This is a genomic window from Kinneretia sp. DJ1R-11, assembly GCF_025717595.1.
GTDB lineage: Bacteria > Pseudomonadota > Gammaproteobacteria > Burkholderiales > Burkholderiaceae_C > Paucibacter_A.
Map to the genome: position 1 here is coordinate 1 of NZ_JAJIRR010000017.1, position 57,024 is coordinate 57,024.

General features: G+C 65.5%; 47 protein-coding genes (1 of these 47 only partly in view). 40 read left to right on the plus strand and 7 right to left on the minus strand.

What is annotated here, in order from left to right:
- Positions 1-288 precede the first annotated feature (288 nt).
- Both LNV23_RS24125 and LNV23_RS21425 read left to right on the plus strand, forming a co-directional pair.
- Entirely contained in the window at positions 289-753 is a 465-nt protein-coding gene (locus LNV23_RS24125; protein WP_411910613.1) for a DUF2846 domain-containing protein, read from the plus strand.
- A gap of 172 nt (positions 754-925) precedes the next feature.
- On the plus strand, positions 926-1,156 hold the full coding sequence (locus tag LNV23_RS21425) for a DUF6429 family protein (protein ID WP_263564860.1): 231 nt from the start codon (positions 926-928) through the stop codon (positions 1,154-1,156).
- 78 nt (positions 1,157-1,234) lie between these two features.
- Here LNV23_RS21425 and LNV23_RS21430 read toward each other — a convergent pair whose 3' ends face one another.
- From LNV23_RS21430 to LNV23_RS21445, 4 genes are all read right to left on the minus strand, one after another.
- Positions 1,235-2,833, minus strand: a complete 1,599-nt coding sequence (locus LNV23_RS21430; RefSeq protein ID WP_263564861.1) for a DHA2 family efflux MFS transporter permease subunit — start codon at positions 2,831-2,833, stop codon at positions 1,235-1,237.
- Positions 2,834-2,849: 16 nt separating this feature from the next.
- On the minus strand, positions 2,850-4,103 hold the full coding sequence (locus tag LNV23_RS21435; protein WP_263564862.1) for an HlyD family secretion protein: 1,254 nt from the start codon (positions 4,101-4,103) through the stop codon (positions 2,850-2,852).
- Positions 4,104-4,174: 71 nt separating this feature from the next.
- On the minus strand, positions 4,175-5,617 hold the full coding sequence (locus tag LNV23_RS21440; RefSeq protein WP_263564863.1) for an efflux transporter outer membrane subunit: 1,443 nt from the start codon (positions 5,615-5,617) through the stop codon (positions 4,175-4,177).
- 60 nt (positions 5,618-5,677) lie between these two features.
- The gene (locus LNV23_RS21445) at positions 5,678-6,241 is read right to left on the minus strand and encodes a MarR family winged helix-turn-helix transcriptional regulator (protein ID WP_263564864.1); all 564 of its coding nucleotides are present in this window, start codon (positions 6,239-6,241) and stop codon (positions 5,678-5,680) included.
- A 178-nt stretch (positions 6,242-6,419) separates the two neighbouring features.
- Between LNV23_RS21445 and LNV23_RS21450 the strand changes: the two genes are divergently transcribed.
- Positions 6,420-8,267 carry an ABC transporter transmembrane domain-containing protein gene (locus LNV23_RS21450; protein WP_263564865.1) on the plus strand — a complete coding sequence of 616 codons (1,848 nt, stop codon included), beginning with the start codon at positions 6,420-6,422 and terminating at the stop codon, positions 8,265-8,267.
- Positions 8,268-8,285: 18 nt separating this feature from the next.
- Here the strand turns inward: LNV23_RS21450 and LNV23_RS21455 are convergent, their stop codons facing one another.
- Positions 8,286-10,625 (minus strand): putative bifunctional diguanylate cyclase/phosphodiesterase, encoded by a 2,340-nt coding sequence (locus tag LNV23_RS21455; protein WP_263564866.1) that lies wholly within the window; start codon positions 10,623-10,625, stop codon positions 8,286-8,288.
- Positions 10,626-10,865: 240 nt separating this feature from the next.
- Positions 10,866-11,309, minus strand: coding sequence for a hypothetical protein (locus LNV23_RS21460; protein WP_263520750.1), 444 nt, complete (start codon positions 11,307-11,309; stop codon positions 10,866-10,868).
- Between the two features lie 125 nt (positions 11,310-11,434).
- On the opposite strand from LNV23_RS21460, the gene LNV23_RS21465 reads away from it, so the two are divergent.
- The 17 genes from LNV23_RS21465 (at position 11,435) to LNV23_RS21550 (ending at position 28,581) form a co-directional block, all read left to right on the plus strand.
- Positions 11,435-12,304, plus strand: coding sequence for a thymidylate synthase (locus LNV23_RS21465; RefSeq protein ID WP_263564867.1), 870 nt, complete (start codon positions 11,435-11,437; stop codon positions 12,302-12,304).
- Positions 12,301-12,837, plus strand: coding sequence for a dihydrofolate reductase (locus LNV23_RS21470; RefSeq protein ID WP_263564868.1), 537 nt, complete (start codon positions 12,301-12,303; stop codon positions 12,835-12,837). Before LNV23_RS21465 ends, LNV23_RS21470 begins: the two co-directional genes overlap by 4 nt.
- A 39-nt stretch (positions 12,838-12,876) precedes the next feature.
- Positions 12,877-13,452, plus strand: a complete 576-nt coding sequence (locus LNV23_RS21475; RefSeq protein WP_263564869.1) for a DUF4337 domain-containing protein — start codon at positions 12,877-12,879, stop codon at positions 13,450-13,452.
- 355 nt (positions 13,453-13,807) lie between these two features.
- Positions 13,808-14,788 (plus strand): PstS family phosphate ABC transporter substrate-binding protein, encoded by a 981-nt coding sequence (locus tag LNV23_RS21480; protein ID WP_263564870.1) that lies wholly within the window; start codon positions 13,808-13,810, stop codon positions 14,786-14,788.
- A gap of 64 nt (positions 14,789-14,852) precedes the next feature.
- On the plus strand, positions 14,853-15,497 hold the full coding sequence (locus LNV23_RS21485; RefSeq protein ID WP_263564871.1) for a hypothetical protein: 645 nt from the start codon (positions 14,853-14,855) through the stop codon (positions 15,495-15,497).
- 149 nt (positions 15,498-15,646) lie between these two features.
- Positions 15,647-17,860, plus strand: coding sequence for an ABC transporter permease subunit (locus tag LNV23_RS21490; protein WP_263564872.1), 2,214 nt, complete (start codon positions 15,647-15,649; stop codon positions 17,858-17,860).
- A gap of 16 nt (positions 17,861-17,876) precedes the next feature.
- The gene (gene pstA, locus LNV23_RS21495; RefSeq protein WP_263564873.1) at positions 17,877-19,532 is read left to right on the plus strand and encodes a phosphate ABC transporter permease PstA; all 1,656 of its coding nucleotides are present in this window, start codon (positions 17,877-17,879) and stop codon (positions 19,530-19,532) included.
- Between the two features lie 50 nt (positions 19,533-19,582).
- Positions 19,583-20,431, plus strand: a complete 849-nt coding sequence (gene pstB, locus LNV23_RS21500) for a phosphate ABC transporter ATP-binding protein PstB (RefSeq protein ID WP_263564874.1) — start codon at positions 19,583-19,585, stop codon at positions 20,429-20,431.
- An 82-nt stretch (positions 20,432-20,513) separates the two neighbouring features.
- Complete coding sequence (phoU, locus tag LNV23_RS21505) at positions 20,514-21,227, plus strand: phosphate signaling complex protein PhoU (RefSeq protein WP_263564875.1); 714 nt, start codon at positions 20,514-20,516, stop codon at positions 21,225-21,227.
- Between the two features lie 23 nt (positions 21,228-21,250).
- A complete protein-coding gene (gene phoB / locus LNV23_RS21510) occupies positions 21,251-21,952 on the plus strand; it encodes a phosphate regulon transcriptional regulator PhoB (protein WP_263564876.1) in 702 nt (233 codons plus the stop codon).
- Between the two features lie 13 nt (positions 21,953-21,965).
- Entirely contained in the window at positions 21,966-23,300 is a 1,335-nt protein-coding gene (phoR, locus tag LNV23_RS21515; protein WP_263564877.1) for a phosphate regulon sensor histidine kinase PhoR, read from the plus strand.
- A gap of 185 nt (positions 23,301-23,485) precedes the next feature.
- Positions 23,486-24,250: an exodeoxyribonuclease III gene (gene xth, locus LNV23_RS21520; protein ID WP_263564878.1), complete on the plus strand. Its 765-nt coding sequence runs from the start codon at positions 23,486-23,488 to the stop codon at positions 24,248-24,250.
- Between the two features lie 395 nt (positions 24,251-24,645).
- Positions 24,646-25,044 carry a type IV pilin protein gene (locus tag LNV23_RS21530; protein WP_318023259.1) on the plus strand — a complete coding sequence of 133 codons (399 nt, stop codon included), beginning with the start codon at positions 24,646-24,648 and terminating at the stop codon, positions 25,042-25,044.
- Positions 25,044-25,523: a pilus assembly FimT family protein gene (locus LNV23_RS21535; protein ID WP_263564879.1), complete on the plus strand. Its 480-nt coding sequence runs from the start codon at positions 25,044-25,046 to the stop codon at positions 25,521-25,523. Before LNV23_RS21530 ends, LNV23_RS21535 begins: the two co-directional genes overlap by 1 nt.
- Complete coding sequence (locus LNV23_RS21540; protein ID WP_263564880.1) at positions 25,507-25,935, plus strand: type II secretion system protein; 429 nt, start codon at positions 25,507-25,509, stop codon at positions 25,933-25,935. Before LNV23_RS21535 ends, LNV23_RS21540 begins: the two co-directional genes overlap by 17 nt.
- An 8-nt stretch (positions 25,936-25,943) precedes the next feature.
- Entirely contained in the window at positions 25,944-26,696 is a 753-nt protein-coding gene (locus tag LNV23_RS21545; RefSeq protein WP_263564881.1) for a PilW family protein, read from the plus strand.
- Positions 26,697-26,796: 100 nt separating this feature from the next.
- The gene (locus LNV23_RS21550) at positions 26,797-28,581 is read left to right on the plus strand and encodes a FapA family protein (protein ID WP_263564882.1); all 1,785 of its coding nucleotides are present in this window, start codon (positions 26,797-26,799) and stop codon (positions 28,579-28,581) included.
- Here LNV23_RS21550 and LNV23_RS21555 read toward each other — a convergent pair.
- Positions 28,572-29,846 carry a DEAD/DEAH box helicase gene (locus LNV23_RS21555; RefSeq protein WP_263564883.1) on the minus strand — a complete coding sequence of 425 codons (1,275 nt, stop codon included), beginning with the start codon at positions 29,844-29,846 and terminating at the stop codon, positions 28,572-28,574. The two genes, LNV23_RS21550 and LNV23_RS21555, sit on opposite strands and share 10 nt — an antisense overlap.
- A gap of 207 nt (positions 29,847-30,053) precedes the next feature.
- Here LNV23_RS21555 and LNV23_RS21560 point away from each other — a divergent pair, with 207 nt between their 5' ends.
- The 20 genes in view from LNV23_RS21560 to LNV23_RS21655 are tightly spaced (at most 32 nt apart) and all read left to right on the plus strand, a layout consistent with a single transcriptional unit that may run on beyond the window.
- The gene (locus LNV23_RS21560; protein WP_263564884.1) at positions 30,054-30,728 is read left to right on the plus strand and encodes an acyl-homoserine-lactone synthase; all 675 of its coding nucleotides are present in this window, start codon (positions 30,054-30,056) and stop codon (positions 30,726-30,728) included.
- Between the two features lie 32 nt (positions 30,729-30,760).
- Positions 30,761-32,872, plus strand: coding sequence for an AMP-binding protein (locus tag LNV23_RS21565; RefSeq protein ID WP_263564885.1), 2,112 nt, complete (start codon positions 30,761-30,763; stop codon positions 32,870-32,872).
- A 10-nt stretch (positions 32,873-32,882) separates the two neighbouring features.
- The gene (locus LNV23_RS21570; protein ID WP_263564886.1) at positions 32,883-33,146 is read left to right on the plus strand and encodes an acyl carrier protein; all 264 of its coding nucleotides are present in this window, start codon (positions 32,883-32,885) and stop codon (positions 33,144-33,146) included.
- Positions 33,143-34,267, plus strand: a complete 1,125-nt coding sequence (locus tag LNV23_RS21575) for a Rieske 2Fe-2S domain-containing protein (RefSeq protein ID WP_263564887.1) — start codon at positions 33,143-33,145, stop codon at positions 34,265-34,267. Before LNV23_RS21570 ends, LNV23_RS21575 begins: the two co-directional genes overlap by 4 nt.
- Positions 34,268-34,290: 23 nt before the next feature.
- Positions 34,291-35,880, plus strand: coding sequence for an aminotransferase class I/II-fold pyridoxal phosphate-dependent enzyme (locus LNV23_RS21580; RefSeq protein ID WP_263564888.1), 1,590 nt, complete (start codon positions 34,291-34,293; stop codon positions 35,878-35,880).
- Positions 35,877-37,481 (plus strand): AMP-binding protein, encoded by a 1,605-nt coding sequence (locus tag LNV23_RS21585; RefSeq protein ID WP_263564889.1) that lies wholly within the window; start codon positions 35,877-35,879, stop codon positions 37,479-37,481. The genes LNV23_RS21580 and LNV23_RS21585 overlap by 4 nt, the downstream gene beginning before the upstream one ends.
- The gene (locus tag LNV23_RS21590; RefSeq protein WP_263564890.1) at positions 37,478-39,865 is read left to right on the plus strand and encodes a polyketide synthase; all 2,388 of its coding nucleotides are present in this window, start codon (positions 37,478-37,480) and stop codon (positions 39,863-39,865) included. Before LNV23_RS21585 ends, LNV23_RS21590 begins: the two co-directional genes overlap by 4 nt.
- Positions 39,866-41,044, plus strand: a complete 1,179-nt coding sequence (locus tag LNV23_RS21595) for an acyl-CoA dehydrogenase family protein (protein WP_263564891.1) — start codon at positions 39,866-39,868, stop codon at positions 41,042-41,044.
- A gap of 2 nt (positions 41,045-41,046) precedes the next feature.
- Positions 41,047-43,863, plus strand: a complete 2,817-nt coding sequence (locus LNV23_RS21600; protein WP_263564892.1) for an aminotransferase class III-fold pyridoxal phosphate-dependent enzyme — start codon at positions 41,047-41,049, stop codon at positions 43,861-43,863.
- Positions 43,838-45,022, plus strand: coding sequence for a hypothetical protein (locus tag LNV23_RS21605; RefSeq protein WP_263564893.1), 1,185 nt, complete (start codon positions 43,838-43,840; stop codon positions 45,020-45,022). The genes LNV23_RS21600 and LNV23_RS21605 overlap by 26 nt, the downstream gene beginning before the upstream one ends.
- The gene (locus LNV23_RS21610; protein WP_263564894.1) at positions 45,019-45,894 is read left to right on the plus strand and encodes an outer membrane lipoprotein-sorting protein; all 876 of its coding nucleotides are present in this window, start codon (positions 45,019-45,021) and stop codon (positions 45,892-45,894) included. Before LNV23_RS21605 ends, LNV23_RS21610 begins: the two co-directional genes overlap by 4 nt.
- An 8-nt stretch (positions 45,895-45,902) precedes the next feature.
- Positions 45,903-47,339 (plus strand): ABC transporter permease, encoded by a 1,437-nt coding sequence (locus LNV23_RS21615; RefSeq protein ID WP_263564895.1) that lies wholly within the window; start codon positions 45,903-45,905, stop codon positions 47,337-47,339.
- Positions 47,340-47,349: 10 nt separating this feature from the next.
- A complete protein-coding gene (locus LNV23_RS21620) occupies positions 47,350-48,639 on the plus strand; it encodes an ABC transporter permease (RefSeq protein WP_263564896.1) in 1,290 nt (429 codons plus the stop codon).
- On the plus strand, positions 48,632-49,393 hold the full coding sequence (locus tag LNV23_RS21625) for an ABC transporter ATP-binding protein (RefSeq protein ID WP_263564897.1): 762 nt from the start codon (positions 48,632-48,634) through the stop codon (positions 49,391-49,393). The genes LNV23_RS21620 and LNV23_RS21625 overlap by 8 nt, the downstream gene beginning before the upstream one ends.
- Positions 49,380-50,594, plus strand: coding sequence for a hypothetical protein (locus LNV23_RS21630; protein ID WP_263564898.1), 1,215 nt, complete (start codon positions 49,380-49,382; stop codon positions 50,592-50,594). Before LNV23_RS21625 ends, LNV23_RS21630 begins: the two co-directional genes overlap by 14 nt.
- A gap of 15 nt (positions 50,595-50,609) precedes the next feature.
- On the plus strand, positions 50,610-51,647 hold the full coding sequence (locus tag LNV23_RS21635) for a class I SAM-dependent methyltransferase (protein ID WP_263564899.1): 1,038 nt from the start codon (positions 50,610-50,612) through the stop codon (positions 51,645-51,647).
- Between the two features lie 14 nt (positions 51,648-51,661).
- Positions 51,662-54,430, plus strand: coding sequence for a PEP/pyruvate-binding domain-containing protein (locus LNV23_RS21640; RefSeq protein ID WP_263564900.1), 2,769 nt, complete (start codon positions 51,662-51,664; stop codon positions 54,428-54,430).
- Between the two features lie 2 nt (positions 54,431-54,432).
- Complete coding sequence (locus LNV23_RS21645) at positions 54,433-54,747, plus strand: RedY/HapK family protein (RefSeq protein ID WP_263564901.1); 315 nt, start codon at positions 54,433-54,435, stop codon at positions 54,745-54,747.
- Positions 54,731-55,456 carry a 4'-phosphopantetheinyl transferase family protein gene (locus tag LNV23_RS21650; protein ID WP_263564902.1) on the plus strand — a complete coding sequence of 242 codons (726 nt, stop codon included), beginning with the start codon at positions 54,731-54,733 and terminating at the stop codon, positions 55,454-55,456. Before LNV23_RS21645 ends, LNV23_RS21650 begins: the two co-directional genes overlap by 17 nt.
- Positions 55,457-55,474: 18 nt before the next feature.
- Positions 55,475-57,024, plus strand: the 5' portion of a protein-coding gene (locus LNV23_RS21655) for an acyl-CoA dehydrogenase family protein (RefSeq protein WP_263564903.1). 199 nt of this gene lie beyond the right edge of the window; the window shows 1,550 of its 1,749 coding nt (coding positions 1-1,550); the start codon lies at positions 55,475-55,477; the stop codon falls past the right edge of the window.

Here is a 57,024-nt window from a genome sequence, read left to right on the forward strand (position 1 = left end):
TCCGGCCCAGCTTCCGGCCGCCGTGATCTTGCCGGTCTTGGGCGGGCTGCTCTTTCGCGTCTCGTGGTGCGCCGCCAGTCCGCAGAACAACAGCGCGCTTGCCGCCTCAGCCGAGCGCCTCATGGGTACAGCTTCGGTATGCTGTCGGCCACTTCCACCGCAGTGCCCTCGAAGTGGCTCTGCATAACCTGTCGCTCGAGCCGATCGCCTGCGGCTCCGGCTCAGCTTCAACGTTATGCCTCATGGACAAACCGTCTCAACACTACATTCCAAACAGGAGCCCATTCGATGATAACCGCTGCCTTACGCTGTACCGTGGTCCTTGGCATCGCATTGCTACTACAGGCCTGTATAGCGCTGGGTCCGAAGTTTGAGCCGCTACCAACACCAACAGCGAGTGTCTCGAAGATCGCTGTCTACAGACCTGCGAACTTCACTAACTCGGCCATCACGCCAGACTTGTACGTCAATGGAGCCAAAGTCGCGAGCATCACCAACGGTGGGTACGTTGTGCTAGACCTAACGCCTGGAGTTCACCGTATCCACTTAAGTCTGCCGGGCTGGACTGGAGAGGCAACGAGCTTCGCGACAACTCGAGGCGGCGACGTTACCTACTTTCAGGTAGCAACCTCGTACCAAGTCACGTATCCGATGGGAACGCGAACCTTTCAGATTCAAAAGGTGTCCGAAGTCGAATCAAGCAAAGAGATTGTCGAAACAAGACGAGTGGACATATTGCAGCCCAAGCCGTGAGGCCTAACCCTTCGCTCAACCGGACCCGCGACGGTACGCCACCTTCGGGCCTCATTTCATTCTGGCCCTTCGGTGTCCTGCCGTTGCGGGCCGGTTAGCTCAAACGTTGCGGCTGAATCTGGTTGCTTACTTTGGCTGAGCCAACACCGCACCGGCGAACCAAGGAGGCCCCATGGAATACGACGAAGCGAAGCTGCAGGAGGCGGTCCTAGCCCTGCTGGGCGCGTTTGAATTCGAGAACGGCCGTGTCTGGAAGCGATACGACTTCGCCGTGATGGACGCGCGTCACGAGCAGGGCTGCATCACGGATCCGCACGGGCGAACGGAATCGGTCTACCTGACGCCCGAGGGTCTGCGCAAGGCAAAGGCCTTGGCCGCCGAGAAGTTTGGAACCCAGGTTTGACTGAATACAGTCGGTCGCGCAGACCCCTGCGCTGTTGAGTGAACAGCAGCAGAAGCCCCGACGCCCTCGCCACTGACCTCAATGCGCCCCACCCGCATCCACCGCCGCTGCCCCCGCCGCTAACTTCGCCGGACGACGGGTCAACCAGATGCCCGCAATCAGCAGCAAAAAGATGGCCGCCGAGGCAAGAAAGATATCGTCGGCCGCGCGGGTGAAAGCCTGCTGGTCAATCAGACGGTTGATCTGGAAGGCGGCTTGTTGCGGCGACAGGCCCGCCGTCTGCAGCCCGGCCAAAGCTTCGGTCGCGACCGGGTCGCCCTGCGCCAGGCGCTCCACCATGTGCTGGTGGTGCAAGCTGGCGCGGCTTTCCCAGAGCGTGGTCGAGATGGAGGTGCCCATGGCCCCGGCCGTGATGCGCACGAAGTTGGACAGGCCGGCGGCGGCCGGCAGGCGGTCGGGCGTGAGGCCGCTCAGGGTCAGCGTGGTCAGCGGGATGAAGAAGCAGGCCAGGGCCGCGCCTTGCAGAATCGTCGGCACCATGATGGTGGCGAAATCGGTCTGCGTGGTGAAGTTGGAGCGCATCCACAGCACCAGGGCGAACATCAGAAAGGCAAAGGTGCCGATCTTGCGCGGGTCCACGCGGGCCACGTTCTTGCCCACCACGGGCGAGAGCAAGATGGCCAGCAAGCCCACCGGTGCCAGCGCCATGCCGGCGTCCGTCGCGGTGTAGCCCATCCACTGCTGCAGCCACAGGGGCAGCAGCACCACATTGCCGAAGAAGAGCCCGTAGCCGATCGACAGCGTGGCCGTGCCGAAGATGAAGTTGCGGCGCGCGAACAGGCGCAGGTCCACCACCGGGTGCTTGTCGGTCAGCTCCCAGGCGACGAAGAAGGCAAAGCCCACGGCGGCCGCGACCGCCAGGATCTGGATCTCGCCGCTGGCGAACCAGTCCAGCTCCTTGCCCTTGTCCAACATGATTTGCAGAGCCCCGACCCAGATGACCAGCAGGGCCAGGCCGACGCCATCGATGGGCAGCTTTTTGATTGGCGTCTCACGCTTGCGATAGAGCTGCCAGGTCAGGAGGGCCGAGAACAAGCCCACCGGCACATTGATGTAAAAAATCCAGGGCCAGGAGACGTTGTCCGTGATCCAGCCGCCCAAGAGCGGCCCGACCACGGGTGCCACCAGCGTGGTCATGCCCCAGAGCGCCAGTGCGGTGCCCGCCTTGGCGGCCGGGAAGCTGCTCATCAGCAAGGTCTGCGAGAGCGGGATCATGGGCCCGGCCACCAGGCCTTGCAGCACCCGGCAGGCGATCAACATCTCCAGCGAGTGCGCGAAGCCGCACAGCCAGGAGGCCAGCACGAAGAGCAAAACGCTGGTGGTGAACAGGCGCACCGCGCCGAAGCGCTGGGTCAGCCAGCCGGTCAAGGGCACCGAGATTGCATTGGCCACGCCAAAGCTGGTGATGACCCAGGTGCCTTGGACCGGGCTCACGCCCAGATCGCCCGAGATCGCCGGCAGCGAGACGTTCGCGATGGACGAGTCCAGCACGTTCATGAAGGTGGCCAGGGACAGGGCCAGGGTGCCCAGCACCAGGGCCGAGCCCTGCAAGGGCGGCGGAGGCGCTGGCGGCACCAGGGACGCCTGTGGCGTGGAAGCGGAAGAGGAGCTGCTCATGCGCTGGGCTCGCCGCTCAGGCCTTGGCGGCCGCAGTGGCAGGCTTCACTACTCGTGCGGCTGCCTTACTGCCCAGATTGGCCTTGATGATGCGGGCCACTTCGGCTTCGGCCGCCTGGTCCTGGCGCTCGAACACCGAGGTCTGGGCCAGCGGGCCCTGGCGGGTTTGCGCTTCGGCCAGGCTCTTGCCGCTCTGGTCTTGCACATCGACGCTGACGTTCATGGACAGGCCCACGCGCAGGGGATGCTCGGCCACCTGCTTGGCGTCGAGCGCGATGCGAACGGGCACGCGTTGCACCACCTTGATCCAGTTGCCGGTGGCGTTTTGCGCCGGCAGCAGGGCGAACGCGGCGCCGGTGCCAGCGCCGAGGCCGGCGATCTGGCCCTTGAATTCGACCTTCTTGCCATAGACATCGGCCACCAGGGTGGCGGGCTGGCCGATGTGCAGGCGGGCGAGTTGGCCTTCCTTGAAGTTGGCGTCGACCCAGACTTGCTGCAGGCCCACCACCGACATCAGCGGCGCACCGGCGGCCACACGCTGGCCCAGCTGCACGCTGCGGCGTGCGATCCAGCCGTCCACCGGCGCCGGCACTTCCACGCGCTGCAGGGCCAGGAAGGCTTCGCGCACACGGGCTGCGGCGCGCTGCACATTGGGGTGCTGCTCGACGCTGACGCCTTCGGTCAGCACCTGGTTGGCGTTCAGCTGCTCCTGGGCGGTCAGCTGGGCCGACTGCGCGGTCTGCAGCGCGCTCTTGGCGCTGGCGACCTGGGCGGTGGCGTGCTCATACTCTTCGCGGCCGATGGCGCCGGTGCTGAGCAGCGGCGCACGGCGCGCCACATCGGCCTGCAGCGTGGCCAGCTGTACTTCGGCGCGGCGCACCTCGCTGTCGCGGGCACGGATCTGCGCTTGCAAGGTGCTGTTGTTGGCGTAGAGGCCGCGCACTTCACGCACGGTCTGCGCCAGCTGGCTTTGCGCCTGCTCCAGGGCGACGCGGGCGTCGGCCGCGTCCAGGCTGACCAGGGCCTGGCCGGCGCGCACGAAGTCGGTGTCGTCGGCATGGATGGCGCGCACGGTGCCTGCCACCAAGGGCGTGATCTGCACGACGTTGGCGTTGACGTAGGCGTTGTCGGTTTGTTCGAAGCGGCGGCCGACCATGGCGTCGTAAACGCCGTAGCCAATGCCTGCGATCAGCACGGCCAGGGTCAGCACGGTCAGCGCCTTCTTGCGCTTGGGGTTGGTTTCGGGCTTGGATGCTTGAATGTCAGACATGATCTTGGCTCTCTTCGATGTGCGTCGTGGCTGGCGCCAGCCCGCTCGGGCGGCGCAGCGTGAATCGGGTGTTAGGGCTTGGCTTCGGTCCAGCCGCCGCCCAGGCTGCGCAGCAGATTGAGCTGAGCATCGAGGGTCTGGGCTTGCAGATCCAGGGCCTGGCGCTGCTGTTGCAGCAGGGACTGGCTGGCGTTCAAGACGGCCAGGCGGTTGCCCAGGCCGGCGTTGTGGCGCTGGCGGGCCAACTCCAAGGCGGCCTGCACATGGGCTTGCGCGGCGGCCTGCTCGGCTTTTTGCTCTTGCAGCGAGCGCAGGCTGCGCAACTGGTCGCTGGCATCACGCACGGCTTCCAGCAGCGCGCCGTTGTAGGCCGCGACCGCCGCGTCGGCTTCGGCCGCCGAGCCGCGCAGCTGGGCGCGCAGGCGGCCGCTGTCGAACAGGGGCAGGCGCAGCGAAGGCGCCACGCCGTACTGCAGGCTGCCGGCCTGGAGCAGATTGTCAAAGCCGATGGCGTTGAAGCCGACGAAAGCGCCCAGCGAGATATTGGGATAGAACTGGGCTCGGGCGCTGCTGACCTGGGCCGTGGCCGCCTCCACACGCCAGCGTGCGGCCACCACATCGGGGCGGCGGCCCAGCAGGTCCAGGCCCAAAGCGCCCTCGCCTGCCAGTGGCAGCGTGGTCGGCAAGGCCGGTTTCAAGTCCTTGAGTGCGGCCATGGGCTGGGCGCTCAAAGCGGCCAGCTGGTGGCGCAGCAGATCGGCCAGTTCATCGAGCTGCAAAGCCTGACGGCGCAGCTCTGGCAGGGGCAGCTCGGCGGCACGCAGGTCCTGGGCTGTGTCCAGGCCAGCCTGGCTGCGCTGACGCACCAGGGCCAGGGCTTGCTCGCGCTCGGCGCTTTGGCGCGCCAGCAGCTCGCGTTGGGCCAGCACGCGGGCCAGCTGCACATAGCTGCGCGCCAGCTGGCTGCTCAGCATCAGCTGGGCGGCCGCGGCATCGGCACGCGCGGCCTGAGCGCTGCCCAGGGCGGCGTTCAGCTCGGCCTGGTGGCGGCCGAAGAAGTCCCACTCGTAGCCGGCCGAAGCTTGCAGGGTGGCGGTGTTGCGAATGGTGCCGGCCAGCGGCGGCGGGTAGACGCTGTGCTCGGGGAAACGCTGGCGGGCGGCGTCCAGCCCCAGGCCGACGGCGGCGCGTTCGCTGCTCTCGGCGTTGTCGATGCTGGCCTGGGCGCGTTGAATGCGGGCGCGCGCTTGGGCCAGGCTGGGCGCCTCGTTCAGGGCGCGTTGCATCAGGGCATTGAGCTCGGGCGCGTTCAGCTCGGTCCACCAGTCGCTGCGCGGCAGAGCGGCGCGGGCGGCGGCGTCTGCTGGCATTTCCTCGCTCAGACCCAGCTGGCTGGGCGCCAGGCGGCTGGCGGCTGGTGGCAGCGCAGGCTGCAAGGCACAGGCGGCCAGCAAGGCCGGCAGGCTCAGCAGCAGGGTCAGTCGTTTCAAGAGGTGGGCGTTCGGGAGGGACATGGGGGATCCGGTGAAAAGTGGGGGCACGACAGCGGTTGCGAGGGCGGGCTGGGCAGCGAATCAATCAGCGCCCGGTGCCGACTGCGCCTGGCGCAGGGCTTCGCCGTTGTCGATCATTCGGCGCAGCAGGCTGAGCAGCAGCTGCCATTCCTCATGGCTGAAGCCCTTCAAATGGGCGTTGAAGACATCGGACAGCAGGGCCGGCAGCTGGTCGGAGGCCGCAAAGCCGGCGTCCGTCAATCGCACCTGCACGACGCGGCGGTCCTCGACGGAGCGCTCTCGCTGCACCAGGCCTTTGGTTTCCAAGCGGTCCAGCAAACGGCTCAGGGCGCCGGCATCGGCATCCAGCTCGCGGCACAGTGCCGTGGTCGTGCATTGATTGGAGCCAAAGCGCAGCACCATGAGCACGCCCCACTGGGCATGAGTCAGGTCGCAGTCGCTGAGCTGGCGCCCGGCCTGGTGGACGATGGACTGCTGCAGCTTGCGCAGCAGCCAACCCACGCTTTGCTCGCGGGTGTAGCTGGCGGGCTGGTAGAAACGGGCCTCGCCCTCTTCCGCCGGAAGCGAGCCTGACTGCTGCGGCTGCGCTGGCGCCCGTGTTTCTGATGCTTTGGTTTTCGGCATGGCTCGCAATTTATTTGCCTAGGCAAATATTGTCAAGGCAATTAACATCTCGGCGGCTTGGCACGGGGCTTGTCGAAGTTGAGGGCCGCCCCATATGCCGACGAGCTAACGCAGCCGCGGCGCGGAGAAGTTTCCGCAGCGCGCCGAGCACCCCACACCTCCTCCTACACTGCGCCGCATGTCATCACCTTCCGCTGCCACCGCTTCTGCCTCTGTACCTGAGGCGGCAAGTTCGTCCGCCCCGGCCGGTAAAGCCGCTGTTCGCCCAGGCGCTCATCCGCGTTCGCTGAGCGGGCTCTGGCCTTTTTTGCGGCCCTATCGCCTGCGCATCGGCGCGGCCCTGGTGTTTCTGGTGCTGGCCGCGCTGGCCACTTTGGCGTTCCCGCTGGCCTTGCGCCAGCTGGTGGACCAGGGCCTGGGCGGAGCCAGCAACCATGGCGAGCGCTTGATGGCCATGCGCGAGCATTTCCTGGCCTTGTTCGGCGTTGGCGCCGCGCTCGGCTTGTTCTCGGCCGGGCGTTTTTATATGGTGACCTGGCTGGGCGAGCGGGTGACGGCCGACTTGCGCAATGCCGTCTACCGCCATGTGCTGCGGCAAAGCCCGGAGTTTTTTGAAACCACGCAAAGCGGCGAAGTGCTCAGCCGCATCACCACCGACACGACCGTGGTGCAGACGGTGGTGGGCTCCAGCTTGAGCATGGGCTTGCGCAACACGGTCATGGGCATCGGTGCCATGGTCATGCTGGTGGCGACCAACCCGCTGGTCATGGGCCAGGTGCTGGGCATTCTGGTGCTGGTGGTCTTGCCGGCGCTGTACTTCGGGAGGCGCGTGCGCAAGCTGAGCCGCGCCTCGCAAGACCGGGTGGCCGACACCAGCGCCATCGCGGCCGAGGTGCTCAATGCCGTGCCCGTGGTGCAGAGCTACACCCAAGAACATGCGGAAGCCGCGCGCTTCGACGCCGCCAGCGAAAGCGCCTTCGACACCGCGCGCAAGCGCACCAAGGTGCGCTCCGGTCTGGTGGCCTTCATCATCACCGCCACCTTTGCCGCCCTGCTCTGGGGCCTGTACCAGGGCACGCAAGCTGTGCTGGCGGGCAAGATCACGGCCGGCCATCTGGGCCAGACGGTGGTCTACGTGATTCTGCTGGTCAGCAGCGTGGCGGTTCTGGCCGAGGTGTTTGGCGATGTGCAGCGCGCGGCAGGCGCGACCGAGCGGCTGATGGAGCTGCTGGCCAGTGAATCCCCGGTGGCCGAAGCCGAGCAGCCCCTGCCCTTGCCGGCCGTGCAAGGCGGCACGGCTTTGAGCCTGCAGCAGCTGCAGTTCCACTACCCCTCGCGGCCCTTGCAAGCGGCCCTGGCTGATTTCAGTCTGGACATTGCACCCGGTGAAACCGTGGCCCTGGTTGGCCCCAGTGGCGCCGGCAAGAGCACGGTGTTTCAGCTGCTGCTGCGTTTTTACGAGGCGCAGAGCGGCAGCATCTTGCTCAACGGCGTGCCCACCGATCGCCTGCGCTTGCAAGACCTGCGCTCAGCCATCGGCCTGGTGCCGCAGGACAGTGTGATCTTCTCGACCAGTGCGATGGAAAACATCCGCTATGGCCGACCCGCGGCCAGCGACGCCGAGGTCAGGGCGGCCGCCAAGGCGGCCTTCGCCGACGACTTCATCCGCGCCCTGCCCGAAGGCTATGCCACCTTCTTGGGCGAGCGTGGCGTGCGCCTGTCCGGCGGCCAGCGGCAGCGCATCAGCATTGCCCGCGCCATGCTCAAGAACCCGCCCCTGCTGCTGTTGGACGAAGCCACCAGCGCGCTCGACGCCGAGAGCGAACGCATGGTGCAAGCCGCGCTGGAAGTCGCCATGCAGGACCGCACCACCTTGGTCATCGCCCACCGCTTGGCCACGGTTCAGCGCGCCGATCGCATCATCGTGATGGAGCATGGGCGCATCGTCGAGCAAGGCACGCACGCCGAGCTGAGTGCGCGTGGCGGCTTGTATGCGCGTCTGGCGGCGCTGCAGTTCGACCAGTAAAGCCTGGCGGCGGTGCTTTCAGCCGCCCGCCAGCTGTGCCCCGCCTTGCAGCCAGGCCAGCAAGGCCTGCTCAGGCATGGGGCGAGCGCCGTACCAGCCTTGGGCCATACCGCAACCGAGTTGGCGCAGCAGCGCCCATTCTTCTTCGGTTTCTGCGCCTTCTCCGACGGTGGAAAGGCCCAGGTTTCGGCCCAGGTCAATCGCGGCCTTGAGCAAGGTCAGCGCGGTGCTGGAGTTCGCGGCGCCACGGACAAAGCTGCGGTCGATCTTGAGCTCAGACACCGGCAGCATGTGCAGATAAGCCAGGGACGACTGGCCGGTGCCGAAATCATCGACCGACCACTCGAAGCCTTGCGCGTTGATCTCCCGCATGCGGTCAATCACGGTGGCCGGGTCTTTCATCACTGCACCCTCGGTCAGCTCCAGGCGGATGTCCTCGGCGCGTGCTCCGGTCGCTGTCAAGAGCTCGGCCAAGAGGCCCGGGAACGCGGCCGAACCGACATCGTGCACGGAGACATTGACGGCAATTTGGGACACCACACCCGCTCGGCGCAGCTGCGCTGACAACTGCATCGCCCGGCGCAAGACCCACTCGGTGATGCCGCGGATATTGCCGGTGCTCTCGGCGAAAGGGATGAAGTCCACCGGAGGCACCAGCCCACGGCTGGGGTGGTTCCAGCGGATCAAGGACTCAAAGCTGGTGACGGCGTTGTCGGCGAGGCGGAATTTGGGCTGCACGAGCAGGGTGAACTCATCATCCTGTGCCGCGCGTTTGAGTTCGGAGATCAAGGAGAGCTGCAAGGGGTCAGCCCGCACCAAGCTGGGTTCGTAGACCGTCCAGAGGGCATCACTGCGCCGGCCCTCGTGCAAGGCGATCTCAGCATTGCTCATCAGGCGATGCATCGAGTTGCCGTGAACCGGGCCGTAAGAAAGCCCCCAGGCGGCGCTGATGTCCACCCATTGCCCGGCCACCTGCAGCGGCGTGGCAAACAAGTCCGAGGCCAGCGCCTGCAATCCAGCCACGTCGGCAGCTTCACCAGCCAGCACCAGGACAAACTGATCCGCGTAGACGCGGCCGGCCAAGGCCAGGTCAAAGCGGATGCAGGCCTGGCTCAAGCGTTCGCCCACGGCCTGTAGCACGGCATCACCGATGTCTTGGCCAAGTGCCTGGTTGATCGCATTGAAGCGCTGCACATTCAGCATGGCGACTTTGGGCGCAAGCCCGCGGGCAATCCAGCTGTCACCGACCGCGATCAGACGCTCACGATTGCCCAGCCCCGTCAGGCGGTCGCGCTGCGCGGCCTCGATGGCGCGCGTGCTGGCGTCGGTCTGGAACTGTGCCGCGACCTTGCGCACGGCCGCCATGTCCCGTTTCTTGGCCTGATCGAGCAGGCGATGGCGTTGCATCAAGCGGTAGGCCTGCTCCCAGTTGCCCTGTGCGCTGCTCAGCTCGGCCGCCCGGGACCAAAAACGGGACACCAAGGTCAGCTCACTCCGAGGCATGGTTTGAACCAGGGTCAGCGCTTCGTCGGTGGCTGCCACGGCCTCCGCGCCGCGCCCGGCGGCCTGGTGAACCATGGCCTGCGCCATCGCCAGAAAGCAGAGCACATCGTGGCTGCGCTGGGCCTCTGGCCGTGCCGCCAGAAAGGCGAGATAAGCGCGCGCTTCGTCAACCTGGCCCAGGCAGGCAAAGACCTCGGCGCCCAGCACATGGAAGTAGTCGAGGTTCGGTCCGTCCAGTTCGGTGGATTTTTCAGGAAAGGACCACTTGCGCAGCAAGGGCATCACTTTCTCGTAGTCGCCGGCGGAGACATAGATGTCCGCGAGGGTGGTCACGGCATTGAATCGGACCCAGCCACCCAGATCGTTGCTGGCCAAGGCTTGCTCGAGATGGAGGGCGGCTTGCAGCTCATCGCCGGCCAAGAAGAAGGCAATGCCCAAATTGTTCAGCGCCGCCGCCCGCATGCCGCTGTGGTCGATCTCTTGACTCAGTTGCAACATGCGGCAGGCCTGCTGCATATAGCCCACCAGATTGCCAGCGGCCTGGTAAAGCAGCAGCGAGGGACCCATGGCCGCATGCTGTTCCAGCGGGTCTTGCAGGGCGAGGATCTCGTCGCTGAGTTGCTCATAGGCTGCGAGCGCAGCAGCCATATCGTCACCGAAGGTCTCTGCGGCCAGCGCGATGCTTCTCGCGATCAGGCTGCCGGGGCGGTCACCCAGAGCCAGCATGCGTGCGGCCAACTCTCGGTAAGGCTGGCTTGCGCCGGGATTGAGCGAACCCAAACGCAGCAGCACCAACTGCATGCGCAGGATCAAACGTTCATCGCCGGCGGCCTGAGCCAGGTGCTGCTCTGCCAAAGAAGCGGCCTCGCTGATCGACCCAAAACGCGCCAGCCAGACCTCTCTGAATGCGAGCCTGTGGGCGTCTGCCAAGACCGATGCGGAAGATAGGGACAAGAAGAGCCTAGGAAGCCAGAGTGACGCCGATCATTCTAGGGTTGTGCTACGGCGCGGCGATGCAGCAAAGCGTGGCCAATTTGGCGAGCCAGACGGCCGCCTATCGCTTGGCCATCAGTGCAGCGCCGAGCGCATCATCCCTCAGGGCTGAGTCGCACCCGAGGCCGCAGGCGCTGCAGGGCTGCCGGGGTTGGTGTGCACCACCACCCCTGGCGACAGCGAGATGTCCGAGGCCACCGTCACCTTGGTCACGTAGTGGCGGGTTTCACCAAAACAGCTGGTGGGCAGGCCGACTTTTTCTTCGTAATGAAGATTGACGCGCTTGCCCATGACCTCGGTCAAGGCGGCGGCGGTGGCGTCGTCGGCGATGGTGAATTGGAATTTCTCGACCGTGCTGCTGCCGGGAATGGACACCAGGGCCAGCTCGCCTTCCCAGGTCTTGCAAACCCAGCCCTTCTTGGACAGCTTTTGAATCCAGCCGGCGCGCTCGCCGCTGGAGTAGCTCCAGTTCAGGGCGGCGTAGAAGTAAGCCACGGTCAGGAGCACCAGAACCAAGACAGCGATGAGCAGGCGTTTGATCAGCATAGGAGCACAAAAAGAAAAAGGAAGGAGCGGGTGACACATGGCCGCGAAGGCCGACGGACGCCATCATCGCAGCTAGCGCCAGGATCCTGAGTGACAGACACCAGGCAACACTAGAATCGCGCCCCATGAACAGCAGCAGCCCCGCCCCCAGCACCCCGGCTCACGCCGCCGGCCCGGTGCCCCAGCAGTTTGAAGACTTCATGCGCCATGTGTTCGAACATGGCGTGCACAAAGGCGACCGCACCGGCACGGGGACGCGGTCGGTGTTCGGTCATCAGATGCGGTTCGATTTGAGCCAGGGCTTTCCGCTGGTCACGACCAAGAAGGTGCATCTGAAGTCCATCATCCTGGAGCTGCTCTGGTTCTTGCGTGGTGACTCCAATGTGCAATGGCTGCAGGAACGTGGTTGCACCATCTGGGATGAATGGGCTCGCGAGGACGGCAGCTTGGGCCCGGTCTACGGTGTGCAGTGGCGCAGCTGGCCCAAGGCCGGCGGCGGTCACATCGACCAGATCGCTGAGGTGGTGAAGCAGCTGAAAGCCAACCCCGATTCGCGCCGCATCATCGTCAGCGCTTGGAACGTGGCCGAACTGGACCAGATGGCCTTGATGCCTTGCCACGCGTTCTTCCAGTTCTATGTCGCTCCGCCGCAAGCGCCGGGCGAACGCGGCCGCCTGTCCTGCCAGCTCTACCAGCGCAGTGCCGACATCTTTTTGGGCGTGCCCTTCAATATTGCGAGCTACGCCCTGCTGACGCAGATGCTGGCCCAGCAATGCGATCTGGATCTGGGTGATTTCGTCTGGACGGGCGGTGATTGCCATATCTATGCCAACCACTTCGAGCAGGTGCAGACCCAGCTGGCCCGCGAACCGCGCACCTACCCGCAGATGAAGATACGGCGCCGGCCGGAATCGATCTTTGCCTACGAGCTGGAAGATTTCGAGCTCGAGGGCTACGAACCACACCCGGCCATCAAGGCCCCGGTGGCGGTATGAGTTCGGATCCAAGCCGCTCAGCCGCCCTGCCTCGCCTGGTGTTGGTGGCGGCCCTCGGTCGTGGCCGAGAAATTGGCCGAGACAACGCCCTGCTCTGGCATCTGCCTGAGGACATGACTCATTTCAAGGCCCTGACCCAGGGTCAGACCGTGCTGATGGGTCGCAAGACCTGGGACTCCCTGCCGGAGCGTTTTCGCCCCTTGCCGGGCCGGCGCAATATCGTCCTGTCACGTCAGCCGGGTCTGATGTTGAACGGCGCCGAGGTGTTCACAGACTTGCAAACCGCCTTGCAGGCTTGCGCCGGCCTGCCTCAGGTCTGCGTGATCGGTGGCGCCCAAATCTACGCCGAGGCCTTGGCCCACGCTGATGTTTTGGAACTGACCGAGGTGGATCGCGACTTTGCCGAAGCCGACAGCTGGTTCCCGGCCTGGCCTGCGGCCGAGTTTGACGAGACCCAGCGCGAGAGTCACCAAAGCGATAAGAACGGCTGGCGCTTCGACTTTGTGCGCTACGAGCGTCGCGCTGCCGCCTGAATTTTCCAAAACTGAAATCGAGAGAGGACTGAAGCCACCATGTCTGGACACGGATTCCATGTGCACGGCCCGCACGACCACGAAATCGAACACGCCGCTCATGCCGACCCCAAGGGCCTGGCCGGGCAACTGGCTGTGATCACGGCCATTTTGGCGACGGTCGGCGCCATGTTTTCGTATATGGGTGGCGCCACGCAGGCCAACGCCGGCCTTTACAAGAACGACGCGGCCATCAAAAAGACCGAAGCCGCCAACCAATGGGCGCTGTACCAGTCCAAGAGCAACAAGCAGAACATGGCCGAACTGGCCTTGGTCCTGGTGTCCGAGGACAAGAAGCTTGGCTACCAAAAGGAAGTGGAGCGCTACAAGGAAGAGAAAGGTGGCATCCGCGAAAAGGCCGAGGCCCTGGACAAGGAGTCACAAGCCTTCGACGAAAAGAGTGCCGAACAGATGCATCTGCATCACCGCTGGGCGCAGGCGACCACTGCCTTGCAGGTGTCGATCGCCCTGGCTGCCATCGCTTTGCTGACCAAAAAGCGCTGGATGGAATGGGCCACCGTTGCCTTGGGTTTGCTGGGCTTCGGCTTGGGCGGCATGGCGGCCTTGCATTTTTGACAAGCCATAAGAAGACCATGACGCTGCTTTCCCCTCGTCATGGTCGAGTCTTTAGCCAGGGCGCTTCAGCGAGCGCCTTATTGCCTCTAGTTTTTAGAACTGAGTGAAGAGTCCCTTGCTCGCACATGCCGCAGGATTGTTTCTGCGCTTAAACCCCTTCATTTGATGCCCCGCTTCGGCCTGTTTGGCCTATATTGCACCGTCATATGACAGTCTTTCGATCGTCATATGACAGTTGAAATTTTTCCGCGGCGTCGACGTCTGTCAAATTCCGTCATATCTCTGTCACGACCGCTGTTTAGCATCCGGGCTGCTGTAAGAAAAGCACATCCCATCTAATCACTGGAGTTGACGAATGACCCCTTCTCGCCTCGCCGCTGCCCTGCACATTGCAGGCCTGATGTTTGTTGCGACTGCCGCTTCGGCCCAGGCTGTCAAGGTTGATCCGGCGCTGCCTTCGTATCAGAAGGCTTCGGGCGTGTCCGGCAACTTCACCAGCGTCGGTTCCGACACGCTGAACAATCTGATGACGCTGTGGGCCGAAGAGTTCAAGCGCGCCTACCCCAACGTCAACATCCAGATCCAAGGTGCGGGCTCCTCCACGGCGCCGCCGGCTCTGACCGAAGGTGCGGCCAATTTCGGTCCCATGAGCCGTTTGATGACAGCCCGTGAAGTCGAAGGCTTCGAGAAGAAGCACGGCTACAAGCCCACCGCCGTCGGTGTGGCCATCGATGCCCTGGCCGTCTACGTCAACAAGGACAACCCGATCAAGGGTCTGACCATCACTGATGTGGACTCCATCCTGTCCGTCAGCCGCAAGTGCGGCGGCGCTGCCGACTTCACCAAGTGGGGCCAAGTCGGCCTGACCGGTGAGTGGGCCAGCCGTGACATCGCCATGTACGGCCGCAATTCGGTCTCGGGCACCTACGGCTTCTTCAAGGACGTGGCCTTGTGCAAGGGCGACTTCAAGCGCAATGTGGCCGAGCAGCCGGGTTCGGCTTCGGTGGTGCAGAGCGTGTCCACCCAGATCAATGCACTGGGCTACTCGGGCATCGGTTACAAGACCTCGGGCGTGCGTGCCCTGCCCCTGTCGAAGAAGGCTGGTGAGCCCTTCGTTGAACCCGATGCCAAGCACGCCATCGACGGCACCTACCCGCTGGCCCGCGTGCTCTACGTCTACGTGAACAAGAAGCCCAACCAGCCCCTGAACCCGCTGGAGCGCGAGTTCTTCAAGATGGTGCTGTCCAAGCAAGGCCAAGAAGTCACCATCAAGGACGGCTTCGTGCCCGTGCCGGCCGCCATGGCCGCCCGTTTCCTGGGCGAAATCAACAAGTAAGCAGCGTGGCCGCTGCCGCCTTCGGGGGGCGCGGCCGTGACCGAGCGACTGAGGAATACAAGCCATGAAGACATCTGCTCTGAACGCGGCCCTGGCCGTTGCCGTCCTGGGCCTGACGGCCTGCGCCAGCACCCAGCCGGAATCTACGCCGGCCGCTCCGGTGGCCGCACCCGCCCCTGTGGTGGCCGCTGCCGCACCGGCACCCGCGCCGGCTCCCGTGGCCGCACCGGCCCCGGTGGTTGAACTGATCAAGGAGTTCTACGTCGTCCTGCCGGAATCGGGCCGCGTGCACGCCTTCGGCGACCTGAAGAACTACCGCGACTTCCTGAACCACGGCGAAGTCACCCTGACCCGCAGCAAGATCGGTGAAGGCCCAGGCGGCGCCACCATCGTCTTCGGCATCACCGGTGATGACGTCAAGAACAACCAGCCCAGCCTGGGCGAGAAAGCCTTGAGCGGCAAGTTCGCGGGCGCGCCTGAGTTCTACGGCGAAGTGCTGAAGAACGGCCGTTACTACGTGTTCGGCGAACTGAAGGACATGACGGACTTCGTGGCGTTTGGTGAAGTGGCCTATGGCTTCTCCGACATCGGCGTGGGCCCCAAGGGTGAAACCCTGGTCTACGTGATGAACAAGGACAGCATCAAGGGTGGCAAGCCCCTGAACAGGGTCGAACGTTTCAAGGCTTTGCGGGCTGCCACACAGTCCTGAGTTCAGACCCAAGGGCTCTCGCCAGAGCCCATGAGCGAAGAGGGTGAGCAGGCTGGTCCTGCCCACCCTTTCATAACGTCAGCGCGGAACATTTCCCACCCATGAATACAGCCAGTCCAACCCAAACGTCGATCACTGTCGACCGCGCCATGAGTCGGCGACTGTTGATCGACAAGCTGTTCGAGAAGCTGATGACCTTTGGTGGTCTGAGCGTGATCGTGGCGGTTTCGGCCATTTTTGTGTACCTGGTCAGTGTCGTGGTGCCCTTGTTCATGCCGCCTGGCGTTGACCATCGCCAGCAGTTCGCCACCCCCGGCGGCGACGCCCAGACCACTTTGTCCTTGACGGGCGAAGAGCAACGTGAGATTGGCTCTCGTGTCGGTGCTGGCGGTGCCATCACCTTCTTCAAGTTCGCCACCGGCGAGCAGATTGCCCAGACCCAGGTCCCCGTGCCTGCGGGCGCCACCGTCACCAGCGCTGACATCGGCGAGCGACGCAGTTTTTCCCAGGGCTTTGGCCTGTCGGATGGCCGCGTCATCCTGGTCAAGCAGAGCTTTGCGGTCAGCTTCCCCAACAACAAGCGCGTCATCACGCCCGCCCTGGAGTACCCGGTCGGCGAAGCACCAGTGAGCGTTGACCCGCAGGGCAAGCCCATCAAGCTGCTGGGCATCCAGCAGAGCGAAGAGGGCTCGACCCTGGCGGCAGTCACCGAAGACGGCCGCCTGCTGCTGTCGGCCGTCAATGTCAGCACCAATGCCATGACGGGCGAGACCAAGAGCGAAGTTCAGCAGTCGGAAATCCCCTCGGCACCTGTCGGTATTCGCCAGTTGCTGATTGAATCCAAGCAGCGCGAGCTCTATGTGCTGCACGGCGAGCGCAAGCTGGCCCGCTTCAACATCAGCAACAAATCCAGCCCTGTGCTGCTGGAGACCATCGAGCTGGCGCCGGCCGACCAGAAGGTCACTGCCCTGACCATGTTGAGCGGTGGTTTCTCGTTGATCGTCGGTACCGACAAGGGTGGCCTGAGCCAATGGTTCCCGGTGCGCACCGAGGGCGCGAACTTCGCGCTCAAGCGCATCCGTGACTTCAAGTCCATGCCGGCCGGCATCACCGCCATGAGCGCCGAGTTCTTCCGCAAGGGCTTCATCGTCGGTGATTCGAGCGGCAATCTGGGCAGCTATTTCGCCACCTCGCAGCGTCAGCTGTTTGTGGAAAAGCTCAGCGACAAGCCGATCACCGTGCTCGGCGTGCCGCCGCGCGGCAATGGCTATATGGCCCAGGACCAAGCCGGACGCGTCTACACCGCAGCAGTGGACAACCACTACCCGGAAGTCTCCTTCAGCAGCCTGTGGAGCAAGGTCTGGTACGAAAGCTATGAGCAGCCCGACTATGTCTGGCAAAGCTCGGCCTCTAACGCCGACTTTGAACCCAAGTTCAGTCTGGCGCCGCTGACCTACGGCACCATCAAGGCCGCTACCTACGCCATGCTGGTGGCCATGCCCCTGGCCATCCTGGGTGCGATCTTCACCGCCTATTTCATGACCCAGCGCATGCGCGAAATCGTCAAGCCTACGATTGAGGTCATGGCTGCATTGCCGACTGTGGTGCTGGGTTTCCTGGCCGGCCTGTGGCTTGCACCGCTGGTCGAGAACAATCTTGCCGGCGTCTTGATGAGCTTGCTGATGCTGCCACTGGCCATGGTCGTCGCCTCGTACATCTGGCATCTCATGCCGCGACGCTTGGTCGAACGCGTGGGCCTGGGCTGGGAAGCCGCCCTTCTGATGCCGATCGTGGTGGTGGTGATCTGGGGCTTCTTCCAGCTCGGTCATCCGCTTGAAGCCGTCTTCTTTGGCGGAGACCTGCCGCACTGGCTGTCCAACACCGCCGGCATCAGCTTCGAGCAGCGCAACTCGCTTGTGGTGGGCATTGCCATGGGCTTCGCGGTCACACCGGCGATCTTCTCGATCGCCGAGGACGCCATCTTCAGCGTGCCCAAGTCCCTGACTTCGGGTTCACTGGCCCTGGGTGCCACGCCTTGGCAAACCATGATGGGTGTGGTGCTGCTGACCGCCAGCCCCGGCATTTTCTCGGCCGTGATGATCGGCTTGGGCCGCGCGGTCGGCGAAACCATGATCGTGCTGATGGCCACTGGCAACACCGCCGTCATGGACTTCAGCATGTTCTCGGGCTTCCGCACCCTGTCCGCCAATATCGGCGTCGAAATGCCCGAAGCCGGCGTCGGTGAGACCCACTACCGCTTGCTTTTCCTGTCCGCCCTGGTGTTGTTCGCCTTCACCTTTTTGGTCAACACCCTTGCCGAGCTGATTCGTCAGCGTCTGCGCGAGAAGTACAGCACGATCTGACGGAGCACGATCAATCATGAAAGACTGGTTCAAAAGCGGCTCGCCCTGGATCTGGCTTACCGCCGGCGCCGTGGCAGTGTCCGTGCTGGCTGTGGCCGGCGTGATGGCCCTGACGGCCCTGCGTGGCCTCGGCCATTTCTGGCCCAAACCGGTGGTCGAGACCACCTACAAGGAACGTGATGGCACGACCATCGGCCTGATCGGAGAGATCCGCGAACGCGAAGAAGTGGCCGTGCGCCGCCTGCGCGAAGCGGGCTTCGTGATCCCGGGCAACGACACCTTCACCGACCGTGTGCTCATCAAAATGGGCAATCGCGATGTCTCGGGCGTGGACTTCCGTTGGTTCCCCCTGCCCTTGCTGGGTGAGCAGACGCTGCCCGACGATGTGGTGACCGTGGAGCGCCGCGAGTGGGGTAATTTCTACGGCCACCTGGTCTCAGTCAAGCAGGACGGCCAAATCGTGGCCAGCGGCGAGGCCGCCTGGCCCGAGCTGCAGCAGCGCGCCGCGCGTGCTCAGCAGTTGTTCAACGAAATCCATGCGGTCGAGAAGAAGGAAATCGGCCGCGTCAATTTCGAACTGGAACGTCTGCGCCTGCAAGAACGCCGTCTGCAGTTGGAAGGCAAGCTCAGCGACAGCAGCAAGGCCGCCATGGAGGTTCAGCGCGAGGCTCTGAACAAGACCTTCGCCAGCCTGCAGGAAAAGACCGATGCGCTGCGCAAGCAGATCGGCCGCGACAGCTTTGTCGGCCGTGTGGCCGATGGCCGCGAGGTCGAGGTGAGCCTGGCCCAGGTGGCCGACGTCTACCGCGCCAACACCATGGGCCTGTTCGGCAAGATTGGTCACTATGCCAAGAAGCTGGGCGAGTTCATCTGGGAAGACCCGCGTGAAGCCAACACCGAAGGGGGCATCTTCCCGGCCATCTTCGGCACGGTGATGATGGTGTTGCTGATGGCGGTGATCGTGACGCCGCTGGGCATCATGGCCGGCATCTATATGCGCGAGTACGCCAAGCAGGGCCCCTTGATTCGCATCATCCGCATCTCGGTGAACAACCTGGCCGGCGTGCCTTCGATCGTCTACGGTGTGTTCGGCCTGGGCTTCTTCGTCTACTTCCTGGGCGGCAACATCGACCGCCTGTTCTTCCCCGAAGCCCTGCCCGGCCCGACCTTCGGCAGCCCCGGCATCCTGTGGTCGGCCCTGACCCTGGCTCTGCTGACTTTGCCGGTCGTGATCGTGGCGACCGAAGAAGGCCTGGCCCGCGTGCCGCGTTCGGTGCGTGAGGGCAGCCTGGCTCTGGGGGCGACCAAGGCCGAAACCCTGTGGCGCACCGTGTTGCCCATCGCCAGCCCGGCCATGATGACCGGCCTGATCCTGGCCGTGGCTCGCGCCGCCGGCGAGGTGGCACCGTTGATGTTGGTGGGCGTGGTCAAGCTGGCGCCGGCTCTGCCGCTGGACAGCTTCTTCCCCTTCCTGCATCTGGAACGGAAATTCATGCATCTGGGCTTCCACATCTACGACGTGGGCTTCCAGAGCCCCAATGTGGAAGCGGCTCGACCCTTGGTCTACGCCACCGCCATGCTGCTGGTGATTGTGATCATCGGTTTGAACCTGACGGCGATCCGTATGCGCAACCGTCTGCGTGAGAAATTCAAAGAGCTGGACTCGGTCTGATTCCGGACCTCCGTGCCGCCCCTACCTACTTTTGATCTGGAGAGACATTCATGAGCTCCCTCGCAACTAGCGCCGAATTGCCCAAGCTGAAGATTTCCACCGCCGTGCCTGAGTCGGCCGTGCCGCTCAAGCCTCTGGATGAGCTGGACGTGGCCCTGTCGGTCAAGGACCTGAACCTGTTCTACGGTGCCAAGCAGGCCCTGCACAAGGTCTCACTGAACATCCCCCGCGGCCATGTGGTGGCCTTCATCGGCCCCAGCGGCTGTGGCAAGTCCACCCTGCTGCGCTGCTTCAACCGGATGAACGACCTGGTTGATGGCTGCCGCATCGAAGGCGAGATCCAGCTGGACAACAAGAACATCTTCGACCGCAGCGTCAATGTGGCGCAGCTGCGCCGCCGCGTCGGCATGGTGTTTCAGAAGCCCAACCCCTTCCCCAAGTCCATCTACGAAAACGTGGCCTATGGCCTGCGTTTGCTGGGCGTCAAGGACCGCGCCCAGCTGGACGAGGCGGTCGAGCGCTCGCTGCGCCAGGCTGCACTGTGGAATGAAGTCAAGGACCGCCTGGACAGCAGCGGCCTGAGCCTGTCGGGCGGCCAGCAGCAACGTCTGGTGATCGCCCGCGCGATTGCCCTGGAGCCGGAAGTCCTGCTGCTGGACGAGCCCTGCTCGGCCCTGGACCCGATCGCCACCGCCAAGATCGAAGAGCTGCTGCAGGAGCTCAAGAGCAAGTACACCATCGTCATCGTCACCCACAGCATGCAGCAAGCCGCTCGCGTGTCGGATTTCGTGGCCTATATGTACCTGGGCGAACTGGTCGAGTACGGCGCCACGCGCGATGTGTTCATGAAGCCTAAGCGCAAGGAGACCGAGGACTACATCACCGGTCGCTTCGGCTGATGTTCAGGGTGGCCCCGCGCCACCCCGCGTGAGCGCCTCGTTAGACTGCAACGATTGATTCAATTTCGCAAAGGTAGAAGTCATGGGTGACAAACATCTGTCGAGCCAGTTCGATCTGGAACTGAGCGGTATCTCGACCCGCGTGCTGGAAATGGGCGGCCTGGTGGAATCTCAGGTCGAGTTGGCCGTGTCGGCACTGACCTCCTTCGACGGCGAAGCGGCATCGCGCGTGCTGGTGGCCGAGGAGCGGGTCAACCAGATGGAAGTTGAGATCGACCAAGACCTTTCAGCCATCATCGCCCTACGTCAACCGACGGCCCGCGATTTGCGCCTGCTGATCGCCATCTCCAAGACCATCGGCAATCTCGAGCGCGTCGGCGATGAAGCGGCCCGCATCGCCCGCACCGTGCACCGCCTGATCAACACCGGCGTGTTCAGCCGCCTGCGCCTGCCGGTTGGCGACATCTCCTTCGAAGCCGAGTTGGCCACGGCCTCGCTGCGCAAGGCGCTCGACGCCTTTGCCCGCCTGGACACGGCGCAAGCCCTGGAAGTGATCAAACAGGACAACCAGATCGACCAGGAGTTCGACGGCCTGATGCGCAAGCTCATCACCTACATGATGGAAGACCCGCGCACCATCTCGGCCTCCATCGACCTGGTCTTCGTGGCCAAAGCCATCGAGCGCGTCGGTGACCACGCCAAGAACCTGGCCGAGCAAATCATCTACATCGTCAAGGGCACGGACATCCGGCACAACCCGCTGGATCAGATTGAATCCGTGGCCTTGAAAGACTGAACTCTACAGAGAAGAAGCACAGCATGTCGAGGATTCTTGTCGTCGAAGACGAGTCGGCCATCGCCGAACTTATCTCCATCAATTTGCGCCACTCCGGGTTTGAGGTGACTCTGGCCAGCAGCGCCGACCAGGCTCAGTACGAAGTGGACCGGGTGCTGCCCGACCTGGTCGTACTGGACTGGATGCTGCCAGGCCAGAGCGGCCTGGCGCTGGCCCGCCAATGGCGCGGCCAACAGCGCACCAAGGACCTGCCCATCATCATGCTGACCGCCCGCGCCGAGGAGACCGACAAGGTCTCGGGCCTGGACGCCGGTGCCGATGACTACCTGACCAAGCCTTTCTCCACCAACGAACTGCTGGCCCGCATCCGTGCGGTGCTGCGCCGCAAGGCGCCCGAGGCGCTCGATTCGGTGGTGGTGATCGCCGGCTTGAGCCTGGATCCGGGCACGCGCCGCGTCAGCCGCGAAGGCGCCGAAGTCAAGCTGGGTCCGACCGAGTTCCGACTGCTGCACTTCTTCATGAGCCACCCGGAGCGAGTGCACAGCCGCTCGCAGCTGCTCGACCGCGTCTGGGGCGACCATGTCTTCATCGAGGAGCGCACCGTCGACGTGCATGTCAAGCGCCTGCGCGAAGCGCTGGAGCGGGTGCAATGCGCGCGCATGATTGAGACCGTGCGCGGTGCCGGCTACCGGCTCTCGCAACAAGCCCAGCCCGTTTCCGCCTGAGCCAGGGAGCTTCATGACCGTCATCGGTTTTCTGCCCCGCCTGGCCCTGGTGGGCCTGATCGTGATCGCCGGTGACCTGGTCGGCCGGGCGCTCGGCACCCTGGTCGGTTACAGCCAAATCGGCGAATGGTTTGGTGTTTTGGCCGCGGTGGTGACCCTGCTGCTGATCGACACCTTGCGCATCCGCCGCCTGATGCAGTGGCTGCGTGAAAAGCAGCCGGGCGAGGCGCCACGCGGCAGCGGCTACTGGGGAGACCTGGCTTATTTGATCGAGCGGGCATTGCGCAAGCGCGACCGGGCGATCGCCCAGGAAAGGCTGCAGTTGCAGCAGTTCCTCTCGGCCATCGAAGCCTCACCCAATGGCGTGCTGATGCTGGACGCGCACGACCACATGACCTGGTGCAACCGCATGGCGGCCGACCATTTCGCGCTCGACCCCCAGCGCGATCTGCAGCAGCGCATCACCAATCTGGTTCGCTACCCGAGCTTTGTCAGCTATCTGCAGGCCGGTCGATTCAACGAGCCCTTGTTGCTGGCCAGCAGCCGAGGCCCCGGCACCTTGTCGGTGATCGTGAGGCCCTACGGCGAAGGCTTGCGCCTGGTCCTGACCCAGGACGTGACCGAGCGCGAGCGCGCAGAGTCCATGCGGCGTGATTTTGTGGCCAATGTCTCGCATGAAATCCGCACACCGCTGACCGTGCTCAGCGGATTCATCGAAACCATGAGCTCGCTGCCTCTGAGTGAGGCTGAGCGGCGGCGCGTCTTGGTCTTGATGGGCCATCAAACCGAACGCATGTTGGGCTTGGTCAGCGACTTGCTGACCCTGGCCCAATTGGAGGGCAGCCCTCGCCCTGGCGCAGACCGCTGGCTGGAGCTGGCGCCCCTGCTCAAGCGCGTGGAGGCCGATGCCAATGCCCTGTCCGGCGGCCGCCACCGCATCCGGGTTGAAGCCGATATGTCGATCCAACTGGCCGGCATTGAAGCCGAGTTGCTCAGTGCCATCAGCAATCTACTCAGCAATGCGGTCCGCTACACGCCGGAGGGCGGAGACATCGAACTCAGCTGGCGCCGCCTGCCCGAGGGCGGCGGCCAGATCTGTGTGCAGGACAGCGGACCTGGCATTGCCAAGGAACATTGGCCGCGCCTGACCGAACGCTTCTACCGCGTCGACGGCAGCCGCTCGCGCGACACCGGCGGTACCGGTCTGGGCCTGTCCATCGTCAAGCACGTCATGCAGCGGCATGGTGGCGAGTTGCAGGTCTTCAGTGAAGTCGGCAAGGGCAGCCGTTTCAGCCTGCTGATGCCACCGGCGCGCGTGCGCGACAACGCACCTGCTGACGGGCATTGAAGGTCCCCTCCTGCCTTGCTACTGTCGCAGCTAGGCTCTGCGCTGACGGACCCTTGTAGGATGGCGCCTTGCTCTGGTGCGGCCGCCCACTAGACGCCCTCTTCTGAGTTCATGCCCACGGGTGTTTGACCGTGTCGCGCGGCCCCAGGCCAGAACTCACATCGAAACCGTCACCGAGGATTGCCTTGAAACTTGCCACCTGGAATGTCAACTCCCTGGCCGTACGCCTGCCTCAGGTGCTGGACTGGCTGGCCGCCAACCCAGTCGATGCCCTGGTGCTGCAGGAAACCAAGCTCACCGATGACAAGTTCCCGTTTGCCGAGATTGAAGCGGCCGGCTATCAGGTGCAATGGTTTGGCCAGAAAACCTACAACGGCGTGGCCTTGATCAGCCGCGGCGCGGCGCTCGATGTGGTGAAGAACCTGCCCGGCTTCGAGGATCCGCAGGCCCGTGTCATCACCGGTACGGTCGACGGTGTGCGCTGCATCGGCGCCTATTTTCCCAACGGGCAAGCGCCGGACAGCGAGAAGTTTGTCTACAAGATGGCTTGGCTGGAGGCGCTGCGCCGCTTCGTCGCTGACGAACTACAGCGCCACCCGAAGCTGGTACTCATGGGCGATTACAACATCGCCCCCGAGGACCGCGATGTCTACGATCCGGTGGCCTGGGCCGGGCAGATCCATTGCACGCCTGAGGAGCGTGCCCATTTCCAAGGGCTGCTGGGCTTGCAAATGGTCGACGCTTTCCGCCTGTTCGAGCAAGCGCCCAAGAGCTGGAGCTGGTGGGACTACCGCAACCTCGCGTTCCGTAAGAACCAGGGCCTGCGCATCGACCACATCCTGGTCAGCGCTGCGCTGAGCGGCCAAGTCAAGGCCTGCAGCATCGACCGTGCGCCGCGCAAGAACGAGCGGCCGAGCGACCACGCACCGGTCTGGGTCGAGCTGGCCTGAACAGCGACTGAGCCGATGCCGCTGGCGGGCACTGCCCGCGACTGACTCACACTTGTGGCGGAGACCTTGCAGGCTTCGCTTGCACGCTTTGCCGCGTTTGCCCGAATTTGCCCCGGGAGTTCCAAGTTCCCAAGCTTGGATGGATCCGCTATAAGCAAAGCATGGCGTGCGAATTGCGGCCGAGCCCTGTTCATGTGCGCCTTGAGCGTGACAAACATCGCAGACCCACATTGATACCAGTCTGTAAGATTGGTATCTAGTTGGTTCTAATGTTTTCAGCTCATCACTGCTTTCGGCCCTGTGGCCGGCAAGGACTTCACTTGAACAGCTCAGCGCTCGTCATCGCCCGTCCGGCTCGGCTCCCATCGCAGGGCAAGTGGCATCGTCACGGCCCGATGCACGCCTCAGGCTTCACCTTGATCGAGTTGATGATTGCGCTGGTGGTGCTCGCCGTCATCGCCGCCATCGCCCTGCCCTCCTACACCAGCTATGTGAACAAGAGCCGTGCCAAGGGCGCCAGCGCCGATCTTGCTGCTTTGGCCCTCAATATGGAGAACCGGTACCAGTTGCAGTTGGTCTACCCTGTGAACGCGGCCGGCACGGTGGCCAGCACGTCGACCTTCCCCGCCTGGGCACCCACACAGTCGACCTATTTCAATTACACCTTGGTCAGCACGACCAGCAGCTACACCCTGACGGCCACCGGCCAGAGCAGCCTGTCCGGCTGCGTGCTGACGCTCAACAACAGCAACACGCGCACGGCCAGCAGCAGCTGCGGATTCACGACCTGGTGATGAAGCCGCACACATCCATCTTGGGCCTTCAACGAGGGGTCTCGCTGATCGAAATGATGGTTACGGTGGCCGTCATGATGCTGCTGGCCCTTGCCGCCGCGCCCTTCACCTCGTCCTGGGGCAGCCAGGCTTCGGTGCGCCAGACCCAAACCCTGCTGATGCAAGGCATGAGCCAACTCAAGGCGCTGGCCTTGCGCAACCCTGCGGCCACCAGCGCCACGGCTGCAGCCGTGCTGGTGGCCGTGCCGGGTCAGCTCTGCGTACGACAGGGCATCCCGGCTACGCTCGATTGCAGCGCAGTCAGTTGGACCTCGGTGCCACCAGCCTCCATCAAGCTGAACAACGCCACCAGCCAATGCGTGGCCCTGGACAGCAGCGGCTCGCCAGTGGCCGCCACGGTGGGTGCCACGGTTTGCGGAACCGCGCTCAGTTTCGAAGTCAGCAAGGGCACGGAGACCAGCAGTGGCACGCTCAACTGAGTCGCGGCGCCGGCACCCGCTGGCCAGCCAGCGCGGAGATGCGCTGGTCGAAGCGCTGATTGCCATGATCCTGCTCGGTGTCATCGGTCTCGGCCTGGTGTACGCCTTGAGCCGGGCCATGGTGGCGCAGAAGTACCAGAAGGGCCAAAGCCTGGCCATCCAGGGCATACGCGCCGACTTGCAGAATGCCGGCGTCGCCAATGGCTGCCCGGCCGCGGGCGCCAGCACGGTCAGCAGCAATCTGAGCCTGGGCAGCAATCTGCAAGTGACGGGTGTTCAGAAAACCTGCACGATCACCGCTGTGACCGTGACTCTCAACGGCGTGGCCAAATCCGCCAGCCTGCCGGTGGTGCAATACGCCGCCGACGCTGAGACCTTGTTTGGGCCTGGCACCCTGACCGTGAGCAATTGAGGCCGGCCATGGCTGCTTTTGCACCTGTCTTTGTGCCTGCAACGAGCCCCACGCCCGGCTTGGTTCGCCAGGCCGGACTGAGCCTGATCAGCCTGATGGTCGGCATGGTGATCTCACTGATCGCCGTGCTCGGCGCCTTGGCCCTGTACCGCAGCACCACGCAAAGCCTCTACGGCAATGGCGGTCTGGTGCGCAACTCCATTCAAGACGGCCAGCTCGCCACCGGCTTGCTGAGCGCGCAGATTGCGCTACAAGGCGCGGGCTACGGCATCAGCAGCCCCAGCAGCGGCAGCCATCTGCTGCTGATCAGCAGTGCGGTCCTCAACACCAGCACCGGCCGACTGGATGGCAGCGTTGTCAGCCTGAGCAGCGCGGCTCAGAGCGGCAATGCCATTGTCTGGGTTCAGAACCCCAATCTGAGCGCCAACAGCAGCGCTTACACCTGTAGCGCCCTGCTGTCTGACAGCGGCAGCAAAGCCTTCTACCTGCTGCAGTCCAGCACCGGCTGTCACCCGCTGGCCAGCAACTGGAAGACCATTAGCTGGACCAGCCGCGCCCTGGTCGAGGGCCAGGTGATGAGCCAGGCCGTCGCCCTCAGTGCGCGCAATGCGAGCAACTGCTGGCCCTTTGGTGCCATTCCCGAGACCATCAGCAAGCTGACGGCACCGGCCGCCTCGGTCAGCGTGACGCTGAACTACAGCTCCAGCGTCAGCGGCAGCAGCAACACCTACACCAGCTGCCTGGCCAATCTGATTTCCTGACGCTCAAACCTCCATGGTCTCCCGCCCTTCTTTTAAGCCTTCAGCTCCCACTTGCCGGCACGCAGGGCGCAGGCAACGCGGCATTTCCTCGGTCCTCTTCATGCTGTTGAGCGGCTTGTCCCTGGGCGCCATGGTGTTCGGCGGCATCTACTATGTGCGCAGCCTGCAGGTGCAATCGGTCACCGTGCATGCCCTGACTCAGGCGCAGCTGAAAGCCTGGGGTGGCACCGAGGCGGTGCGCCAGTACCTGTTTCAGCTCGGTGCCACGGACGCAGCCAAGCTGAGCGCCAACCAGACAGTCAGCTTCGCCGGCGTGAGCGGTATCTCGGCAACGGTCACCGATGTGCTGGCCGCCGACAGCGTCAACTGCGGAGGCGGCACCCGAGTCGGCTTCAACATCACCGGCAGCAGCGGTGGCGCCAATGCCTTGCTGGCAGCCACTTTCTGCGCCAAGGGCAGCCCCGGCGGCGGCGGCACAGGCTCGCGCGGCGCCGCGGTCAATATCAAGGGCAATCTCGACCTGAGCGGCGACCTGAGCGTGATCGGAGATGCCAATTCCAAGATCGTCGTCGATGGCAAGGTGACCGGCGCCGGCAGCCTGGCCGGCATCTCCAACCTCTATGCCTCAGGCGACATCAGTCTGGGTGGCAGCACGAGCATCGAGACCCTGTTTTCCGAGGGAAACATTGCGCTCAGTGGCAGCGGCAGCTACAGCAATGTGCAGGCCATGGGCAATATCGGCCTCACGGGTGGAGTCAGCGCTGGCAGTCTCAAGGCCAATGGAACGGTCACCCTGGACAGCAATGCAGTCACCGACCTCAGTGCCATCGGCAATGTCAGGTTGGGCAGCAGCGCCACCATCGCAACGCTCAAGACCAAGGGCAGCGTGGTGGCCAGCAACTCGCTGATCACGGGCTCGGCCCTGGTCCAAGGAAATTACGAGGAGCAGGTCGCCGGCACCGTCAACAGTGGAAGTTATGGCGGCAGCCTGACGGTGCAGACCTGGAATACCGGCGTCAAGTTGAATCGGGTGCCCGGGCTGTCTGTCGCCATCACCGCCTTGACGGCCTCGACCATCAGCGTGCCGACCTTTGACGCCTACGCCTATCAGAGCAGCGCCAACTACGCCTTCGATCAGGTCGGCAATGACATCAAGGTGACGGTCAAGAATGTCAGCAGTATTCCGGACGGCACCTACTTCCTGGTCCGAAGCGGGGCCACGCAAGACTATGTCTGCAGCAGCAACAGCTACAGCGCCGCCAGCTGCCCTGCCAAGATCTGCAACGGCTACAGCGAATACAACAGCTGCTTCAGCTACAGCGCAGGCAAATGGACCCTGGCCGGCACGACCATGGCGCCCGGCATCGTCTGGTTCAAGGGCGATTTCGAAGCCGGGCAAGGCACTTACTACAACAGCTGGCTGGCGACCGGCAATATCACGACCGGCGGCAACAACGTTTCCTATGCCGCCAACTATGCCGGCTACAGCCAGCTCTGCACCAACAGCAGCTTCCCGAACCTGGCGCCCAAGAACTTCTGCAAGGCCGGCAGCAGCACCTTGCTGACTGTGGGCGCCGGCAATATCGCTTTCGGTGCCGGTGGGCAGGTTGGCAACAACTACAGCGGCGGCAAGATCACCCTCAGCGCCTCCAACCATGTCTATGGCGATGTGCTGGCCGGCGACATTCTGGAGACAGGCGGCAGCACCACGGTGCACGGCTACATCTCGGCCGCCCGCATTGGCAACAACGCCGGCAGCAGCAAGCTCGGCGCCAGCACCAAGATTGACCTGAGCAATCTGCCTTCGAGCTTCAAGCCGGGCGAAACCGCCGTGACGCCGGCAGCGGCCAACAGCGCCACCCTGCTCTGGTCGCGTTACCGCTGATCTGTCGCTTCGGGCTCGCCGGCCGCCAAGGCGGCAGCCTCACGCAGCTTGTCCTTCTTGCTCTTGCGCCGGCCCTTGATGCCGCCGTTCTGGCTCAGGGTCGCCTCCTGCGCCTCACTCAAGGGGCTGGCGGCAAAACCGGCCACCTCCTCGCGGGCCACGCGCTGGCCCTGCCGTTTCTCGATCAGGCGGAAATGGGCCTCGGCGCTGGCGGGTACGAAACTCACCGCCAGGCCGGTCTCGCCGGCGCGGCCGGTGCGCCCGATCCGGTGGGTGTAATCGGCCGCTGAACGTGGCAGGTCGTAGTTGACCACCACCGGCAGCTCGGCGATGTCCAGGCCGCGCGCGGCCACATCGGTGGCCACCAACACTTGGATCTCGCCGCTGCGCAGCGCCGCCAGCACCTGGCTGCGCGCGCCCTGACTCAACTCGCCGTGCAGGGCGGCGGCCTTGAGGCCTTGGGCCCAGAGTTTGTCCGAGACATGCTCGGTGGCATAGCGAGTGGCCACGAACACCAGAGCGCGGCTCCAGCCCTCCTCGGTCTGCAGCAGATGGCGCAGCAAAGGCGTGCGGCGGCTTTCGTCAACTCGGATGGCCCGCTGCACGATGGCGGCGCTGCGCTGCGGCTCGGGCGCGATCTCGATGCGCTGCGGTTCGCGCAGCAAGCCCTCGGCCAGGCCTTGCACTGCTTTGGGGAAGGTGGCGGAAAAGAACAAGCTCTGGCGGCGTGCCGGCAGCAGGGACAGGATGCGCTGCAGCTCTTCGGCAAAGCCCAGGTCGAGCAGACGATCCGCCTCGTCCAATACCAGTATTTCCACACTACGCAGATCCAGCGCGTTATGGTCGATCAGGTCGAGCAAGCGACCTGGTGTGGCAACCATGATGTCGCAGCCGCCGCGCAAGGCCATCATCTGCGGGTTGATCGACACGCCACCAAATGCGAGCTCGATCTTCAGGCGCTGCGGCAGCACGCGGGCGAACTCGCGCACAACCTCACCGACCTGGGCCACCAGCTCTCGCGTCGGCAGCAGCAGCAAGGCCTGCAGGCGGCGTGGCCCGGCAGCGGCAGGTACACGCAAACGCTGAAGCAAGGGCAGCGCAAAAGCGGCCGTCTTGCCCGAGCCGGTCTGGGCCAGGCCCAGCACATCGCGGCCGGCCAGGATGGCGGGAATGGCGGTGCCTTGGATGGCGGTAGGGGCGTGGTAGCCCTGCTCGCGCACGGCACGGACCAAGGCGGGCGAAAGGCCCAGGGTAGCGAAGGACATGGTCGGGCCAAGATGCGGGATGGGCGCCGATTGTAGGCCCGCCGCCCTGTCTTGGCGGTTCTGGCCGCTCGATAAGCCATGCGGCACACACTGCCGCGCAGGCACATGTCATGAGGCATTTCCGAGGCACAGCGCCTACCTGAGTTGGTAGGTTTCAAAGCCGACACGTTTGCGTATCGTCCGCCGCAACGGTTTGGAGGAGTGCGAATGTATATCAGTGCTGTTTCACGCGAAGAGATGGGGCCGAAGCTGTTGCAGGAGATTGCGGCCTATCGCTATCAAGTCTTCGTACGAACCCTCGGTTGGCGGCTCGACTGCCCTGTAGGTTGCGAACTCGATCAGTTCGATCATGCTGAGGCCCACTACGTCTTGCTGCGCGAGGACTCAGGAGCGTTGGCCGGCTGTGCACGGCTGTTGCCCACGCTGCAGCCCTATCTGCTGCAGCAGGTGTTCCCGATGTTGGCTCCGGGACTTTTGCCGCACGACGCCGCGGTCTGGGAGTTGTCGCGTTTCGCTGTGCTCAGCCCCGCCCTGTTCGGCGCGTCGCAACGCACGGCCGTGGCCGAGGAGAGCGCCAAGCTGCGCCGCCCCACAACGGACCGGCCGCGCAGCGCACTGCCCCAGTTCTCGTCCGAGCAGGCCGTCGCCTTGCTGCAGGCGGCCCTCGACCACGCTCGCCGCCTGGGTGCCCGCAGTCTGGTGACGGTCTCACCGGTCGGCATCGACCGTTTGCTCAGCATGGCGGGATTCAACACCCGAGCGCTCGCGCCGCCGCAGACCGTCGGTGGTCACCGCTTGTTCGCTTGCCAGATCGAATGCCAGGGGCGACATGTCCTGAGTTTGCCGGCTTCGAGCCGACTGCCCAGCGCGCAGGCCGCCTGAGCCCGACTCCCACCTGCGAAAGCACCATGGTCATGGACGACATCTTGATCGACAGCACGATTCGAACTCGCGAACCGGCCTGCGCCAACCCCACCGGCACCTCTGAGGCCGGCCGTCCGCGCAGCTTTGCCGATGCCTTGCGCCGCAACGCAACGGAACAGGGTGCAGAGTTGGTCTATCAGTTCTGGCAGACCGAGGACGATCAGGACGAGCGGCTCAGTCACGCGCAGCTGGCGGCCTGGGTCGGCCGCTATGCCCAGGCCTTGCGCCAGCTGCCCGGTGCGCGCGATGGCAGCCTCAAGCTGGTCTTGGCATTGCCGCAGGGACGGCAGTTCGCGGTCGCCTTTTTGGCATGCCTGGTTGCGGGCATCGTGGTCGTGCCGACCTTTCCTCCGCGCAGCCCGCTGCAGGCCGAGCGCTTGCGCCTGGTGCTGCGCGAGCTCGCTGGAGCCCAGCTGCTGTGCCGCCGAGCCAGCATGGACGAAGAGTTGGCCGAGCTGCGCGCCGACTCGGAACTGGCCGGCACGGGCTGGCTCTGTGTCGAGGAGCTGGACCAGGCACCACCCGGATCCCTGGCCGGCCTGGACCCCGACCCGGACGCCCTGGCGATGTTGCAGTACACCTCGGGCTCGACCGGTCGGCCCAAGGGCGTGATGCTGACGCAGCGCAATCTGGTCGAGAACTCGCAGCTGATCCAGGACTGCTTCGGCCACCGCAAAGGGCACAGCCGCTCCGTGATCTGGCTGCCGCCGTACCACGATATGGGCCTGGTTGGCGGAGTCCTGCAGCCGGTGCACGCCGGTTTCGCCAGTCTGCTCATGCCCACCAGTGTGCTGGTGCGCAGCCCTGCCCGCTGGTTGCAGGCGGTCAGCGAGTTCAGCCAGGGCAGCAGCGGCGGCGTCAGCAGCGGCGGGCCCAACTTCGCCTTTCAGCTTTGCGTGGACAAGGTGCGTGATCGCGAGCTGCAAGGTCTGGACCTCAGTGGCTGGCGGGTCGCTTTCTGCGGCGCCGAGCCCATCCATGCGCGCAGCATGGACGAGTTTGCCCGACGCTTTGAGTCGGTCGGATTCAAGGCCGAGGCCTTGTTCCCCTGCTACGGCATGGCGGAGACCACGCTGATGGTCAGCGGCAAGCCGCTGGGACAAATGCTGGGGCGTCGCCATCTCGATGCCCGAGCGCTGGCCCGGCAGCAGTGGCTGCAGCAGGACGCGCTATTGCCCAATACCCAGACCGTGGTCAGCTGCGGCCGCCCGCACCCCAGCCTGGAGCTGCGCATCGTCGAGCCCAGCCTGCGTCTGCCCCGAGGGGAGCGAGAGATCGGCGAGGTCTGGGTGCGGGGCTCCAGCGTCACCCAGGGCTACTGGCAGGACCCGGCGCGCAGTGCCGAGTGCTTTGATCAACGGTTGGATGGTCAAGGCGGGTGGCTGCGCACCGGCGACTTGGGCTGTCTGGATCAGGGCGAGCTCTTCATCACGGGGCGCAGCAAGGAACTGCTGATCGTGCGTGGGGCCAACTACTTTCCCCAGGACCTGGAGCATGAGGCCTTGCAAGCCTGCCCCGAACTGATCAACTGCCGCTCGGTCGCATTCCAGCATGGGCGCATGGGTGAGGAGCTCGTCGCGCTGGCTCTGGAGGTACCACGAAGCGCCATCGACATGACCGAGCTCCAAGCTCGCATCAACGCGCGCCTGAGCGAAAAGTACGGCATCAACGTGGACACCCTGCTCTTCATTCCCCGCAAGACGGTGCGCACTACCTCGTCGGGCAAGTTGCAACGTGTGGCGTTGAAGAACGAGTTCCTGTCCGGCAGCCTGCCCCTGTACGCACGCCTGGACAAAGAGCCCCGGACGCCCGAGCTCGCCGCCGAAGCCGTAACGCTCAGCTTGGACAGCGTCGCCAGCATCCAGGCCTGGTTGATGCAGCGCATCGCGCTGACGCTGCGCTGTGAAGCGGTGCAACTGCGCGCCGAAGACAGCTTTGCCAGCCTGGCGCTGGACTCGATAGCGGCCCTTGAATTGCTCGCGGATCTGGACAGCAGCCATGGCTTGCAGCTGGAGCCGGATGCGCTCTACCGCCACAACAGCCCGGCCCTGCTGGCTCAGGAAGTCTGGCGCCGGACCCAGTCGCAACCCATTGCCTGCTGAAGGAGTAGCCATGGCTGACAGCCCGTTCTCACTGACCCTGTGCCGCTTCATCGCCGACGCCTTTCTCGGCGACGGCAGCCGGGTTCAAAGCGACACCCCTTTGCTTGAATTGAACATCCTTGATTCCGCTGCCTTGTTCGATGTCGTGGACTTCATCCGACTGGAGTTCGGCGTGCAGATCCCGGTGACGGACATCCATCCCGAGCACTTCGCCAATGTCGCCCGGCTCGAAGCGCTGGTGATGCGCCTCAACCCTTTGGAGAAAATTGCATGATTCCGAACCAGTGGTATGCCATCCTCCGCAGCGAGGACGTCAAGAAGGACAAGCCCGTCGGCATTCGCCGCTTCAACAAGAAGCTGGTGCTCTATCGCGACACACAAGGCCAGGTGGTCTGTCTCGATGATCGCTGCGCACACAAGGGCGTGCCCCTGAGCAATGGCAAGCAGCATGGTGACTACATCGCCTGCCCCTATCACGGCTTTCAGTACGACGCCAGCGGCCGCTGCGTTCACATGCCGGTGTTGGGCAAGGACGGGGTCGTGCCCAAGCACTTGCATGTGCCCTTCCACACGGTGCGCGAGCAGCATGGCCTGATCTGGTGCTGGACCGGCGAGCAAGTCCCCGAGCAGCTGCCTGAGGTGCCGATGTTCAAGGAGTTCGTCGAGTACACCGGCTTCACCTCTCGCTACGCCTGGCATGCGCCCACGCATTACACACGTTATGTCGAGAGCGTCTGTGAGGTTTACCACGTGCCCTTTGTTCACAAGGGTTCGGCGCTGAACATCTGGGACCCCAAGGGCGGCCGGGTCGATGACTTCAGCTGCCAGTTGGAGGGCCATTTGATCCGCAGCGAGTTCGTCCTGCGCCCAGACGACGATCGCACGGCCGAAGAGACCCTCAAGGCCCGCTTGCCCTGGACACGCGGCTGGCGCATCGGCGTCGACGTGCTCATGCCCAATCTGGTGCAGATCCGCAACGACGTTTTCGATGTCTACCTGATCGCCACCCCCATCGACGACGACAACTGCTGGCTCTGCATTTGCTACAAGGAGCCCAAGCGCGACCTGCTTCTGCCCATGATGAAGCCGCTGCCCATTCCGGGCTGGCGCCGGGTTCGTCCCTGGTTGATGTGCCGCATGGAGCGCTTCATCCAGCAGTCCAAGGACATGGCGGCACTCAAGGGTCAGGAGCCGCGCATCTCCAGCCTGGAGGCCAACCGCCTGATCTCGGTCGACAAGGTCAATGCCTACTACTTGCGCCTCCGCGACCAGTTGATCCAGGAAGCCCAGGCCCAGGCGAAAGCCCAGGCGCCACGCTCGCCCGGCGACATCGGCAGCCACACCGGCGAAGTCAAGCCCATCCACATCGTGCCGCACAAGCCCCAGGCCGCCTGAGACGAAACCGCAGAGCCATCACCATGAACGCAGCACTCCAAGACACCTCGACCACCGTCAAGGCGGTCATTCAGAAACACTCACAGTACGCCGACGAGGCACTGCAGCCCGAGGCCTTGCTGCAGGAAGACCTCGGCATTGACTCCATCATGCTGGCGGGCATCGTCAGCGAGCTCAATGCGCTGTTCCAAACGCGTGTGACGGTGGCCCCCGGCGATTCCGAGAGCCTGGCGAGCCTGAGTGCACGCTTTGCCGCCTTGCGCCAGGACAGCGCGGCGACCTCAGGTGAGTCTGCCGCGCCGACAAAGCCGGTTGTGGCCGCGGCAAATGCCGGCCCGGCTCAAGCCCCACAAACCATGCGCGACTTCGTGGGCAATGGCAGCGACTCCGACATTTTCACCAAGACCCGGCGCTTCCAGCGCTTTCACCGCGAACGCGCCGAGCAGGGTCACTTCTGGTACGGCATGGCCTCGCGCGGCCGCAGCAGCAACCGCGCCACGATCTTTGACCGCCACGAGGACCGGGAGCGTGAATTCCTGCTTTTCGCCTCGAACAACTACCTGGGCCTCGCCAATGACGAGCGCGTGCTGGAGGCCATCCAGAAAGCCAGCCGCGAGTACGGCGCAACCAACACCGGAAGCCGCCTGATCGCCGGCACCACCGAGCTGCATCAGCAGCTGGAGCGCAAGCTCGCGCAACTGAAAGGCCGCGAGGCCTGCCTGGTCTTCCCCTCCGGCTACTCGGCCAATCTGGGCACCATCGCCGCGCTCGTGGGCCCCGGCGACCAGGTGATCGGCGACGTCTACAACCACATGAGCATCCAGGACGGCTGCAAGCTTTCCGGCGCTGCCCGGCGCCTCTACCCCCACAACGACATGAAGGCCCTGGAAGACATGCTGGCTCGGCATGAGGATCAGCCGGGCGGGCGCCTGATCGTGGCCGATGGCGTGTTCAGCATGCACGGCGACATCGTTCATCTGCCAGAGCTGCTCAAGCTGGCCCAACGCTACCAGGCGCGGGTGCTGATCGACGATGCCCACAGCACCGGCGTGCTGGGTGCCAGCGGTTCGGGCACGACCGAGCATTTCAATCTCAAGGGCCGTGTGGACTTGGAGGTCGGAACCATGAGCAAGGCCCTGGGCGGCCAGGGAGGGTTTGCCGTGGGTGACGCCGAGGTCATCGACTACCTGCGCTTCTACGCCAACAGCTATGTCTTCGCGGCCACCATTCCCGCCCCGGTCGCCGCCGGCCTGATCGCTGGACTGGACCTGATGGCTCAGGAGCCCGAGCGGCTGACGCGCCTGTGGAGCAATATCCACTATCTGAAGTCCAGCCTGGACCGGCTGGGCTTTGACACCGAGGACTCCAACAGCGCCATCATCCCGATCCGCATTGGCGACGAGGCTCTGGCCATGAATATGGGGCGCTCGCTTCGCAAGCGCGGTCTGTACTGCCAGACCGTGGTGTTCCCGGGGGTGGCCGTGGGCGACGCCAGGCTGCGCATCAGCGTTCTGGAATCGCACACCCGGCAGGACCTGGACCTGGCCCTGGACATCTTGCTCGACGCGGCCCGCGACAACAGGCTGCCCCTGCATGAGGTGCTGGCCGCATGAACAGCCTTCAGCCAGGCGTCCATGAGGCCTTGCTGGCATGGCCCGATGCCGCACCGCTGCTCCGGGACTCCGCGCATGAGCTGAGTTACGGCGCCTGCCGGAATTGGGTGGCCACGGCCCGGGAACAGCTGCTGGCCGACTGCGCCGGTCAGGCCGTCGCCATCTGGATGGACAAGCAGGCACTCTATGCCCAGTGCATCTTGGCCACGCTGTTTGCCGGCGCCCGCTACCTGCCCCTGGACGGGGCTCAACCTGTGGAGCGCGTGCAGGCCATCGTGGCCGACGCCAGCCCGGCCCTGCTGATCCTGGATGCCGCCCATGCGGCGCTGTGGCTGCAGGCCCAGGCCAGCCGGCCCCTTCCAGGGCAGAGTCGGGTTCGTTTGCTGGTGCTGAGCGATCAAGCGCAGGCGACCGAAGCCTGGGCCGATGCATGGATTGAAGCGCGTGGCCTGTGGCTGACGCCCGATCTGCACGGCCTGCCGCCGGGGGCGTCCCTGAGAGAGACACGCGTCGAGCCGGATTCGGTGGCCGCGATTCTCTACACCTCCGGCTCCACCGGCCTGCCCAAAGGCGTGCAACTCAATCAGCGAAACCTGCTCAATTTCGTCGGCTGGGCCGCACAGACCCTGAGCCTGCGGGCCGAGGATCGCTTGCTCAACCTCGCCAGCTTCAACTTCGACCTCAGCACCTTCGATCTCTTCGCGGCCCTGCAGGCAGGCGCCAGCGTCTACATCAGCCATGAGTCCGAGTTGCGCCATATGGCGCGACTGGGCGAGCTGCTGACTCAGGAATCCATCAGCGTGGTCTACGGCGTGCCCTCGCTTTTCGGCCTGCTGCTGCGCAGTGCCGTGCTGGCGCCGCAACGCCAGAGTGCCTTGCGCCATCTGATCTTTGCCGGTGAGGTCATGCCCAAGCCTGTGTTGCAGGACCTGGCGGCACATCTCCCCGACTCTTGCCGCTTCTACAACTTCTACGGCCCTACCGAAACCAATGTCTGCCTCTGGCACCCGGTCAGCGCCGACGACCTGCGCAGCGATGGGCCGGTGCCGATCGGCCGACCGATTCGGGGCGCCGATGTCTGGTTGCAGGACGAGACCGGACGGCACATCACCGAAGATGGCCAACTCGGCGAGATCTGGGTTGCCGGTGATTGCGTCACGCCGGGCTATTGGCAACGCCCCGATGATTCCAACAGCGCACAACATCGCCTGGGCCGCCATGCCACCGGCGACCAGGGCTCCTGGCGACAAGGGCTGCTGCACTACCACGGCCGCCGTGACCGGATGGTCAAGATCCATGGTTTTCGGGTGGAACTCGGTGAGATCGAAGCGGCCCTGGCTCGGCACCCGCAGCTTGCCGAAACCGCGGTGCTGGCGATGCCGACCGCGAGCGGCCCACGCCTACTGGCGGCCTATGTGACGCGCGAAGGCCGCTGCGTGCCAGGCACGCTGGCCCTGAAGCAGCACTGCGCCGGCCTGCTGCCGTCCTATATGGTGCCGCAGCAATGGGTGGCTCTGCCTCAGCTGCCCAAGAACGCCAACGGCAAGATCGACCTGCGGCGGCTTCAGGCCCTGCTGCTGGACGAGCCCGACAGCCCATGACACGGCCTGCCGCACATCTGCTGGGCCTGGGCCTGCGCCATGCGAATCTGCCAAGTGTCGAGGACTGGCAGGCGCGGCTGCACTGGGCGATGGCCGAGGCCAAGGCCGAGCCTCGCGCGCCTCTCACGCCGCTGCCGCCCGAGCAGCGGCTGCCCGAATCCTCCCGTGATCTTGGGCGTTATGGCATACCACCCATCTACCGCGCTTCCATCCAGCGTATCCAAATCCATCTGCTGGAGCTGGCGGAGCAGGCCCTGGCCCAAGCCGAGCAAGCGGGCGTGGCCTTGGATCGCGAGCATTGCGATGTGATCCTGGTGACGGCCTTGGGGCTGAACCGCAGCCACGAGAACGAGGCACGTGCTGCCGCCATGCGCTGGGCGGCGCGCGCCTGGTCGAACGAGGCCGAAGCTCCGGCCTTGCTGGCGCTCTGGCGCCAGCATCTGGAACAGGTCTTTCTCGCCAGCTCCCACGACAAGGTGGGCGAAATGGCCAGCGCACTGGCCGCCCGGGTGGCGGCACACTTCCGGCTTCGCGGCCGGGTGCTGGCCCTGGAGTCGCAGGAGCAAGGCGGTGTTGAAGCGCTCAGCGTGGCCCTGAACTGCCTGTCCCAAGGGCCCAGCCGGCAAGTTCTGATCCTCGGCGCGCAAACCGTGGACGGCCCCCTGCCTGCGCTGACGGGCCGGGATCCTTCCGACTGGCGCGAATCCGCCTGTGCCCTGCTGCTCGGCGCGCCCGTGGCCGCGCACGCCAGCTTGCCGGCCCTGACCCTGCATCGCACGGCACCGAGCAGCGAGCCAAGCGATCACTCCGGCCCCCAGATTCTGATGGACGGGCGCAGCTTGCCCGTGCGCGAGCTCCTGGGCTATGGCCACGCCATGCAAGATCTGCAAGCCCTGGCCTTGGGCTGCCTGGCACTGGATCAAACGCAGGGCGGGCCGCTGACAGTTCAGCAAGGCGGCGCCGGGCCCACAGGCTGGCGGATCGACCTCGCTCCGCCCAGGGTGCCCGCCGACGTGGGTTCCGCTGGCCCTGCAAAACCCGCGATTCCCATCGCTGTGCTCGGTTGTGGCAGTGCCTATGGCGACACCCGCGGCGTCGATCAGTTCTGGAAAGCCTTGTGTGAACCGGGCCATCGTTTCCGATCGCTCGACCCGCAGCGCCATCACTGCGACACCTTCTTCGACCCGCAGGCCCGCCATTCGCTGGCCTACTACATCGATCGCGCCAGCCATGCGCCCTTGCCCGAGGACGTGGCCGGCCATGCCGCCAGCCTCTACCTGGCTCGCACAGCGGCCGAGGAAGCCTGGGGCACCGTGCTCAGCCTGGCCCCTGAAAGGCTGGGGCGCTTGATGGTGGTCTGCGCCTCCAATCTCAGCTTGCCTGCAGCGCGAGGCTCGGGCGCCCAAGCCCTCGTGCCCAAGCTGCTCGACAGCTTGCAGTGCTTGGCGCAGCAAGAGGCCTGGCCGGCCGAGCGAACGCAGGCGCTGAGCCAGGGCCTGAGGCTTCAAGCCCTCGGCGAGCGCAGCGATTGTGCCGCCGACGCCAGCCTGATGACGGCCAGTGGCCTGGGCCGCGCCATGGTGGGCGATATGCCGGCACGTGTGCTGGCCGTCGAGGCTGCATGTGCCAGTTCGATGGCGGCGCTGGAGCTGGCCTGCCTGGCCCTGCGTGCCGAGGAGGTCGACTGCGTGCTCGTGCTGGGCGTGGAAACGCCCGTCAACAGCAGCGACCTCCTGCTGTGCTCGGCCCAACGCATGCTGGCCCCGGAGCTGATGGCCAGCTTCGGCAGCGATGCGAGCGGCTTCACGCCCGGAGACGGTGCCGGCGCGGTGCTGCTGATGCGCAAGCCGCAGGCCGAGTCCTTGGGCCTGCCCATGCGCGCACAGCTGCTGGCGGTCGGCGTCTGCACCGACAGCAAGTCCATCATCGCGCCCAATCAGCTCGGGCAGACGCTGGCGATGCGCCGGGCTTTCAAGGTCCTCGCTGCCCAGAACATCGGGCCGGCTTCCCTGCAGTATGTGGAGACCCATGGCACGGGCACCCTGATCGGCGATCAGGTCGAGACGGCCTCCCTGGCCGAGGTCTACGCCGGCGCCACCCAGGGCCTGGCGCTGGGTGCCCTCAAGTCCAAGTTCGGTCACTGCTTTGCGGCGGCCGGCATGGCCAGCCTGATCAAGACCGTGCTGGCCCTGGAGCATGAGCTCATGCCTGCCAACCATTTTGAGCGCCCGCTCAAGCCCGAGCTGGAATGGCCTCGCCTGGGCCTGGACCCGTTGTTCACTCACCGCCCCTGGCCGCGCGGCAACGGGCCACGTCGCCGCGCCGGCATCAATGCCTTCGGAACCGGCGGCATCAACTACCACCTTGTGCTGGAAGAAGCCTGAATGCAATTCGCACTGAGCCCCGAGCAGCGAGCGCTGCAAGCCCATATGTTCACTGTGGCCGAGCACTTGCAGGACGAGAGCCTGCATGCCCGCGACCGCGCTTGCGATTTTTCACGGCCACTCTGGCAGACCCTGTGCGCGGCCGGCCTGCACATGCTGCCGGCCAGCCGCGATCAAGGCGGTCAAGGCCTGGGCGCACTCGATCTGGCCCTGGCCCTTGAAGCGCTGGGCGAGGCGGTGCCCGACACCGGCTTGGTGTTCGCGCTGGCCGCGCATCTGTGCGCCTGCATCCATCCGCTGGTGCACTGTGCCGATGGGCCGCAGCAAACCGAATGGTTGCAGCAAATCGGCCAGCGCGCCTGGCTGGGTGCCCATGCCATCACCGAGCCGCAGGCGGGGTCGGACATCTCGGCCATGAGGACGCGCGCCGTACGCGACGGCGGCGGCTATCGCATCAGCGGACACAAGTGCTACATCAGCAATGCGCCGGTCTGCGACTTTGTGATCGTCCATGCCCGCACCGGCGAGAGCGGCAGCTTCCTGGACTACAGCAGCTTCATCCTTGACCGCCACAGCAGCGGCATCCACATCAGCCCCAGCCCGAAAGAGAAGCTGGGCCTGCGCACCACCGCCATGGGCGATATCGAGTTCGATGGGGTCTGGGTGCACGAGTCCCAGCGTCTGGGCAAGGAAGGCAGTGGTGGCCCGATTTTCCAAGCCAGCATGGCCTGGGAACGCTGCTGCCTGTTTGCCCTGTACCTGGGCACCATGAAGCGGCAGCTGCGCGCCTGCTGGGCTCATCTGGAGCGCCGCGAACAGTTTGGCCGCCCCCTGATCGAACAGCAGGCCCTGGCGCACCGCCTGGGCGAGATGCAGCTGCGCTACGAGTCCGCACGGCTGCTGTGCCTGCGTGCGGCCTGGTCTTTGGATCATCAGAGCGACTGGCACGGCGACGCCAGCCTGAGCGCCAAGCTGGCCGTCAGCGAGGCGGCCGTGCGCAACGGCATGGACGCCGTCCATCTGCATGGCGCTCTCGGCATGCTCAGCGGTGAGGTTGAGCGCGAGCTGCGCAACGCCCTGCCCTGCACTGTCTTTTCAGGCGGGACCGAGGTCCTGAGAAACCAACTCGTGCAGCAACTGCGCAGCGAGTACAGGCGCGATGCGCGCGGAGGGCGTTGAATATGGCAGCCATGGTGGGACAAGCCGCACTCGGCAAGGAAGAACTGCTGGAAACCGCAGGCCTGATGGTGGAGTACAGCCGTGCATGCGGTGATCATCTCTATGTTCTCGATGAAGCCGGCAAGGAGCAGCCGGTACTGGACCTGGTGGGCGGTTTTGGCTCCACCTTGCTGGGACACAACCACCCCGAGTTGGTGGAGCTGCTGACTCGCTGCCTGGCGCAGCAACGCCCCGTCCATGCCCAGGGCTCCCGGCGCCAGCGCGCGAGCGAGCTGAAGGAGGCTTTGGCCGAGTACCTGCACCAATACAGTGGCGAGCGCTACAAGATCTACCTCCTCAGTACGGGCACCGAGGCCGTGGAGGCCGCCATCAAACATGCGCGTTATGCCTACGCCCGGCGCATGGAGGAACTGGGGGAAACCTGCGCCGCCAACAGCCGTGAGCTGCAGATCCGGCTGGAGCGCGGCGAGATCCAGATCGATGCCGGCCTGCTGCAACAGGCCGAGCGTTTCTTGCAACACGAGCCGCTGGAGCATGTCGACGGCTTGCTGTCGGCGCTGAACCAGCGCAATTTGCAGGCCCTGGCCACCCCGCCCTTGATGGCCTCCCTGCCCTATGCCTTCCACGGCAAGACCCTGGGCTCGCTGGCACTGACCTGGAACCGCGACGCCCGCCTGGCCTTTGTGCGCAACAACCCCGATGCGCTGTTTGTGCACGAGCCGAGCCAGTTCCTGGCCCAGCTGCGCGAGCACAGCGTCAGCGTCTACCAGTTCGAGTTTCAGCCCCTGCGCCTGGTGGAGCGCCGGCTGCCGCGTCTGGCCGGCTTGATCTACGAGCCCTTGCGCGGCGAGGGTGGCATCCTGGAACTGGAGCCCGAGTTCCGTGACTTGCTGCTGCAACTGCACGAGCATCACCCCGAGGTGGCGCTGATCGCCGACGAAGTGCAGTGCGGCCTGGGTCGCACCGGCCGGCCGATCGAGAGCGCGGCCCAGGGGCTGCCGGCCGACTACCTGACCTTCGCCAAATCACTGGGCGGTGGGCTTTGCAAGATCTCAGCGCTGGCGGTGCGTGAATCGCTGCAGCACCGCGAGTTCGGCATGCTGCACAGCTCGACGTTTGCCGAGGACGATCTCAGCGCCATGGTTGCCCTGCGCGGCCTGGAAATTCTGCAGCGCGACGACGTGGCCCAACGCTGTGCATCGATTGGCAAGGGCTTTCTGGAAGGCCTGCGCGCGCTGCAGGCCGCTCACCCGGATTTGATCCGGGCGGTGCGCGGCCGCGGCTGCATGCTGGGCCTGGAACTGCAGGACCTGAGCACTCACCACTCCCCCCTGCTGGCCAGCCTGGCGCAGGAGCAGCTGCTGGGCATGGTCTGCGCCGGCCATCTGCTGCACGCCCATGGCCTGCGCGTGCTGCCCTCACTGGGGCGGCGCAGCGTGCTGCGCATCCAGCCCTCGGCCTATCTGCAGCCGGCCGAGATGCAGCAGGCCTTGCTGGCCTTCCGTGCCCTGCTCCACACGCTGGCGGCCGGCGATCTGCAAAGCCTGCTCGGCCACATGCTGTCCAGCGGCTTCACGCCGCCGGCGCTGCCCAAGGCCCGGGCGCCTGGCCCGGCCGAGGGCATCGCCCAGCTCAGCAGCAACGCCCCGGTCGAGCGCATCGGTTTTCTCGCCCATCTGATCGATGCGCAAAGCCTGCGCGAGTGGGAGCCTGGGCTGGCTGGGCTGAGCAACGAGCAATTGAACGAGCTGTGCAGCCGCGTGCAGTGTGCGATGGAGCCGCAGCTGATCGCCAGCCGCCGTGTCCGATCACCACTGGGCCGCGAAGTGGAGTTGCGGCTCTACGGGATCATGATGGATTCGGAGAGCATCGCGGCCGACATGCGCTTCAACCGGGCGCAACAGATCCGGCGCCAGGTCCAGCATGCCTACCAACGCGCCCGCGACGAAGGCTGCGGCTTGGTTGGCTTCGGTGGCTACACCTCCATCGTTACCGCCAACTGCATCGATTTCGAGTACGAGCACCCTCCGGTGACCAGTGGCAATGCCCTGACGGTGGCGGCCAGCCTGGCTGCCACGCGCAGCAGCGCTGCGCGCATGGGCCTGGACTGGTCGAACGCGGTGGTGGCCGTGGTGGGCGCCGCAGGCAATATCGGTCAGGTGCAGGCTTTGCTGCTGGCCGGCCAATGCCGGCGCCTGCTCCTGCTCGGCCGACCTGGCCATGAAGCGCGGCTGGCCCAGGTGCGACGTGACATCGCCAGCGAGCTGCTGCGTCAGAGCGCGCCATCGGCGGCCCCGGCCAGCCCCTGGGCTGCAGCGTTTCAAGAGTGGCGGCGCGCCCAGAGCGGCCCGCTGGACCTGGCCAGCCTGGACGTCTGGTTGGAGCAGCAAGGCTGGGTGCAGCTCGCCACCTCGCTCGAAGCCTGCCGGCAGGCCGATATCGTCATCAGTGCCTCCAGCAGCCCCCAGCCGGTGCTGCGGGCCGAACACTTCGCGGCAGATCGCCCGGTGCTGGTCTGCGATGTGGCGGTGCCCGGCGATGTCGACGCCAGCAGTGTCAGCGCCCTGCCCCAGCTGCACCTGATCCGCGGCGGTGTGGTGCGCCTGCCCATGGCGCCTGAGCTGGAACTGCCGGGCATGCAGCTGGATCCGGGTCTGATCTTCGCTTGCGCCGCCGAGACGCTGCTGCTGGGCCTGTCGGGCATCCGCGCCGACTTCAGCAAAGGCCCGGTCCGGCCCGAACAGGTGCGCGAAATCGAAGGCCTGGCGCGCCTGCATGGCTTCGAGATCGACCATGAAAAACGCGTCGGCGCGTTCTGAGCAGGTGGCCCCGGTGAGCGACCCCTTGCTGCTGGAGATCGAGCCCTTGCTGGCCTTGGCGGCACGCGCGCCGTCTTCGCACAACAGCCAGCCCTGGCGCGTGCGGCGCGTGGCCTTGCCACAGCGCTGGGCGGCGAGCGGACCCTGGACCCAAGCCTTGTCCCTGGGGCTGGACCCGGCGCGCTGCCTGCGTGCCCTGCCCTCGCTGCAGCGCGAAATGCTGATCAGCCTCGGTGGCTTTGCCGCCATCTTGCTGAACCTCTTGCGCTTGAGCGGCTGGCCAGTGAAGGCCGTGCACCTGGACCCGGACAGGGGCGCCGAGGGGCCGCTGCTCTTGCTGCTGGGTGCGCATGCCCTAGCGGAGCGGGCCGACCCCGCGGGGCTGGCGCGACTGAGCCGGGCCTTGCGCCTGCGCCACACCGAGCGTGGGCCCTATCTGCCCCATCAAGGCCTGCGCTTTCATCTGGAGGCGGGCGACAGCCCATTGCCACACACGCTGGAGCTCGACAGCCAGGGCCCAAGCCTGTGTTGGCAAGCCCTGTATGCGCCACCGGCCCGCGCCGAGCTGGCAGACTTTTACGCCCGCAACGGTGCTCGCGACCTGACGCATCCAAAAGCCTGGGCCGAGACTTATGCCCACCTCAGCTTTGCCAGTGAGCGAGCGCAGCCCCAGGCCTCACAAGGCATTGCGATAGAACGCCTGTTCGGGCCTCTGCCGGCTTGGCGGCGGCGCCTGCTGCAGCTGCTGCTGCACCCGCTCTGCCTGCGCGGGCCCGGCGGCTGGGCGGTGACGGCGCAGGCTGGCCGTCAGCTGCATGCCTTGATCATGAGCAGCCCCGCCCTGCTCTATCTCAGCGCAGCCCGCGCTGCGGACACGACGCTTGAGGGTTTGCGGGCTGGCGAATCAATCGCCCGACTCTGGCTGGCCGCCACCGACGCCGGCCAAGCCCTTCATCCCCTGAGCGTGGCTTTGCAGCATGAAGACCTGGCCCAGGGCCTGGCCGGGCTGCTGGGCTGCCGCGACCGCGTGCTTTTCATCGCCCGGGCGGGCACGCCGCAGCAGCCCCTGTGCCAGGCCCACCACCGCCGCCGCGCGCCAGCGGCCTTTTGCTCGTCGTTCTCGGCCCTCTCTTCATCCACCGCCGTCCCTCGCCCATGAACCCAACTCCGAACTCCCTGTGCAGCAGCGGCCACCGGCCCGGCCGGCGCCGCTTCGTTCTGCAACTCATGCCTCTGCTGCCCGCTTTGGCCGCAGCGCCGCTGCTGCGTCCGCTGGCGGCCCGGGCCGCGACGACCGGCAGCGAAGCCCAGTTCAGCCCTTGGATTCAAGAAGCCGAGCGGGTGCTGCGCGGGCGCAGCTCGGCCGCCGTGATGAAGATGCACATCCAGCGCAGCGACTACCAGCGCAGCTACGACCTGATGGTCATGAGCGACGACCGCGCCGAGCCAGGCAAGGTCCTGATCCGCATGCTGGGCCCGGCCCTGTGGCGCGGCAATGCCACGCTCAAGGTCGGCGACCGCATCAGCTTCTACGACCCGCGCAGCCGCCGCATCACGGTGATGGGCAACTCCATGCTGGCCGACAACTGGATGGGCAGCCATTTCAGCAACGACGACCTGATGCGTGAAACCGACCTGTCGCGGCACTACAGCTACGAGCTGCTGCAGCGACACAGGGATCGCGATGAGCTGGGGCGGCGGGTGGAGCTCTTGCAGCTGTTGCTGCGCCCCAAGCCCGCGGCGCCGGTGGCCTGGGGCAAGGTGCACTACCAGCTGCAACTGCTCGAAGGCAGCGCCGACCCTGTCGTCTTGCCCTTGCAAGTGGACTACTTCAGGCGGCCCGAGGACGAGAAGGCACAGCGCTCGCTGCGCTACAGCCAGCTCAAGCCGCTGGACGGCCGCGTCCTGCCCTCGCGCCTGACCATGCAGGCGCTGGACAAGCCGGGCGAGTTCACCCAGATCGACTATGCGCGCCTGAAGTTCGACAGCGACTTCAGCGCCGACGACTTCTCTGAACGCGCGCTGCGCTGAGGACCGGCATGAGCACGATCTACCGCATGGCCTGCCGCAATTTGGGACGCAATGCCAAACGCAGCATGGTCACCGGCCTGGGCCTGGCTCTGGCCCTGACCTTGTGCATGGCAACCCTGGCCTTGATGGATGGCCTGAGCCAGGAGCTGATCCAGGGCACCACCGAAGGCGAAGTCGGGCATGTGCAGATTCATGAGCCGGCCTACCTCGACAGCCGGGCCTTGCGCAGCACGGTACCGGCCGATCCCAAGGCCCTGGCCGCTTTGCGCATTTCAGGCGTCCAGGCTCTGAGTCTGCGCCTGTATGCCTTCGCCTACCTCAGTCATGGCACGCGTTCGGCCGGCGTGCAGCTGATGGGCATTGATCCCGAGCAGGAAGCGGCCGTGACCGTTCTGCATCGCAAACTCAGCCAGGGTGAATGGCTCGCAGCTCTGCCGACGCCCTGGCGCGAGGCCCAGGCTTTGGATGCCCAGCAGCAAGCCACCGACCAGGCCCTGACCGAGGCCGCCATTGCCCGCGCCTTTGCCCGGCTGGAGGGCCGCAGCCAAGCGGCGAGCGCAGCCGGCACGCCGGCGCAGCTGCAGGACCCAAGCCTGGCCCTGGCCGAACAACTGGCCCCGGGACCCAGTCGCCGCCCCGGCGTGGTGCTGGGGGTCAAGCTGGCGGCCAATCTGGGCCTGGCCGCCGATGCGCAAGGTCGCTGGGGGCAGACACTGGGCCTGCTGGTCGAAAGCGCCGAGGGCGTGCAAAGCCATCTGGAGCTGGAAGTCCGCGGCGTGCTGCAGACCGGCCTGGACCATCAGGACCGCAGCCGGCTGCTGCTTCATGTGACCGATCTGCAGAAGATGCTGCAGCTGCCGGGCCAGGCCCATGAGATTGCGCTGCGCCTGGCCGCACCGGCACAGGCCGATGCCCTGGCCGCCGAGCTGCAGGCCCGCCTGGGCGATGGCCAGAAGGTGCAGAGCTGGTCGCAGCTGCGGCCCGATGTCTTGGCCCTGATCGCCGCCAATCGTGCCCTGATGGGCACCCTGGTCTTCATCGTCTTTTTGATCGCCGGCGTGGGCGTGCTCAACACCATGCTGGTCAGCGTCATGGAGCGCCAGCGCGAGCTCAGCCTGCTCAAGGCGCTGGGTCTGGCACCGAGCAAAGTGCTGCTGCTGGTGATCGCCGAAACCGTGCTGCTGTGCCTGGCCGGCGGCGGGGTGGGCCTGGCGGCCGGCATGGGCCTGAGTCTGTGGCTGCAGCTGCATGGACTGGATGTATCGGGCTTCGGCGAGTTCAGCCTGTCCGGGGTGGGCATGGCGCCGGTTCTGCGCGGGCAGCTCAGCATCGCCAGCGCAGCCCTGCCCTTGCTGATGCTGATCCTGATCAGCCTGCTGGCCGCCTTGCTGCCCGCCAGCTGGGCCGCCCGATTGACGCCGGCTGCCGGCATGAGAGCGCAGTGAGGACATGAACATGCTTGCCCACCGACTGGCCCTTCGCAACCTTCTGCGCCACCGCCGCCGCAGCGGCTTCACTGCCGCCATCATCGTCAGCACCATGGCCTTGCTGACCTGCTTCCTGGGGCTGTCCGACGGCGGCCATCAAGCCATGATCCAAGTCGGCGTGCGCATGGGTTTGGGTCATCTGATCCTGTCCCAGCAAGGTCATGCGCAGGATCCGAGCCTGGAGCGCCTGATTGCCAAAGGCCCGCAAGCGCTGGAGCAAAGTCGCGCGGCAGCGGGCACCCTGGCCAGCAGCGTGGTGCCGCGGCTGCGCTTCTCGGCCATGGCCCAGGCCGGCGCCCAGCAGATCGCGGTCACGGCCTCGGGCGTGGAGCCGGCGCTGGAGCTGCCGGTGTCCGGCATTGCCGATGCGCGCGCCATCATCGTCGGCTACCCCTTGCCGGTACCCACCGCGCAGGCATCGCCTGGCGAGGCACCGGCCCGCACCGGCCTGCCGCCTCTGGTGCTCGGCGAGCGCCTGGCCAAGGCCCTGGATGTGCGCATCGGCGACCGCGTCACCCTGACGGTCAAGCCCCTGGGAGGCGGAGAGTTCGCACGGGCGGCATTTGAGCTGCACGGCATCTTCCGCACCGGCATCCAGGAACTCGATGCCTTTTGGGTGGAACTGCCCTTGGAGGCTGCACAACAGCTGACCGGCGCCGCCCAGGGCGTCAGCCAGCTGGCCTTGTATCTGGAGGATGAGCAGCAACTGCCGGCCTTGCAGCTGCAGATGCAGCCACTGCTTGAGGCGCGGGCTTGGGAGGCGCAGGCCTGGACCCAGGCCGCCCCCGAGCTGAACTCGGCCGTGGCCATGGATGCGGCCGGCATGGCCTTGCTGATGGTGATCGTGATCGTGGTCGTGGTGGCCGGCATCCTCAACACCGTGATCATGTCCGTGCTCAAGCGGCACCGCGAGTTCGGCGTGATGCTGGCCCTGGGCAGCAGCCCCGGCTTGATCGTGCGCGTGGTGCTGCTGGAGTCGCTTTACCTGGCCGGCACCAGCCTGCTGCTGGGCTTGCTGCTGGGCCTGGCGGCGCATTGGCATTTCGCGACCGAGGGCCTGAACTTCCGGGAGGTTTTCGGCACCGGCCTGGAAGCCGGCGGCGTGCTGCTGCCCGAGCGCTTTTATTCCCTGCTCAAGCCGCTGAAGCTGGCGGGCGTGGCGACCCTGATCCTGCTGCTGACCCTGCTGGTCAGCCTCTACCCCGCCTACAAATCTGGACGTCTCAAGCCCATCGAGGCCATCAAGCACCATGCCTGACACCCCCATCTTCCAGGCCCATGGCCTGCACAAGCGTTTCCAACAAGGCTCGCTGCAAGTCCATGCGCTGCGCGGCATCGATCTGCGCATCGACGCCGGAGAGTTCGTCGTGATCGCCGGACCCTCGGGCTCCGGTAAATCGACGCTGCTCAATCTGCTGGGCCTGCTCGATTCGCCCTCCGAGGGCCAGCTGCAGTTCTCCGGTCGCGATGTATCGCGCCTGTCAGCCACCGAGCTGTCAGGGCTGCGCCGCGATTCACTCGGCTTTGTGTTCCAGGCCTACAACCTGATGCCGGTGCTCAGCGCACTGGAGAACACCGAGATGGTCATGGAGTTCCAAGGCATCGCGCCGGAACAGCGGCGCGAACGCAGCATCCGCCTGCTGCAGCAGCTCGGGCTCGGCGAGCAGATGCACCGCTACCCGGACCAGCTCAGCGGCGGGCAGCAGCAACGCGTGGCCGTGGCGCGCGCCATCGCCAGCGGGCCTCGCGTGGTGATTGCCGATGAACCGACCGCCAATCTGGACTCGGCCACCGCGATCGCGCTGATGGAACTCATGCAAAGCCTCAATCGCGAGCAAGGCGTGAGCTTTGTCTTCAGCTCACACGATCCGTTGGTGATCCAGAGGGCTCGCCGCGTGATCCTGCTGCGCGATGGGAAGCTGGTGTCCGACCAAGCTCAGGACCCGATCGAGCGGCCCGAAGCGCGCGAGCGCGCCCGTCGCGATGGCGAAGCCCGCCATGCCCTGGCCTGAAGCCATGCTGGTCCTGCTTTGGGCCCTGATTTGGCTCGCCCCCGGGCTCAGCCAGGCCTCCACGGGCGCCAGCGAGCCGGCAATGGCAGAACTGGAAGCCCCCGCCGACCGGGGCGCCCTGCTCTGGTTGCGCGCCATGCAGCTGCGCCCGGAGCTCGAGGGCGGCGCGGCGCCGCGCCAGCATCTGCTCAATGCCCAGCTGCGCCTGCATGCCCAGCACGGCGCCGGCAGCCCGGCAGAGCCGCGTTGGACCCTGCATCTGGATGCCGAGCACTGGCAGGCGCGGCAGCGCGAGGAATGGGCCTGGCTGCGCCCGGCCGAGGATGTGCGAGCGCTGGGCTCGCCCCGGGCGCGGCTGGGCACGCAGCGAGCCAGCCGACTGCAGCTGGACTGGGCCTACCTCAGCGCACGCCAGGCCGGCTGGCAGTACAGCCTGGGCCGCCAGCCCATCAGCCGCGGTCTGGGCCGCTTGTGGTCGGTGCTGGACCTGCATGCACCGTTTCAGCCCCTGGATTTGGAGCGACTCTACAAACCCGGCGTCGACGCCTTGCTGTTCGATCAGGAACTGAGCCCGGGCTGGACCAGCCAGAGTCTGCTGAGCGTGCGGCGCGAAACCGCTCCAGGCGCGAGTGCCGACCTGGCGCCGGCGCCGGAAGGGCGACGCCGCTGGCATGTCCAGCAAGGCCTGGCCTGGAGCCGCGCTTCGGACCTCGGCCAGCTCTGGCTGGCGCGCCGCAGCGGCCTGACCCTCCTGGGCCTGGGTGCCCAGCGCCTGGACCTGGCTGGTGGCGACTGGTATGTCGAACTGCTGGGCCACCGAGGCGGCTTGCAGGCGGAGTCACGCTGGCAACACCGCGCCCTGCTCGGCGCCCAGTACCGGCTGCGGCCGGGCTGGATGTTGAATCTGGAGGCCCTGCGGCAGAGCGCACCCGCGACGCTGGGGCTGCCCCATCTGGGCCGCAGCCGGCAGTACCTTGCCGGAGCGCTGAGCTGGGAAGCCCACCCTTTGCTGCAGGTCGATCTGCTGTGCCTGCACAACCGCAGCGACGCCAGCGGCCAGCTCTTGCTGGGCCTGAAGTGGCAGCTGCGTGAAGCCATGGAGCTGCGCGCGCACTGGAGCCTTCCGGTCAGCGGTGAGCGCGGCAGCGAGTTCCGCACGCTCGGCCGGGCCCTGCAGCTGAGCCTGCTCATGCATCACTGAGACCAAGGATCGCGAATGAAACTGGCCACCCTGAAGAAGCTCGTCTTTGAAAAAAACGTGCTGTCTTTCCTGCGTCTCGGAGGGGAGACCCAAAGCCTGTACCGCAGCGCGTTTGCCAGCGCCGCCGACGCATCAGGCTTGTTGACGCTCTTGCAAGAGTCGCCGCGCGACAGCCACAGCATCGCCCAGGCCTTGCGGATCGGCCCGGAACGCCACAACGCCCTGCTGGCCTGGCTGGACTGTGGCCTCGGCGTCGGCGAGCTGGCCTTGCGCGGCGGCCGCTACCACCTCAAGGGCAAGCTGTCACGGCTCTTGGCCCGGCCACGCAATGATGTGACGGCCGCCATGTTCGCCGAAGTGACGCGTTATCACTTTGACGCCATCCTCGGTGCGCCGGCACGCTTGCGCGGTGGCCGAACCTACACCCTGGACGACCAGGATGGCGCCCTGATCGCACGTTCCTCGCGCATTCTGGAACCCTTTGTTGAAGAGGCCATCGACTGGGCGTTCACGCAGCAGCGCCCGCGCAGCGTGCTGGAAGTGGGCTGCGGCGCTGGACACTACCTGAGCTATATGCTCAAACGCTGGCCGGGCGTGCAACTCACGGCCATCGATATGCAGGCCGATGTGGTGGACAGCGCCCGCGCGCATCTGAATGCCGCGGGCCTGAAGGACCAGGTGGACTTGCAGCAGGCCCAGCTCTTTGATCTGCCACCGCCGCCGCCGGGTCAGGGCTACGAGCTCATCACCCTGCACAACAACTTTTACTACTTCAAGAGTAGCGAGCGCCAGGCCCTGCTGGAGCATGTGGGCCGGCTCTTGGCGCCCGATGGCCGGGTGCTGATCACCAGCAGCTGCCAGGGTGGCAGCCCGGCCGTCGCCGCCCTGCATCTGTGGTGGACCCTGTCCGACATCAACGCCGGTCTGCCCGAGCGCGCACAACTGCTGACGCTGCTGCAAGACACAGGCTGGCGAGACATCGCCCACCGCCAGCTGCTGCCCGGGGAAAGCTACTACGGCTTCTTGGCCCGCCGGCCAAACCCAACGCTTTGACGAGGAGACACCGCATGAATCTGGAAAGCCCGATCGATCTCGGTCCACGCACTTCAAGCCCGGAAGCGCGATGGGCCTGGCGCTTCTCGACCTGCCACCACCTGAATGCTCAACGTCTGGGTGGCAAGGGTGCGCAACTGGCCCGCCTGTTCGCTCTGGGCCTGCCCGTGCCGGACGGCCTGTGCGTGCCCATCCACGCCATGGAAGAGTTTGCCCAGCACAACGGCCTGGACCTGGACCAGGCCCTGGGCAGTGGCGACGCGGCGGTCTGGGCGGAGATGGCGGAGCAAATTCGGGCCGGGGAGTTCCCCAGCCATGCCATCAGCGAGCTGGCTCTGGCCTACGAGGGCCTGGGGGCGGGCGCCGTGGCCGTGCGCTCGTCGGCCTGTGATGAAGATGGACAAAGCCTTTCCTTTGCCGGCCAATACAGCAGCTTCATGTATGTGCAGGGCGTGCCGGAACTCTTGCAGCGCCTGCGCAGCTGCTGGGCCTCTCTGTTCAACACAGCCGCCCTGTCCTACCGTCGCCAGCACGCCCAGACCTTGGTCGGTGCCCGCATGGGCGTGGTCATTCAGCGCATGGTGCCCGCCACGGCGCACAGCTGCGCGGGCGTGGGATTTGCCCGCGACCCGCTGCAGCCGCAGCTGGAGCAGATGCGCATCGAGGCCTGCCGCGGCCTGGGTGAGGGCCTGGTGTCGGGGCGCGTACCCAGCGATGGCTACACCCTGGCGCTGTCGGATCTGCGCACCCTGTCTCAGAACATCGAGTCCAAGCACACGGCCTTGCTCTGGTCTCCGGACCAAGGGCAGTTGCATCTGCAAGCGCTGACGCAGGAGCTGGCCGACAGCCCCGCCCTCGATCTGCTTGCCCGCGCGGAGGTGGGTGCCCTGCTGACGCGCTGTTCGCGCTTGCTCGGTCATCCTCAGGACATCGAGTGGGCTCGCGAGGAAGACGGCCAGCTCTGGCTGCTGCAAAGCCGGGCCATCACGACCCTGGCTAGGCCTGAACCGCTGGAAGCCGATGAGGGGCCGCAGCAGGGCCGCAGCGATGCCGCGATGTCGGATGCCGTGCTGTGGTCCCGCATGGACATTGGCGAGATCTTCACCGGCCGCATGAGCCACCTGGGCATCAGCTTTGCCAAGCATTACCAGTACCAGGTCCACCGTGCCTGCGGTACCGGCATCGGTCTGCTGGATCTGGGCGACCCGGACCTCTACATGGGCTACTACCGCGGCCATGTTTACCTCAATGTGGCCTACACCGCCTACCTGCTCTCGCAAACTCCAGTGGGCATGGACCAGGCGCCGTTTCTGCACCGCTTCAGCAGCGAAGAGGTGACGCTCGACGGCTACCGCAACCCCTACGGTTTGCGTCTGGGCAGCACCGCCTGGCGCCGCGCCATCTGCCATGGCTATTGGGTGCAAAAAGCCGCGCTGGAGCTGCTGGGCGCCAAGCGACGGGCCCGACGCATGGTGGCCAGCCGCCACCGCGAGTACGAGCGCGCTCTGCACATGGACCTGCGGCGCCTGAGCATGGGCGAACTGCGCGGTGAGATGCAGCATTCGCTCGCCTACTTCAAGGCCATGCACATCGGCTACCTGCCCTTCTACATCAATGCCTTCACCTTGTACGGGGTCCTGGAAGAGATGTGCGGCGCTTGGCTGCCGGGGCGCGGCATGCATTTGCAGAACCGGCTCAAGGGCGATATGTCGAACTTGCGCACGGTGGAGTCGGCGCGCGAGCTGTGGCAGCTGACCCAGGCGCTGCAAAGCTATCCCGAACTGCCGACCTTGCTGGAAGCCACGCCGGCCGAGCTGGCACATGATGTGCTGTCCGCTCATGTGCAGGGTCAGGTCTTTCTGCGCAAAGAGTACGCGCTGTTCATGCGCAACAACGGTGTGCGCGGTCATGAAGAGATGGAGCTCACACACCCGCGCTGGGTGGATGACCCCAGCTATGTCTTCCAAATGATCAAGATTTACATGCGCCAGGGCTTCAGCGTCGATGAGCGCTTGGCGAGTAACGATCAACGGCGTCAGGTGGACACCGAGGCACTGCTGGCCGAACTCTCGCCGGCTCGCAGATGGCTGCTCAAGCGAGTGAGCACGCTGTACTGCGCCTGCAGCCGCCTGCGTGAAGAAACCCGCATGAGCATGATCACTTCGATCTGGCTGGTTCGTCGCGTGGTCTGCGAGCTGAGTCGTCGCTTGCTGGAACAAGGCCTCTTGCGCGATATGGCCGATATGGCCTGGTTGGACTTCGATCAGATCCAGGCCTACCTTGATGGACGCTTGAGCGCGGACCAGGCCTTCCCGAGCGCCTTGATCGAAGCCCGGCGCCGGCGGCAGCAGGCCTGGCTGCGTGAAGGCGAGCCGCCGCTGACCTTCATCGGCAGGCCACCTGAGCGCTCGGCGGCGCCCCTCGCGCCCATCCGGGGCGACCTGAGCGGGCTGGGCACCTCGCGCGGGGTGCTGCGGGCGCGAGCCCGTGTGATTTTGGATCTCAACCGGCAAGCCGCCGAGCTGCAAAGCGGTGAAATCATCGTGACGCAGTTCACCGACGCTTCCTGGACGCCGCTGTTCGCCTTGGCCGGCGCGGTGGTCACCGACATCGGGTCGATGCTGTCGCACAGCTCCATCGTGGCCCGAGAGTTCGGTATTCCCTCGGTGGTGAACACCCAGTTCGCCACCGCGAGCATCCGCAGCGGCGACTGGTTGACCGTCGACGGCGAGCGCGGACTGGTGGCCATCGAACGCCTGGACAGCAAGAACACAGGGAGCTGAACATGACGGTCCTGATTGATCGCATCCGTTTGAAATCCGCGGACCAGCGCGAGCCCTTCATGCGCTGGGTGCGCGAAGTGGACTACGCCGCCTGCCAGGATCTGACCAGCGTGCAGCGCTTCCGAGTCTTTGAGTGCCCGGGCGGCGACGGTCTGGATTTCTTCGAGATCGTCGAAGTCAGCAGTCTGTCGGACTTCGAGGCGGACACGCGCAGCGCCCTGTTCCATGGCTTGCATGCGCGCTTCGTCGAGATGGCCGAGTTGGGCGATCAGTTTGCTGGCCAGCTGCTGGAGCCGGGCTTTGAGCGTCGAAGCTGAGCCTTCGCTGGCGCAAGCCGGGCCGACGTTGGGTCTGCTGCCAACTCAGCAGCTGCTGCTGGACCAAGTGCCTGCGCAGCCGGATGGCGACTGGCTGGCGCTGCAGCTGCACCCCCTGGAATTGCAGCGCTGGCACGGCCTCAGCTGGCCCAAACGCCGACGCGACTGGCTCGCCGGCCGGCTGTGCGCCAAGTCCGCACTGAGGCGCTTGTTACCTCGGGAACTGGCGGCGCCGTCCCAGCTGCTGATTGGTAGCGACGCATTGGCGCGGCCATGCCTGCCCGGTTCCGCGCTGTACCTGAGCATCAGCCACAGCCGGCGCCGGGCCATGGCGGTTGCAGATCACTCGCCTCTGGGCCTGGACACCGAAGTCCATGAGGCGGTGCAGGCGCAGTCACTGCAGATGCTGGTGCCTGCCGAGGAAGTGGCTGTGACCGTTGCCCAGTTGGGGGTCAGCGCCCGCCAGGCCCGAACCCTGCTCTGGTGTCTCAAGGAGGCACGCTTCAAGTGCCAGGGCAGCGGCAGCTTTGTGGCGCTTGCGCAGGGCTGGCGACTGCTGGGCTGGAGCGCAGATGCCCAGCCGCGCTGGACCGCGCAGGCCGCATGGCCGCCTGCGCCGGCCGGCATGGGCTGGCACGTCAGCCTCTATGCCAATGAACAAGAGGCCTGCGCCCTGGTCCATGCCCAGCCGCAGTCCACCCATTCCTAAAAGAGAAGACCGACCCTCATGAGAACTGAAAGCCTCGAAATCGCCTCCCGATGGGAGCAGCAGCTCGGTGACCCGCGCCAAGCCGACGCGCTGCTGAATTTTGATGAGGCGCTGCGCGAGGATGAAGCCGAGGCCTTCCCGCAGGCGCGCCTGAACACCCTGCTGCGCCTGGGCATGTTCGAGCAGCTGCTACCTGCCAGACTGGACGGACAAATGGAGGAACCCGAGCGAATCCTGGCCTTGTCGCGAATTCTGTCGCGCCGTGACTTAAGCACGGCCATCGCTTTCGGCCAAACCCTGCTGGGATCCATCCCCATCTGGTTGGCCGGCAGCCCGAGCCAACAACAGGCGCATGCCCAAAGCCTGCGCGCCGGCAGCCTGGCCTGCCTCGCGCTGACCGAGCGCGAGCATGGCAGCGACATTCTGTCCACCGAGTTCAAGGTGCAGGCTGATCCGGACGGCATCCACCTGCGCCTGAGTGGCGAGAAGTGGCTGATCAACAATGGCAGCAAAGGTGGATCGGCAACGGTGCTGGCCTGTCAACAGCATGTGGACGGTCGCAAGGAGCTGGTATTGCTGCGCCTGGCCCGTGGGCCCGCGGAGGGTTCCGGTTGGCGCTCGCTGGCCAAGATTCAAACCCATGGAATTCGCGGGGCAGACATCAGCGGCTTCCGGCTCCAGGACTACCCTTGCGTGGCCGCCGATGCGGCCTTCCCCCGCACGGAGGCCGCCCTGAGCACCGTACTCAAGACCTTGCAGATTTCTCGCATCCTGTGCGCCGGATTCTCGCTCGGCGCCACCGACACCTTGTTGCGCCTGACCCTGGGTTTTGCTCAGCAACGCCAGCTCTATGGCAAGACGGTAGCCCAAATCCCGGTCGCACGCGCCAAGCTGGCCCAGTGCTATGCCAAGCTGCTGTGCAATGATCTGCTGGCCCAGGCGGCCACGCGTTCGATTGCCCTGTTACCGGGTGAACTGAGCGTGCTTTCACCGATCTGCAAGTACCAGTTGCCGGTCAGTTGCGAAGCCATCGCGCGCGAACTGGCCCAGGTACTCGGGGCGCGGCACTATCTGCGCTCCCAGGATGAGCTGGGCATGTTTCAAAAGATGGCGCGCGATCTGCAAGTCGTCAGCCTCTTTGATGGAAGCACCCAGGTCAATTTGGGCCTGCTCGCCGGCCAGCTTCGCCAGTTGCAACAAAGCTTGAACGAGACCTGGGCCGAGGGCTCGAGCGATGCAGCGAGGCTGATGAATCAGGCTCGCCAACTGCTGACCACGAGCGCCGCTGTCAAGGGCTGGCCTGAGTCGAGTGCCTTGCGTCTGAGCAGCCAAGGGCGGGACAGTCTGATGCAAGCCTACCTCTGCTGGCGTCGCGGCACCCAGGGTGTGAGCAGTGACGCCGTGGCTGTCGCTTTGCTGGCCCTGGACCAAGGGCTGCAGCAATGTCTGGCAAACATCGAGCAGCATTTCTGGGTGAACCGCTTGCCCGTGGACAGCAGCGCCGCCCAGCAACTGGCCATGGACTATGCGCGCTTGTGGCCTGGCTGTGCCTTGGCCCTGGCTTGGTG

Excerpts from the sequence above, each read along its gene's own strand:
- LNV23_RS24125 (WP_411910613.1), top strand. The coding sequence starts at position 289 with ATGATAACCGCTGCCTTACGCTGTACCGTGGTCCTTGGCATCGCATTG.
- LNV23_RS21425 (WP_263564860.1), top strand. The coding sequence starts at position 926 with ATGGAATACGACGAAGCGAAGCTGCAGGAGGCGGTCCTAGCCCTGCTG.
- LNV23_RS21430 (WP_263564861.1), bottom strand. The coding sequence starts at position 2,833 with ATGAGCAGCTCCTCTTCCGCTTCCACGCCACAGGCGTCCCTGGTGCCG.
- LNV23_RS21435 (WP_263564862.1), bottom strand. The coding sequence starts at position 4,103 with ATGTCTGACATTCAAGCATCCAAGCCCGAAACCAACCCCAAGCGCAAG.
- LNV23_RS21440 (WP_263564863.1), bottom strand. The coding sequence starts at position 5,617 with ATGTCCCTCCCGAACGCCCACCTCTTGAAACGACTGACCCTGCTGCTG.
- LNV23_RS21445 (WP_263564864.1), bottom strand. The coding sequence starts at position 6,241 with ATGCCGAAAACCAAAGCATCAGAAACACGGGCGCCAGCGCAGCCGCAG.
- LNV23_RS21450 (WP_263564865.1), top strand. The coding sequence starts at position 6,420 with ATGTCATCACCTTCCGCTGCCACCGCTTCTGCCTCTGTACCTGAGGCG.
- LNV23_RS21460 (WP_263520750.1), bottom strand. The coding sequence starts at position 11,309 with ATGCTGATCAAACGCCTGCTCATCGCTGTCTTGGTTCTGGTGCTCCTG.
- LNV23_RS21465 (WP_263564867.1), top strand. The coding sequence starts at position 11,435 with ATGAACAGCAGCAGCCCCGCCCCCAGCACCCCGGCTCACGCCGCCGGC.
- LNV23_RS21470 (WP_263564868.1), top strand. The coding sequence starts at position 12,301 with ATGAGTTCGGATCCAAGCCGCTCAGCCGCCCTGCCTCGCCTGGTGTTG.
- LNV23_RS21475 (WP_263564869.1), top strand. The coding sequence starts at position 12,877 with ATGTCTGGACACGGATTCCATGTGCACGGCCCGCACGACCACGAAATC.
- LNV23_RS21480 (WP_263564870.1), top strand. The coding sequence starts at position 13,808 with ATGACCCCTTCTCGCCTCGCCGCTGCCCTGCACATTGCAGGCCTGATG.
- LNV23_RS21485 (WP_263564871.1), top strand. The coding sequence starts at position 14,853 with ATGAAGACATCTGCTCTGAACGCGGCCCTGGCCGTTGCCGTCCTGGGC.
- LNV23_RS21490 (WP_263564872.1), top strand. The coding sequence starts at position 15,647 with ATGAGTCGGCGACTGTTGATCGACAAGCTGTTCGAGAAGCTGATGACC.
- pstA (WP_263564873.1), top strand. The coding sequence starts at position 17,877 with ATGAAAGACTGGTTCAAAAGCGGCTCGCCCTGGATCTGGCTTACCGCC.
- pstB (WP_263564874.1), top strand. The coding sequence starts at position 19,583 with ATGAGCTCCCTCGCAACTAGCGCCGAATTGCCCAAGCTGAAGATTTCC.
- phoU (WP_263564875.1), top strand. The coding sequence starts at position 20,514 with ATGGGTGACAAACATCTGTCGAGCCAGTTCGATCTGGAACTGAGCGGT.
- phoB (WP_263564876.1), top strand. The coding sequence starts at position 21,251 with ATGTCGAGGATTCTTGTCGTCGAAGACGAGTCGGCCATCGCCGAACTT.
- phoR (WP_263564877.1), top strand. The coding sequence starts at position 21,966 with ATGACCGTCATCGGTTTTCTGCCCCGCCTGGCCCTGGTGGGCCTGATC.
- LNV23_RS21530 (WP_318023259.1), top strand. The coding sequence starts at position 24,646 with ATGCACGCCTCAGGCTTCACCTTGATCGAGTTGATGATTGCGCTGGTG.
- LNV23_RS21535 (WP_263564879.1), top strand. The coding sequence starts at position 25,044 with ATGAAGCCGCACACATCCATCTTGGGCCTTCAACGAGGGGTCTCGCTG.
- LNV23_RS21545 (WP_263564881.1), top strand. The coding sequence starts at position 25,944 with ATGGCTGCTTTTGCACCTGTCTTTGTGCCTGCAACGAGCCCCACGCCC.
- LNV23_RS21550 (WP_263564882.1), top strand. The coding sequence starts at position 26,797 with ATGCTGTTGAGCGGCTTGTCCCTGGGCGCCATGGTGTTCGGCGGCATC.
- LNV23_RS21555 (WP_263564883.1), bottom strand. The coding sequence starts at position 29,846 with ATGTCCTTCGCTACCCTGGGCCTTTCGCCCGCCTTGGTCCGTGCCGTG.
- LNV23_RS21560 (WP_263564884.1), top strand. The coding sequence starts at position 30,054 with ATGTATATCAGTGCTGTTTCACGCGAAGAGATGGGGCCGAAGCTGTTG.
- LNV23_RS21565 (WP_263564885.1), top strand. The coding sequence starts at position 30,761 with ATGGACGACATCTTGATCGACAGCACGATTCGAACTCGCGAACCGGCC.
- LNV23_RS21570 (WP_263564886.1), top strand. The coding sequence starts at position 32,883 with ATGGCTGACAGCCCGTTCTCACTGACCCTGTGCCGCTTCATCGCCGAC.
- LNV23_RS21575 (WP_263564887.1), top strand. The coding sequence starts at position 33,143 with ATGATTCCGAACCAGTGGTATGCCATCCTCCGCAGCGAGGACGTCAAG.
- LNV23_RS21580 (WP_263564888.1), top strand. The coding sequence starts at position 34,291 with ATGAACGCAGCACTCCAAGACACCTCGACCACCGTCAAGGCGGTCATT.
- LNV23_RS21585 (WP_263564889.1), top strand. The coding sequence starts at position 35,877 with ATGAACAGCCTTCAGCCAGGCGTCCATGAGGCCTTGCTGGCATGGCCC.
- LNV23_RS21590 (WP_263564890.1), top strand. The coding sequence starts at position 37,478 with ATGACACGGCCTGCCGCACATCTGCTGGGCCTGGGCCTGCGCCATGCG.
- LNV23_RS21595 (WP_263564891.1), top strand. The coding sequence starts at position 39,866 with ATGCAATTCGCACTGAGCCCCGAGCAGCGAGCGCTGCAAGCCCATATG.
- LNV23_RS21600 (WP_263564892.1), top strand. The coding sequence starts at position 41,047 with ATGGCAGCCATGGTGGGACAAGCCGCACTCGGCAAGGAAGAACTGCTG.
- LNV23_RS21605 (WP_263564893.1), top strand. The coding sequence starts at position 43,838 with ATGAAAAACGCGTCGGCGCGTTCTGAGCAGGTGGCCCCGGTGAGCGAC.
- LNV23_RS21610 (WP_263564894.1), top strand. The coding sequence starts at position 45,019 with ATGAACCCAACTCCGAACTCCCTGTGCAGCAGCGGCCACCGGCCCGGC.
- LNV23_RS21615 (WP_263564895.1), top strand. The coding sequence starts at position 45,903 with ATGAGCACGATCTACCGCATGGCCTGCCGCAATTTGGGACGCAATGCC.
- LNV23_RS21620 (WP_263564896.1), top strand. The coding sequence starts at position 47,350 with ATGCTTGCCCACCGACTGGCCCTTCGCAACCTTCTGCGCCACCGCCGC.
- LNV23_RS21625 (WP_263564897.1), top strand. The coding sequence starts at position 48,632 with ATGCCTGACACCCCCATCTTCCAGGCCCATGGCCTGCACAAGCGTTTC.
- LNV23_RS21630 (WP_263564898.1), top strand. The coding sequence starts at position 49,380 with ATGCCCTGGCCTGAAGCCATGCTGGTCCTGCTTTGGGCCCTGATTTGG.
- LNV23_RS21635 (WP_263564899.1), top strand. The coding sequence starts at position 50,610 with ATGAAACTGGCCACCCTGAAGAAGCTCGTCTTTGAAAAAAACGTGCTG.
- LNV23_RS21640 (WP_263564900.1), top strand. The coding sequence starts at position 51,662 with ATGAATCTGGAAAGCCCGATCGATCTCGGTCCACGCACTTCAAGCCCG.
- LNV23_RS21645 (WP_263564901.1), top strand. The coding sequence starts at position 54,433 with ATGACGGTCCTGATTGATCGCATCCGTTTGAAATCCGCGGACCAGCGC.